Below are 55077 nucleotides of genomic sequence, written 5' to 3'. Positions count from 1 at the left end.
TGTTTTCATGGCGCTAGCACTCGACTTGCGGGAGTGCCGAAAAATTCTGCCGAACCTCTTGAAACCGAAAAGTCGCAAAACTAAGTCGATGTGCGCTCGATGCCCGCGAGGGGTCGCGGCACCCCGCACCGGTCCGATATTGCCGGTTCGGTGCGGAGGAACCTCAAAAAATCTGTTTGTCCAGAAGGAGAACGATATGACGTTCCGTCCATTGCATGACCGTATCCTGGTCCGCCGCATCGAGGCCGATGAAAAAACGGCCGGCGGCATCATCATTCCCGACACCGCCAAGGAGAAGCCACAGGAAGGCGAGGTCATCGCCGTCGGGCCTGGTGCGCGCGATGAGAGCGGCAAGCTTGCGGCTCTCGACGTAAGAGTCGGAGACCGCGTGCTTTTCGGCAAGTGGTCCGGCACCGAGATCAAGCTGAACGGCGAGGATCTGCTCATCATGAAGGAAAGCGATGTGATGGGCGTGATCGAGCAGGCCGCGACGCTGAAGAAAGCCGCCTGACCGGAGCCTCGACCGAACCCCAACCCAGTCAATGAAAGCTGCCTAGACAAGGAGTGATCTAATGGCTGCCAAGGAAGTCAAATTCCATTCCGACGCCCGCGAGCGCATGCTGCGCGGCGTCAACATCCTCGCCGACGCTGTGAAGGTGACGCTCGGCCCGAAGGGCCGCAACGTCGTCATCGACAAGTCGTTCGGCGCCCCGCGCATCACCAAGGACGGCGTCACCGTCGCCAAGGAGATTGAGCTCGAGGACAAGTTCGAGAACATGGGCGCCCAAATGGTCCGCGAGGTCGCTTCGAAGACCAACGACCTCGCGGGCGACGGCACCACGACGGCCACCGTGCTTGCCCAGGCGATCGTTCGCGAGGGCGCCAAGGCGGTCGCCTCGGGCATGAATCCGATGGATCTCAAACGCGGCATCGACAGAGCGGTGGATGCGATCGTCGCCGAACTCAAGGTCAACGCCCGCAAGATCACCAGAAACGACGAGATCGCACAGGTCGGCACCATCTCGGCCAATGGCGATGCCGAGATCGGCCGCTTCCTGGCGGAAGCCATGGAAAAGGTCGGCAACGAAGGCGTCATCACCGTCGAGGAAGCCAAGACCGCCGAGACCGAACTGGAAGTCGTCGAAGGCATGCAGTTCGACCGCGGCTACCTCTCGCCCTACTTCATCACCAACCAGGACAAGATGCGCGTCGAGCTCGACGAGCCCTATGTGCTGATCCATGAGAAGAAGCTCGGCAACCTCCAAGCGCTGCTTCCCGTGCTCGAGGCCGTGGTCCAGTCCGGCAAGCCGCTGCTGATCATCGCCGAGGATGTCGAGGGCGAGGCTCTGGCGACGCTGGTGGTCAACAAGCTGCGCGGCGGGCTGAAGGTCGCCGCCGTCAAGGCTCCGGGCTTCGGCGACCGCCGCAAGGCCATGCTGGAGGACATCGCCATCCTCACCGGCGGCACGGCCATCAGCGAGGATCTCGGTATCAAGCTGGAGCACGTCACGCTGGAGATGCTCGGCCGCGCCAAGAAGGTCGCGATCGAAAAGGAGAACACCACCATCGTCGACGGCGCCGGCAAGAAAGAGGAGATCCAGGGCCGCGTTACGCAGATCAAGGCGCAGATCGAGGAGACCACCTCCGACTATGACCGCGAGAAGCTGCAGGAGCGGCTGGCCAAGCTCGCCGGCGGCGTCGCGGTGATCCGCGTCGGCGGCGCCACGGAAGTCGAGGTCAAGGAGAAGAAGGACCGCGTCGACGATGCGCTGCACGCGACGCGCGCGGCGGTCGAGGAAGGCATACTGCCGGGCGGCGGTGTTGCCTTGCTCAGGGCGGCCAAGGCCCTCGACGCTGTTGCTGTCGACAATCCCGACCAGAGATACGGCGTCGACATCGTCCGGCGCGCGATCGAGGCTCCGGCGCGCCAGATTGCCGAGAATGCCGGAGCGGAAGGCTCGATCATCGTCGGAAAACTGCGCGAGAAGACCGACTTCGCCTTTGGCTGGAATGCCCAGACCGGCGAGTATGGCGATCTCTACAGCCAGGGCGTCATCGATCCCGCCAAGGTGGTGCGCACCGCGCTGCAGGATGCGGCTTCGGTCGCAGGACTGCTTGTCACCACCGAGGCGATGGTGGCCGAAAAGCCGAAGAAAGAAGCCGCCCCGTCCATGCCGACCGGCGCCGGCATGGACTTCTGAGACGCCGGCGGGAGCCCGCTCCCGGCAACGGGAGCGGGCATTTCACCACGAACGATGAGAGGCCCTATGGAGACGATGAGCGGAGATGGCTGGATTCCTTCGCCCACGCATGCCGCAAGCGAATTCCTCGCCTACGAAACCGAATGCCGCGCCGCCCTGAAGCCGATGCTGACAGGCTTGCTGGAAAAGGCCGAGTCCGCGGGCTGGAACCGGAGGACGGTCGCCTCGACGTTGATGTTCCTGGCGGCGCAGCATGTGTCTGCGGCGTCGGAAACCCCGTAGGCGATGACCAGGAAACGGGTCGGTGAGATCGGCGTTGGCTCCTTGTTGATAACGTAAACTCGGGGTGTGATCGGCTATTGGCTCGATCACACCCCAGACTCCAAACGTCGCGCAGGAGCGTTCGAGCGCAAAGGCAGTGGTTGGTGCGATCAAAGGTCAGGGCTCGCGGCTGATCCTCGATGAAATCTTTCGGTAGACGCCGCGGCAGCGTGAACACGTCGCCGCGAATTCAGCCGCCAGCGTCCAGAATGCGGTCTTCAGTGCCGATCTTTGGCCCTGTCATCCATGATGGCGCCAAGGGGACATCCTCGATGACCCTGACCCTGCGTGCCCAAGTCGTAAAGGTCTTGTGCGCCGCCTCGACAGACTTCCGGCCATCATATGCGGAGTAGCACGTTTCGCACGCTGCTGCGTGCAGAAGGCCACGTCGTTCGACGGGCCATTCCTCCAGGAACTCTATGGCATCCATAACACACTCGATCTTTCGAAGAACGAAGCCGTCGTCCCTCACGAAAATCGGCTGCTTGAACGTTCCACTTTCCATAGCAACCTCCCTTCTGACCTCCATTGCGGCCGAACGTCAGGTCCCGACGGGCCTGCGCCTTCGGCACGGAGAAAAATATTGGCGGCGTCCACTTCCAATTCAAGAGAGCAGGCGAGCCGAGTTGCCGGCTCTTCGCGGTTAAAATTGGCACCTATTTCAATGATGTCCCGGTCTTTCCCATGAACTTGACACAGCCCGACTCCCTGGTCTGGCGGAAGAGGCATTCGGGGATGCCCCACCGATCTGCAAGCGGGCCTGTCACTTAAGTACTTTGCCCTGAGGGCAGAGGCGACGAAAACCAATGGCGATATCGCCCAAGTGAAAAGCCGCCTTTGCCGCATAGCTGCATAGTTTGTCACCACGAAAGATCGGCGGTGCGTAGAAGCTGTGATCGCGATTTGGGGGTGCCACAGGCAGTGCTGAAAATGCTTCCCGACGGGTCTTGACGACGAAAATCGGCTTCCACATATGTTTTCGTGGTCGCTCCCAATTTGGTGCGGCCGTTCCTCAACCGTCTGAAATCGTTCAAAGAATTGGAGGTTAAGATGAGCGATAGGACATTCGACAGCCCGGTATTCGTGAGAGTCGCAGAAGGTCTCGTTCAAGAGATATCATGTCTTGAGGACGCATTCGACTTTCTGGACGAATGGCCTCGAAACCGGCGCGGCGTGATCTATGAAACTGCGAAGCGAGCCTGCCAGCGAGCCTTCGACGGACACATTCCGTCGACGATTGCGCGCGACGCATTCGCGGGGTTCGCCCGTTCCGCAAAAATTATCGAGGATGTCTCTACAACGGTGCCCTGGATGGTCGGCGCGAAGGCCGGTCACACCGGCGGAGTGGCCACCTGATCGCTAAGAGAGGAGGAAAACGATGCTTTCCCAACCTTTCGAAAAGCCCGTCCGCGTATGGGTCGGACTGGGCTTCCCTCGGCAGTTGAACTCCGTGGTGGATGCCTACCAGTTCGTCATGGACTGGTGTGGGAATAGTCCGGAACAGAAGGCTGCGATCCGCGCCTGCAAAGCTGCATTGGCTGGTGAGATCGACGCCGAGACTGCGCGAGGCATTTTCGTTCAGTTCGCCAGGAGGAAGGACATCCTGGTCGAAGACGGAATGATGCCGATGCCGGCACCGGCCGGATGGCCGTCGCATCTTTGATCTCGAAGCGCCCCAAGGGCGGCGGTCATGTGCTGCCGCCCAGACTGCACCGTGCGAATGACCCGCATGCTCAGGACATAGTGTCCTGGACTATTGTCGTCCGCAGCTTTGGGGCGAAATCACGGTCACGCCGTCATGGCTCGCCGGACAGTCTCACGAGCCGGCGACGTCAAGAACGGCCTGGACGAAGGCCTTCGGCGCTTCCTGAGGGAGGTTGTGCCCGACACCTCCCCCGATCTGCCGATGCTCATACTTGCCAGTGAACATCTTGGCATATGAACTCGGCGCTGGATGCGGCGCGCCGTTGGCGTCGCTTTCCAGCGTGATGGTCGGGACACTGATGGTCGGTGCGGCCGCAAGTTGTTTCTCCATTTCGGCGTACTCGGCCTCGCCTTCGGCCAGACCGAGCCGCCAGCGGTAGTTGTGGACCACGATGTCGACGTGATCAGGATTGTCGAAGGCCGCCGCGCTGCGCGCGTAGGTGGCGTCATCGAATGCCCATTTCGGCGAAGCGAGATGCCAGATGAGCTTGTTGAAATCGCGCCGGTTTCTCTCGTAGCCAAGACGGCCGCGTTCCGTCGCGAGGTAGAACTGGTACCACCATTCGAACTCGGCCTCCGGCGGCAGGGGCATCTTGCCGGCCTCTTGGCTGCCGATCAGGTAGCCACTGACAGCAACCAGTGCCTTGACGCGCTCGGGCCAGAGGGCGGCGACGATGTCGGCTGTCCGGGCGCCCCAGTCGAAGCCAGCCAGGACCGCGGTTTTGATCTTGAGACTATCCATGAAGGCAGTGAGATCGACGGCGAGCGCCGCGGGCTCGCCGTTGCGAAATGCCCCGGTGGAACGAAAGAGCGTCCCCCCATAGCCGCGCAGGTAGGGTACCAGCACGCGATGCCCCGCCGATGCAAGCATCGGTGCAACGTCGACGAAGCTGTGAATGTCGTAAGGCCAGCCATGCAAGAGCACGACGGGCGGGCCGTCGGGCGGCCCCGCCTCGGCATACTCGACTTTGAGAACGCCGGCATCGACCTGCTTCAGCGGGCCGAAGGACGCGTCCGGTTGTCCGGTCGCCTGCGCGCCGAACACGACCGGTATGCCGAACTGGCCGGCAGTTGCAAGAGCGGCCGCGCCGAGCAGCCGGCGGCGCTGACGGTCGACCTCTCCGCGAGCTGTGCTCATTGCCGGCCTCCTGGCGGCGCAAGCTCAACGCTGCGCAGGCTTGGCGGCGATTATGCGCTTGGTCGAAACGCCACACCAGTCAGATTTTGCGGGGCGTCACTGCTTTGACGACCGCGCGCTTGCCGCCTATGATCCCGACCAGACGCGCCGCCCGGTTTTTAATATGGCATTGCCCCACCTCCATTGCTGAGTCGGCGATGCAGCGCTCGGCTGCCTCACAAATCCGCTCAAGTCAAGACGATACCGGCTTGCGAGCCGGGTATTTTGCTGACATGCTTATTTTCTAATGTATGGGGTTTCGCACTGTGGCAGGTGTTCAAATGGAAGGGCAAAAGCATGGCAAAGGAATCTTCGAATTCCGCTTCTTCAGAAAAGAAGGCGGATCTGATAGGTAACGCAGAAGGAAACGGGCTCAACTTCATGGGAGTCCAGGCTCGCGAAAACGGAGGCTCCGGCGACGCTGTAGGTGTCGACAAGATACGTGATCTGCTGTTCGGCAACCAGATGCAGGACTATGACCGCCGCTTCTCCAAGCTTGAAGAACGAGTCTTGCAGCGCTTCAAGGATGTCGAATCCGAGGCCAAGCGCAATCTCGACATGTACGAGTCAAATGCAAAGAAGCAGGTCGATTCGCTTGCGGGGCAGTTGCGGAACGAAAAAGATTCACGGGCCGATGCCGACAAGGAGATTGATCGGAATCTTCGCGAGCAAAACCAGGCACTTGAAAAGCAGGTGCGCGCGTTGTCGGATCAATTGAGCGCGCTTGAGCGCGACGTTGCGGACCGGATAAATCGGAACGATCATTTACTGCGTGAGGAAATCAAGCAGAAGAATGAAGGCGTTCAGATGCTGATAGAGAAAATGTTTGCCGACCTCAGCAACGTCAAGACCGACCGAAATCTTTTGGCTGGCCTGTTCGTCGAGGTTGCAAAATGTCTGAATCAGGATCCCGTCGGCAGCAAGGGCAACGCGGATCGTAGTTGGAAAGCGAGTTGATGGGACCTTGACGTCGACCGTCGACCCAATCAGCCTTCCGCAAAGAACAGCCTCGAACGATACAGAGATTGATCGCGAGGCTCTGGCTCGTCTTTTGATCGAAATTGCCCGGAACGTTGATCCGGACTACCGTGCGCGTTTCGACGGAGTTCCATCCGCCGATCCTCGCATGGAAACGCTGCGCCAGTTGCTGGTCAGCCGCGAAATTTCAGAGCTTTCACGAGTTACGCACCTGCTGGACGAACCCGAGCAGCTTGCGGCTGCGGTGGGGAGCGTTCTTCCCGATGCAGCCGCACGTGCTTCTCATGCGCAACTCGGCGAGGCCCTTGCTCCGGCTGTCGAGAGGGCTGCGCAACGGTCCATCCAGAACAACCCGCACACGCTGACCGATATATTATATCCGGTGTTTCTGCCGGCTATTCGCAAGTCGATCGGCGAAAAAATCGACCAGACCTTTCAGTCGCTGAATGAGTCTTTAAGACATATATTCACCTGGCATGGGCTCAAGTGGAGATTTGAAGCCTGGCGAACGGGCACAAGCTTCTCGGAAGTCGTTCTTAATCATACTCTTGTTTATCGTGTCGAACATGTCTTTCTCATCAGCCGCAGTTCCGGGCTTCTGATCGCACATGTAACTGCCGAAAACGCCACCAGCGAAGACCCTCAGCTGATTTCCTCGATGCTGAGCGCAATCCAGGATTTTGTGAAGGACTCGTTCAACGAGAAAGAACAGAGCGGACTGGACACGATCCGTTTCGGGGAGCTTCGCCTCTGGTCGGAGGTTGGACCGTTTGCGACCCTGGTTGCTGTGATCCGGGGAAATCCGCCGGAGGAGTTACACGAAGTAATTCGCGATGTATTGCTTCGCATCCACGATGAATCCTCACAGGCTTTGGAGCGGTTCGACGGCGACAGTTCGAAATTGCTCGGCGTAGAGACACAGTTGCAGACCTGCGTTGAACTGCAGCACGCGGATTCAAATCAGGGATTTCCGTGGCTGGTGGTGTCGGCAATCCTGCTGGTTTTGATCGCGGCAGGCGGCTGGTTCTTTCTTTCCTGGCAATCAGGGCAGCGCTGGCAGGCCTATGTGTCGCGACTGGCGACCCAGCCGGGCATCGTCGTCGCCGAACAAAAGATTAGCGGTGGCCAATTCTATATTGCCGGCCTGAGAGATCCGCTCGCCGCCGACCCGCAGTCTCTGTTGTCCGGAACGCAGGTCGATCCCGCTCGCGTTCATGCACAGTGGCAATTCTATCAGAGCCTTGCGCCGGAGTTCGTGTTGAAGCGGCTGACGGCGTCGCTGGCTCCGCCGGATACAGTACGACTTTCGATCGTCAAGGATCGCATCGTTGCCGAAGGTGAGGCTCCTGCCAACTGGATCGACCGGGCGCAGGCCGCCGCCCAGCAGCTTTCGGCAGGCGGGCCGATATTCGATATCTCTGGAGTCCGCGATGTAAGCTCGGAAGAACGCGAGGCGGAGCGCTGGCAGGCCTATGTGTCGCGACTGGCGACCCAGCCGGGCATCATCGTTGCAGAACAAAAGATTAGCGATGGCCAATTCTATGTTGCCGGCCTGAGAGATCCGCTCGCCGCCGACCCGCAGTCGCTGTTGTCGGGAACGCAGGTCGATCCCGCCCGCGTTCGTTCGCAGTGGAAATTCTATCAGAGCCTTGAGCCGGAGTTCGTGTTGAAGCGGCTGACGGCGTCACTGACTCCGCCGGATACAGTACGACTATCGATCGTCAAGGATCGCATTGTCGCCGAGGGTGAGGCGCCTGCCGCTTGGATCAACCGGGCGCAGGCCGCCGCCCAGCAGCTTTCGGCAGGGGGGCCGGTATTCGATATCTCTGGAGTCCGCGATGTAAGCTCCGAAGAACGCGAGGCGGAGCGGTGGCAGGCCTATGTGTCGCGACTGGAGACCCAGCCGGGCATCATCGTTGCAGAGCAAAAGATACGCGACGGCCAATTCTATATTGCCGGTCTGAGAGACCCGCTAGGCGCCGACCCGCAGTCGCTGTTGTCGGGAACGCAGGTCGATCCCGCCCGCGTTCATTCGCAGTGGAAATTCTATCAGAGCCTTGAGCCGGAGTTCGTGTTGAAGCGGCTGACGGCGTCGCTCTATCCGCCGGATACAGTGCGACTTTCGATCGTCAAGGATCGCATCGTTGCCGAGGGTGAGGCTCCCGACACCTGGATAGATAAGGCGCGCGCGGCGGCCCGACAGCTTTCGGCAGGCGGACCGGAATTCGACATCTCCAACGTTCGTGATGTGAGCCCCGAAGCGCGCGCGGCGGAGCATTGGCAGTATTATGTGTCGCGACTTGAGGCCCAACCGGGAATCATCGTCGCCCAGCAAACGGAAAGGGGCGGAGATTTCTACATTTCCGGCCTGAGGGACCCGCTTGCCGCCGACCCGAAAGCTCTGCTGCACGGAACGGAGGTTGATCCTGCCCGCGTTCATTCACAGTGGCAATTCTATCAGAGTCTTGATCCGAAGTTCGTGGTGAAGCGGCTGGAGGCTTCGCTGACCCCGCCGAAATCGGTTCTGCTTTCGATCATCCAGGGTCGCATCGTTGTCGTGGGTGAGGCTCCTGCCAACTGGATCAACCGGGCGCGGGCCGCCGCCGAACAACTTTCGGCGGACGGAGTGGTTCTGGATGTCTCGCAGCTGCATGAGCTGAACCTTGCAGAACTTAATGATTTGCGAGAGGCCATCCAGACGACCGATATTTTCTTCTCTTCCGGCAAAGTTGTGCCGGGACCAGAGCAAACGCCGCTTCTCGACAGATTGGCGGAACAAATAAAGGAATTCGCCCAAAATGCCCGCAAGTCAGGCGTAACAGCGCGGTTCATGTTGACCGGGCATTCGGACACCACAGGCCGTGAGACAGCCAACGCGTCGATCAGCGCCGCCCGCGCCGAGACAGTTCGTGCGCTTCTCAACAAGCGCGGCGTCGCTCCGGAACTGCTGCAGGTCCGGGGCGCGGGCACCTTTGAGCCGGCGGTGCCCGAAAACAGTCAAACCGGGAGCTCCACCAATCGCCGGGTTTCGATTACGGTCAACCTGGACTAGTGGAGCTCAAGATGCTGCAAAAAAAGATCTGCATGTTGGGCGGGTTCGCAGTCGGAAAGACCAGTCTGGTTCGCAGGTTCGTGCAAAGCATCTTTTCAGAAGCCTACTTGACCACGGTGGGAGTGAAAATCGACAAGAAGAGTGTCGTACTCCCGGACAAAACCGTGGATCTGATTTTGTGGGATTTGGCCGGCGAAGACGATATCGGCTCATTCCGCGTCAGCTATGTGCGAGGTGCGACCGGGCTCGTGCTTGTCGTCGATGGAACCCGGCCCGCTACTCTTGCCGTGGCGCTCACGCTGCGCGAGCGGGCCGAGGCCGAATTCGGCACTATGCCGTTCGTATTGCTGTTCAACAAATCCGACCTGGCCGACCGGTGGGCGATATCGGATGGTGAGATCGACGAACTGAAGCAACGTGGATGGCAAATCTATCTGACAAGCGCGCTTTCGGGCGAATATGTTGACGATGCGTTTCGTCAGCTTGCTTCAATGGTCGCCAAGTAGACCATGCCCAGGTTGCCGAAAGAAGTCAGAAGCTGGATATACGATTTCTTCTATAATGAGCGCTCTGCCGCATATCTGAAAATTGACGCCCGGCAATGCATAGCCGCGAAGGGCGGCAACGTTGAACATTACGGTCTCTCGTCGCTTCGCATTGGCAAGCCTGTTGCCGATCGGCTTGAGTTCATGGAAGGGCTTCTGCCTTGCCCGGAGCTTCCATATCATATGCCCATGGTGGAACTGCCCGGCGGGCGTGTCGCGGACCTTCATCTCTTTGGCGACGGCGGCTCGGTGTGGCTGCTCTTTCTCGACGCCACTGCCGAACGCGACAATCAGCAGCGGCTTCAACAGAAGGCTTATGAAATGACCCTCCTGCAGGAGAGGGAGCGTCAACTCAATGCCAAGCTGCAATCGACTAACGAGGCATTGAGGGAGAGCCAGGAGGGTTTGTCGCGCGAATACCGGCGTGCCGAGTCGCTGCTTCTCAACATTCTTCCAGCGTCGATCGCGGAGCGGCTGAAAGCGGACGAGGAAATTGCAGACAGCCACGCGGAGGTGAGTGTGCTTTTTGCCGACATCGTCGGTTTTACGGAAAGAGCGCGGAGCGTCGGAGCCGCGACGACGCTCGCTATTCTGAATTACTTCTTCAGGGCGGCGGATCTGCTCTCGGAACAATATGGTTGCGAAAAGATCAAGACCATCGGCGATTGTGTCATGGCGGTCGCTGGCCTACCCACCGCGCGACCCGATCATGCGCAAGCCCTTGCGTATTATGCACTTGAGCTGCGTGAGGCGGCCAGGCGCGAGCGCTTCGCAGGCGAACCGCTAAGTCTCAGGATTGGAATTCACTCAGGACCAATCGTGGCGGGCGTGATAGGCAAAAGGCGGTTTGTCTATGACCTGTGGGGCGACACCGTTAATCTCGCCGCGCGCATTCAAAAGGCCGCGGAGCCCGATGAAATCCGTATTTCCGACGGAACTCACAAACTGCTTGGACCCAATTTTTCTTGCGACCCCCTCGAGGAAACGGAATTGCGTGGTACAGGTCGTGTGCGAATGTGGCGGCTCCTGGCCTGATGCCGCTTGGCCGTGCCGGCCCGCATTGTATCTCAGGGCTCGCCGCCAAAGCGGACCGGCAGCCACCAGCCCATTGCTGCCCACTAGAAACGCGCTTCGCAGTTGCCTTTCAAGATGCCGCTCGGACCATTCCGAAAGCGGCGTCCGCTCGTGAGGTCTTCAAATCGCGCGAAAGCAGTGGTTGCGTAGTGCGGACCGACAAGTCGCCTGGCCTTCTCCCGGTCCTGCCCTGTCGCAAGCCACGGTATGTAAGGGTGAAGAGCGGCTGTTCCGCTCTCCCGCCCACGGTGATGATCTCCGCGATAAAGAGAGGTCCAGATCCGCCGCGGATGAATGGGCACGAGCAGGTATGATCCTATGCCTTTGAACGTCGTTGGTCGGATAGCTTTGCTTCGATTCTTCTGACGACCTCGTCAGCCAGTTCCGCATGTCCAATGGGCACTTGGGCCGTTCCGCGCTCCAGCCCGGCCTCTGGCGCAGCCAGCCGTTTTTCGCGTTCCTCCACCGGACGCCCTCCCGCAAGACCTCACTCCGGGATTGGTATCGCCCCATTTTGACAAGGCTGGTCACGTAGGCTTCCAACCGAGGGCCCAATTGAGCGCTCGAGGCCATCGGGGCGGCGCTGCAGTTTAATCGGTTGGAAATCGTACACGCCGTCGGATCGCTCGCCTATGCATGTGATTGCTCGGGGAAACCGCGTTGCACTCAAGCCCGTAAGCGTTCAGCTCTTGCGCACATGCCAGGCCAGGTAAGCAATCGCCGCGCCAACACCAATCAGCTCTATCCCCAACAGCAGTCCGATCAGCCATACGGCTGTCACGGGGATCCTGACCCACAGCGTCACGGAAAGAAGAATCCCTATCATCCCACTCCCCAAGACCCAGCCCCAGTTGGGGAAGGGGCGGATGGTGAGGGCGAAAACTACCTTCGCGATGCCCTCGATCATGAAGAAGACGATCAGCAGCAAGGTGATGGTTAGCAGTCCGTTTCCAGGATGGCGCAGAAAGAGAAGACCAATCAGCACGGCAAGGATGACGGAGATGAGTTGCAGCCAGAAATGAGGCACGTGGCCCGCGCCGATCAGGCTTATGCCTTGGAGGCCTCCGCTGACGATCAGCACCCACCCGAGCAAGTTCACCACGGCAATCGACGAGATCATCGGTAAGGTCACTGCCAGAGTTCCGGCTGCGACTAGCAGCACGCCCTCCACCAAATACCAAAGTGAGTACCGCTTGAGAGTCTGCCGCATTGCCTCGCGAAAGACGTCCGCTGCGGCATCCAAGGAGATCGACCTGCTCTGCCTCCAAAAGCCGTCAGTGCCTGTGACGACCTCAAGCCGGGCCGCATGCGCTCTTGCGATTTTCAGGAGAGTTACCGCCGTCTCCTGGGCTGTCCATCCGCGAGCTTGTGACGATGCGACCAGTTCCTCGAACGCAGGCTCCAATGCAACCTCACAGTTGACCTCCCGATCGGGGCTGTCCTCTGGCAGGATTGGGGGTTCAACCTTATGGGACATGCAAATGAAGTGCCATCGCGGACCAAAGGTTCCGACGCGCCTCGATGATTGATCATTATTCTGAAAAATGCGGCCGGCTCATTCACCGGTGAGCGCTGCCCGCCGACGTTTAGTGCCTTCCGACTTCTGAAGTGGCGTTGCGTTTGCGGCGCTAGCTTCGCCCGCGATGTGGCCAGGCCAAAGGACGACGCGAGAAGGCCGAGCTGAATTTCGCCTTCTACTCGCCGCCTGCGTTCGCCATCTCGTCCTTGAAGCCGACTTTTGTGCCTTTTTGCACCATGGAGGCGAGGTCCTCGGCATCCCAGTTAGTCAACCTGATGCAGCCATGCGAGAAGGTCGCGCCGATCCTGCCCGGTTCGGGCGTGCCGTGAATACCGTAGCTCTCGATGGACAGATCAATCCAGACCGATCCCACGGGATTGTTCGGCCCGGGCGCAATCGTGAACGGCCGCTTGGCTTTGACCCCCTTGAAAGCGAAGTGCGGATCGTAGTGATAGGTCGGATTGCGCACGACGCGTTTGACCTCCGCCTCGCCACTCGGCGCCGGCTTCTCGGCGCTGCCGATGGAAGCGGGAAAGACCGCGAGCCATTTGCCGGAAGGATCAAGAACCCGCACCAGGCGTGCGCCCTTGTCGACCTCGATGCCGGCAATGGTGGCGGGAGAATCCCCCCGGTCGATATCCGGAACCAGCAACTTCGTGCCGGCCTTCATGAAGCCGATGCCCGGATTGAGCCTCCTGAGCAATTGCTCGCTTATGTGGAAGCGCTCGGCCAGCTTCTCCGTGACATTGTGATAGCCGAGCCTCCGCAGGCGGGCCATCTTCTCCATGCGCGCCGGAATGCGCTTGGTAAACGGGCCGCTCACATCCTTGCGCGTCAGCTCGTAGCTCACCACGACCGGGTTGGTGGAGGTTGCCGTCAGCCTGTCCCAGGTCTCCGGCGTGAGCTTCCCGTCGGTGGGCAATCCGTTCGCAGTCTGAAAGGCCCTGATGGCCTTTGCAGCGTTCTCCGACAAGCGGCCCTCGATCAAGCCTGGCGAGAAACGGGCGCGATCCAAAAGTATCTGCGCTTTCAGGAGGGCCGGGCTGAAGCCTTTTGATCTTTCGGTTGAGAATTGCGCTTGATTGACAGTGGCGGGGTCCAGCTTGGCCGCCGCTGTCCCGCCGCAAGTGAGGGCAAGCACCGCAGCCGCGAGGAGAAGGAGCCTGACCATCATTGCACTCCACCAGAACCTGTTTCCATGAACGCAGCAAGGCCGGGTCACCGGCCCCACTCCAGGACCTGCGCCGCAAAACCCCGCAAGCCAGCGAGCGCCGCCTCGCCAGCTGGCAATTTGCAGCTGAGGCGACGGCGCACGTCTTCGCCGACCTAACGTTTGGCACTCAACCGTGCGCCATTATACCTCTCAGCCAGGCAAGAACCTTGCTGCCTCCGAGCAACCTGCGCACCCTGCCGGCCGCCCAGTCGGCCCGCATCGTGGCACCGGCGTGGCAACTGCAGACGATGTCGTGCAACTGCCAGTCGGACAGTTCGAAGAAGCGCCTGGCTTCGCCGTAAGTGTCCGATTTCAGGCCCGATTGACGCAGCAACGAATCATCGAAGGCAACCGTGATCGGCGACCCGGTTGCCCGTGCCTCTTCGCGGAGCCCGGAGTTTAGATGCTCGGTACCGGTGAGCGCGGTCAGGCAGCGCGACGGATTCATTTCGAGCAGTTCCGCCCACCGTTCGATCCGCTGCTCCCTGGTCATCGGCAGAGCCGGCGCCATCGGATTGATGTCGGCGATCGACTGCAGTTCCTCAAGTGTCTGATGTTTCATGACTAGCTCCTGTTCTTGGCTTTGTTCTCAGCGTTCAGCGGCGTCCGCAGCCTGTCGTCTTCGACCTACGGTCGTCAGCTCGACGTCTGAGAGCTCGCGGCTAAGAGATCATGGGCGCGAGCCGCTCGGGTTGCTCAAGCGACCTTCAGCCGACAGCACACAGCGGCATATAAAGCGAAAGAACCGTCATCGATCTCTAATGTTCCAACGGCAGGGGCAGATTTCGTGCGGCCGGCCTCACAATGGGGTCAAGCCGGCGCAGATCGGCCGTGCAAAGCGTGTGCGCGGGGACGAGGACGCGCGCGCCACGTATCGCTTCCGGACTTCACGGAAGGGCCAGAAAAACCCCTGCAACAAAACCTAGCTTCAGCGGTTCTTTTTGTTTGGAGGAACCCATGTGGCCGACATTCGATAATGGGGATGAACCCAAAGCCCAAAGAAAAATGTTGGCCGATCGCTTGGCCAGGGAGACTGGTATCAGCGAGGAAGAAGCCGAGCGACTGATCGAGCTCATTGGGACCGATTGGAATTCGCTGCTTCGCGAAGCCAGGTTCCTGAAAGGTCGACACTAGGATGCCGCAGACAGCACCTAATCAATTCGCTTGATGCGGCCCTTGTCGAGCCGAAATACCCCGTTCTGGCCGCCTTGTCTGTCAAAGTCGGTTTGCAACTCATCCCAGGTGCCAAGATATCGTCCGCAATCATCGCAAAAAATTGGCGTGGTCGGACCGGCGTCTTCCGGAATTCTCAGCCTGATGGTCAAGCAGTACGGGCATTCCAGCTTGTGATCGAGATATTTCGGAAGTGCCGAGCCCGAATGCACAGACTTCCGTGCGACCCACTCCACAAAATGAGGATCGACAGTTTCAAGGCCGGTGAAATCGCGGACCATTTGCGCTGCGAATTCGCGCCATTGGCTTTCTGGAATTTTTCCTTGGATGACCGCGCTACGAAAGGCACGGCGCAGGATTTCGCTGTCGGTCGCTGACACCTTGTCGCGTGACATTTTCATGCTCCCGCGCAGAAAGGCGGAAGCACTGCCAGCTTCCAAGCGCCGTGATTGCCTATTCGATACGGCGACCTGTGAATTATACGCCATCGGGTGGAGTTCGCGAGCCCGAAGGCGGCCAGCCGGTCGCCGATCCGTTGGTCGTCCGAAAGGGGTCGCGTAACTATACCGAACGATGCGGGAAGCTTTCTCATTTTGGCTCTCGAAAAACCAACTAAATCACCGATTTATGATGAAATATGGGCCTATCCATGTGCCGATTCGAGCTGGCTAGCGACCCCAGACGACGGCATTCTCGTGCCGCTTTATGATGTGTTTCAAATTCTCGAAAGCGGTCGTGACGTGGCCGGCGAAGCGCTCTGCCGCAGGAGAGCGCGGTCCGCCAACCCGGCGCAGGATGCCGAGTGAGCGGCTGGGCTGCGGGATCTCGTAGGGGAGCACCGTCACCCGGTTCTCCTTGCGTTGCGCGAAGACCACGGAAAATGGCAGCACGGCCAGTGCATCGGTTTCGGCGAGGAAGTTGATCACGCTCATCAGCGAGCCTCCAGAATAGCGCACGTTGAGGTCAGACATGCCGATGCTCATCAGGATCATCTGCAGGTCCGACATCAGCGGAGAGCCGGGCAGGGGCGCCACCCAGGGAAAGCTGGTCAGGTCATGCGCCCTGAGGCGGCGATTGCGCAGCAGCGGATGGTCAGGCCGGCAAGCCACGACATTGCGTCCGGGCAGGATCTCGGTGAATTCGAAGCCGGGTCCAAGATCGAGCACGCCGATCGGCACGATCCCGAGGTCGATCAGGTTGCTCTCCAGCGCCGCGACCATCTCGGGCAGGTTCATATAGCTTTGCTGGACGGTGACCTCGGGTTCGAGTTTCTGGAATTCGCCGATCATCCGGCTGATCATCGCGTCCATGAAGAAAGGCACGCCGCCGACACGGACGACACCCTTGGTGCCTTTCATGAAGCCCTGCACCGCATCCGACGCCTTGCGCGACGCCGTGATGATCGTGCGTCCTTGCGCCGCCAGCTGGAAACCGAGCGGCGTCGGCTGCAGCGGCCGGCGGCCCTTGAGGAACAGCGGCTCGCCGACCCGCGCCTCCAGCATGGCCAGCGATCGGCTGACCGCGGGCTGGGTCAGGCCCAGCATGGCGGCTCCTTCCGACACGCCGCCTGCATCCAGCACCGCGGCGAGCTGCATCAAGTGGCGCTCGTTCAGCTTCATAGCAAAACGCTATACAAGGGGCGCGACATCTCATCAAGCATCGTGTCGGGCCGTGCTATCCCGTTTGGCAAGGGGAAGGGAGGCCCCGGCGAAATGGACGGCCAGCACGACCCCCAGAGGGATGAACTCCCCAAGGCGATCTCGACGCAGGCCGAAGAATTCGCGCGGCGCCTGGCGGCGATGGGCCAGTCCCGCCTGGCGGCGGCGGCACAGGCCGCGGTCGATGGTTTGCACGCGCTGATCGTGGAGTTGCGACCCTCCGGTGAGGAATTCCGGCTGGCGATCGATTTTCTGACCGAGGTCGGCCATTACGCTGATGCGCGGCGCCAGGAATGGGTGCTGTTCGCCGATGTGCTGGGCGTGTCCTCGCTGATCGAGGATCAAAACAGCCCGCGTCCCTCCGGGGCAACCCCCAACACCCTGGCCGGACCCTTCTACCGGGCCGATGTGCCGGAGATGCCGCTCGGTGGGAACATCTCGCGCGACCACAAGGGCGAGCCGCTGGAGGTCACCGGGCGGATCGTGGCGCTCGGCGGCGCGGCGATCGGCGATGCCATGATCGAGATCTGGCAGGCCAATGCCGAAGGCCTGTACGAGAACCAGGAACCGGACAGGCAACCGGAATTCAACCTGCGCGGACGCTTCCGTGCCGATCCGCAGGGGCGGTTCCGCTTCATGACGGTGAAGCCGAAGGGCTACACGCTGCCGGCGGACGGCCCTGTCGGTCAATTGATGTCCGCGCTCGGTCTTGGCCTCGAGCGGCCGGCCCACATCCATTTTCGCGTTTCGGCACAGGGCTTCGAAACGCTGACGACCCACATTTTCGACCGGTCGGACCCTGCGATCGGCCGGGATGCCATTTTCGGGGTCAAACCCGAACTCATGGCCGAGTTCCGCGCGCTGCCGCCCCATGGAGGAAAGCGCAAGCACGCACTCGACCTCAATCTCGTGCTCTGCCCGCAGCGGCGGGGCGAAACCGAAACCTCTGGGAGGAGATGAGCGATGGCGCGTATCAGCGGCTACCACCATCTGACGCTGTCGACCGACGGCGCTCAGGAAGATTTTGATTTCTATACCAAGGCACTAGGCCTGCATTCGGTGAAGCGCACCGTCCTGTTCGACGGCGTCATCCCCGTCTATCACCTCTACTACGGCTCGCCCAACGGCGATGCCTCGACGATCATCACCACCTTCCCGTTCCGCAAGCCGGGCGTCTATGGCCGCCGCGGCACCAACCAGTCGCGCGCCATCATGCAATCCATCCCCAAGGGGGCCGCGGATTTCTGGGTGGACCGGCTGAACGCGCGCGGCATCAAGGCCACCAAGGTCACACGCTTCGGCGCCGACCGCGTGGCTTTCGCGCATCCCTGCGGCATCTCGCATGAGCTGGTGGAAAGCGACAGCGATCCGCGCGCGCCCATCACCAACGACGCGCAAGGCATCGGCAAGGCGCACGGCATCAAGGGCATCTACGGCGCCGTCGTGGCGGTGATGGATCGCACCGCGATGGACGACTTCCTGACCATCGCGTTGCCGCTGGAGAAGGAGGCGGACAATCACGAGGGGCTGGTGTTCCGCGTGCCGGACGCGACCGGCGTCAATCAGCGGGTCGAGGTGATCGTCGATCGCGACAGCGCACAGGGCACCTGGACGCTGGCGGGCGGGACGATCCACCACGTCGCCCTCAACACGGGCGACGAAGAGAACCAGTTGAAGCTGCGCGCTCATATCGAAGGCCTCGGTTTCACCGATATCTCGGAGCAGAAGGACCGCAACTACTTCAAGTCCTGCTATGTCCGCTCGCCCGGCGGCGCGCTGTTCGAACTTGCCTGGACCACGCCGGAAGGCTGGGCCAAGGACGAGCCCCCGGGCCAGATCGGCAAGACGTTGGTCTTCCCGCCGTGGTTCAAGAACCGCGAGGGCGAATTGCAGGCCGGTCTGGAACAGGCGGATTTCGCGTGAGCTCAGGCAGCGGTCCACTCCGGCTCGGGCCAAAGGGCGCGGAAGCGAAGGCGATCTGCGTCTTCGTCCACGGCCGCGGCCAATCGCCGGAGGAGATGCAGTCGCATGTGCTGTCGCGGCTTTCCGCGCCGGCCGTGGCATTCATCCTGCCGCGCGCGCCGTTCGGCGTGTGGTGGGAGGCGCGCGCCGTCGATCCGTTGACGCCGGTCGCCCGCGCGCACCTATCCGACGCGCTCGATCACCTGGCGGCCGCTGTCGTGGCGGCACGGGCGGAATTGCCCGGACTGCCGCTGCTTCTGGCGGGCTTCTCGCAAGGGGCGTGTCTGTCGATTGAATATCTCTGCGCCGGGCTGCCGCCGCCCGACGCGCTGGCGGCCTTCACGGGCTGCCGCGTCGGTGTCCCGGCGGATGGGCGCTCCGAAGCCGTGCCGGCAGGCGTGCCGGTCTATCTTTCGGGCAGCGACTCCGATCCCTGGATTCCGGTTTCGGCCTTTGCCGATACGGCACAGTCGCTGGGCCGCAGTGGCGCGAGCCTGCGGGCCGATCTGTTTCCCGGCCGGAGCCATGAGGTTTCGGATGCCGAGATTGCGATGCTGGGCACCATCATCGCCGACATGGAAGCCGGCCGGGGTGCACGCATGGGAGCGGCGCGATGATGGACAGTTTCACCTTTCCGGGACTGACGACGCGGGTGATCTTCGGTGCCGGCACGATGGCCCGCACGGAAGAGGAGGTGCGGCGGCTCGGCCATGACAAGGCGCTGGTGCTGTCGACGCCACATCAGAAGGCCGATGCGGACAAGCTGGCTCAAAGCCTTGGCGGCCTCGCCGCCGGGGTCTTTGCCGGCGCGGTCATGCATACCCCAGTCGAGGTCACGGAAAGGGCCGTCGAGGCCTTCCGCGCCAGCGGTGCCACCGCGGTCGTCAGCCTCGGCGGCGGCTCGACCACCGGGCTCGGCAAGGCCATCGCCGTGCGCACCGGCGCCGATCAGGTGGTGATCCCGACCACCTATGCCGGCTCGGAAATGACCGACATCCTCGGCGAGACGGCGGTCGGCGAGAAGACCACCCGCCGTTCGCCGGACATCCGCCCCGAGACGGTCATCTACGACGTCGATCTGACACTGAGCCTCCCGGTTGGTCTCACCGTCACCTCGGCGATGAATGCGATCGCCCACGCCATGGAGGCCTTCTACGCCCCCGACCGCAACCCGGTAATCGTGCTGATGTGCAGGGATGCCATGGCTGCGTTCCGGGACGGCATTCCGCGGCTGATCGACGATCCTCAGGACCGCGCCGCGCGGGCACAGGCGCTCTACGCGGCCTGGTGCTGCTCGACCGCGCTCGGCTATGTCTCGATGGCGCTGCATCACAAGCTGGCGCATGTCTTCGGCGGCTCGTTCGACACGCCGCATTCCGAAACCCACGCCATCCTGCTGCCTTACACGACCGCCTTCAACGAAGTGGCGGTGCCCGATCTGCTGCGGCCGATGGCCGAAGCATTCGGTGGTGGCTCGGCGAGCGGCGGGCTCTGGGATTTCGCGCGCTCCGTCGGCTCTCCGCTGAGCCTGAAGGAGATCGGCATCAAGGAGACCGATCTCGACCGTGCGGCGGCGATCGCTGTGAAGAACGCCTATGCGAATCCGAGGCCGATCGACCCGGGGTCGATAAGGGGACTCCTCCAGGCGGCGTTTGAGGGACGCCGTCCAGGGAGCTGAAAAGAGGCAAGAGGGAGGAAGAGCAGATGATTACGAGACGGAGCTTACTGAAAGCGTCGGCAGCGACAGGCCTGGCGCTTGCCGGTTCCCGGCTGGCGACGCCGGCGCTGGCGCAGGGCGCCAAGATTCGCCTGGGCTATGTTTCGCCGCAGACGGGGCCGCTCGCCGGCTTCGCCGAAAGCGATGCCTACAACATCAAGGCTTTCCTCGCGTCCGAGGCGGGCAAGAATTTCGACGTCATCGTCAAGGACAGCCAGTCGAACCCTAATCGCGCGGCGGAGGTGGCCAAGAGCCTGATCGTCGACGACGAGATCAACCTGATGCTGGTCGGCTCGACGCCCGAGAACACCAACCCGGTCGCCACCACCTGCGAGGCGGAGGGCGTGCCGGTCATCTCGACCATGGCGCCGTGGCAACCCTGGTTCATCGGCCAACAGGGCAATCCGGCCGATCCGTCGTCATGGAAGCCTTTCAAGTTCGCCTATCATTATTTCTGGGGCCTTGAAGACATCATCGCCGTCTACACCGGCATGTGGAAGCAGCTTTCCACCAACGGCAAGGTGGGCGGGCTGTTCCCCAACGATGCCGACGGCAACGCCTGGGGTGACCCGAAGAACGGGCTGAAGCCCGGCCTCGATGCCGCCGGTTTCAGCCTCAGCGATCCCGGCCGCTATCAGAACCTCTCGGACGATTTCACCGCGCAGGTCAACGCCTTCAAGGCGGCGAATGCCGAGATCGTCACCGGCGTGGTCATCCCGCCCGACTTCACCACCTTCTGGAACCAGGCCCGCCAGCAAGGCTTCAAGCCCAAGGCGGCGACGGTGGCCAAGGCGATCCTCTTCCCGCAATCGGTCGAGACGCTCGGCGATGCCGGCCACAACCTCTCGTCCGAAGTCTGGTGGTCTGCCTCGCATCCGTTCAAATCATCGGTGACGGGCCAGGGTTCGGCGGATCTCGCGGCGGATTTCAGCGCCAAGACCGGGCGTCCGTGGACCCAGCCGATCGGTTTCGTCCATTCGCTGTTCGAGGTGGCGGCCAATGTCATGGGCCGCGTTTCGGATCCGACCAATGCCGAGGCGATCGCGGCGGCGATAGCGGCCACCGACATGACGACCGTGGTCGGCAAGGTGGCCTGGAGCGGTGCGGGGCTGCCGCCTTTCGCCGCGAAGAACGTCTGCAAGACGCCGCTCGTCGGCGGCCAGTGGCGCAAGAAGGCAAGCGGCGGCTTCGATCTGGTGATCGTCGAAAACGCCACCGCCTCCGAAATCCCCACCGCAGGCAAGATGGAAGCCCTGGCCTGACGCCGCCGCGGGCGGCGGATGCCGCCGCCCTCGTTCGGCGCGACCCGAGGATGACAGCGATGATACTCAGGCTGGAAAACGTCTCGAAGTCCTTCGGGGCCTTGAAGGTTACCGACGGCGTCAGCGTCGCGGTGCCGGGCGGCGAGGCGTTGGGCATCATCGGCCCGAACGGGGCGGGCAAGTCGACGCTCTTCAACCTGATCACCGGCAACCTGCTTGCCAATGAGGGCCGCATCGAACTCCTCGGCCGCGACGTGACCCGCGCCCCGGCCATGGATCGGGTGCGCATGGGTGTCGGCCGCAGCTTCCAGATTCCGCAGCCCTTCGATGGGCTGAGCGTGTTCGAGAACTTGTTGACTGCCGCCGCTTTCGGCCGGGGCGGCCGCGAAGCCGAGATGGTCGACGATTGCGCCGGTATCCTCGAAGAGACCGAGCTTCTCAGGAAGGCCAATGTGCTCGCCGGATCGCTGAGCCTTCTCGACCGCAAGCGCCTGGAGCTCGCCCGCGCCCTGGCGACGGGACCCGAGCTGCTGCTGCTGGACGAGATCGCGGGCGGCCTGACCGAGGGCGAATGCAAGGCGCTGGTCGCGACGATCAAGGCGATCCACGCCAGAGGCACGACGATCATCTGGATCGAGCATGTGCTGCACGCACTGAGATCGGTGGTCGAACGGCTTCTCGTGCTGGATTTCGGGCGCGTGATCGCGATCGGTGAGCCGGATCAGATCATGGCCTCGAAAGAGGTTCGCGAAATCTATCTGGGGCTCGAGGTCTGATGCTGCTGGAGACGCGCGCCCTCACCGCGAACTACGGCCAGTTCAGGGCGCTGTTCGGCGTGGATATCACTGTCGCTGCGGGCGAATGCGTGGCGATCATCGGCGCCAACGGCGCCGGCAAATCCACGCTGATGCGTTCGATCACGGGTGTGATCCGAAATGAGCCCGGCATGGTTCTGCACCGGGGCGAGCCCATCGGCGCGCTGTCCTCGGCCGAGATCATGAAGCGCGGCATCGCCACGGTGCCGGAAGGGCGCCGGCTCTTTACCTCGTTGAGCGTCGAGGAAAACCTGTTGATCGGCGGGCAGGCGCGCAAGGCGCCGGGGCCGTGGAACCTGGAGGCGGTCTACGACCTCTTCCCGATCCTGCGCGAGCGGCGCAAAAACCCCGGCACGGCGCTCTCGGGCGGCCAGCAGCAGATGGTCGCGATCGGCCGGGCGCTGATGTCCAATCCCGAATTGCTGCTGTGCGACGAGATCAGCCTCGGCCTCGCGCCCGTCGTCATCCGCGACATCTACGCAGCACTGCCCAAGGTCCGCGAAAGCGGCGCCGCGATCGTGCTGGTGGAGCAGGACATCGGCAAGGCGCTGGCGGTGGCAGACCGTGTCTACTGCATGATGGAGGGCCGGGTGACGCTGGTCGCCAAGGCGGCCGAAGTCACGCGCGAAGAAATCCATTCCGCCTATTTCGGAGTGGCGGCATGACGAGGCAGCCCCGCATGCCCCGGCAATTTTCCCGCCGCCTGATGACGGGGACGCGGCGATGATCTGGCTGGACACCCTCGTGCAGGGGATTCTGCTGGGCGGGCTCTATGCGCTGTTCGCGGCGGGGCTGAGCCTCGTCTTCGGCATCATGCGGCTGGTGAACCTCGCCCATGGCGACCTTATCGTCTTTGCCGCCTATCTGATGCTGATGGGGGTCACCTTGCTCGGCCTTTCGCCCTGGGTCGCCGCGCTGATCGCCATGCCAATGATGTTTACGCTTGGCTGGCTGCTGCAGGCCGCCGTGCTAAACCGGGTGCTTGGCAAGGATATCCTGCCGCCGCTTCTCGTCACGTTCGGCCTGTCGGTTGCCGTGCAGAATGGGCTGCTCGAGGCCTTTTCCGCTGACAGCCGGCGCATTCCGGCAGGCGCACTGGAGGGGGCATCGCTCGATCTCGGGCTGGTCACGGTGGGGGTGATGCCGCTGATGACCTTCGCGTCCGCGATCCTCGCCATCGTGGCCCTGAACGGGCTCTTCTACCACACCGCCCTCGGCCGTGCCTTCCGCGCCACCTCGGACGACGCGGTGACGGCCGGCCTGATGGGGATCGAGCCGAAGCGGGTATTCGCCATCGCCACCGGGATTGCGATGGTCGTGGTGACGCTGGCGGCGCTCTATCTCGGCATGCGGGCGAACTTCGATCCCTCGATCGGACCGGCGCGGCTGATCTATGCCTTCGAGGCGGTGATCATTGGCGGCCTCGGCAGCCTGTGGGGAACGCTTGCGGGCGGGATCATCATCGGCGTGGCCCAGACGGCCGGCGCGGCGGTGAATCCGGAATGGCAGATCCTGGGTGGCCACATCGCCTTTCTGGCCGTGATGCTGCTCAAGCCGCGGGGCCTGTTCCCGCGCGCAGTGGATTGAGGGCGGCATGTATCGGCTCACAACCCGCACCCGCGCCGGAACCGCCACCGAGATTGCCGTGATCGTTCTCGTCTTGGCCGGGCTCGCCTTGCCCGCCGTGACGTCGCGCGGTGTCATACAGGATCTGTTCTTCATTCTCACCATGCTGACGCTGGCGCAGATCTGGAACCTGCTGGCGGGCTATGGCGGTCTCGTCTCGGTGGGCCAGCAGGCCTTCGTCGGCATCGGCGCCTACGCGATGTTCGCCGGCGTGATCCTGCTGGGCTGGAACCCGGTTGCCGCGATCCTCCTGGGCGGCCTTGCGGCGCTGGCTCTGGCCGTGCCCACGGCCTTCTTCGCCTTCCGCCTGCAGGGCGCCTATTTCGCCATCGGCACCTGGGTGATCGCCGAGGTGACGCGGCTGCTGATCGCGCAATGGAAGGCGCTGGGCGGCGGCACTGGCACCTCCCTGCCACGCGAGGCGACCAGCAACATCATGGGCACGGATGCGATCCGGACGCTGTTCGGCGTGCGCGAGGCGGCCGCGCGCGACATTCTCGCCTATTGGCTGGCGCTGGCGCTGGTCGTGATCGTCACCGGCTGCATCTACTGGCTGCTGCGCAGTCGGCTGGGGCTGGCGCTGGCGGCCGTGCGCGATAATGTCGAGGCAGCCCAGGCGGTCGGCGTCGATGTCGGGCGGCTCAAATGGGCGGTTTTCCTGATCGCCGCGGCCGCCACCGGACTGACCGGCGCGCTGATCTTTGTGCAGACCGCGCGCATCTCGCCCGAGGCGGCCTTCGCCGTCACCGACTGGACGGCCTACGTCATCTTCATCGTCGTCATTGGCGGCATCGGCACCATCGAGGGACCCATCGTCGGGGTGCTGGTCTTCTTCGCGCTGCGCTCGGCGCTGGCCGACTACGGTAGCTGGTACCTGATGACACTCGGCCTCGCCGCCATCGCGGTGATGCTGTTCGCACCGAAGGGGCTGTGGGGGCTGATTTCGGCCCGCACCGGCCTGCACCTGTTTCCGGTCCGCCGCAGGCTGGCCGGTCCGAAGATCGAGGGAGGACATTGATGGCGGATATCGAAACCGACGTGCTGATCGTGGGCACGGGCCCGGCCGGCTCGGCCACGGCGGCACTTCTCGCCAGCTCCGGCGTGGCCAACATGGTCGTGAACCGCTATCGCTGGCTGTCGAACACGCCGCGTGCCCACATCACCAACCAGCGCACCATGGAGGTGCTGCGCGACCTTGGGCCGGAGGTCGAGGCCGAGGCCGTGATGCACGCCTCGCCACAGGAACTGATGGGCGAGAACGTGTTCTGCGAAAGTCTGGCCGGCGAAGAACTTGGCCGGATGAAAAGCTGGGGCACGGACCCGCTCTCCAAGGCCGAACATCTCCAGTCGTCGCCGTCCTTCATGAACGATCTGCCCCAGACCTTCATGGAGCCGATCCTGTTCAAGACGGCGTGCGCGCGTGGCACGCAGGCGCGCATGAGCACCGAATATGTCAGCCATGTCCAGGATGCGGACGGCGTCACCACGACTTGCCGCGACCGGCTGTCGGGCAGGGACTTCACCGTGCGGTCGAAGTTCCTCGTCGGTGCCGATGGCGGCAACTCGCTGGTCGCCGAGCATCTGGGCCTGCCGTTCGAGGGCAAGATGGGCGTCGGCGGGTCGATGAACATCCTGTTTCGGGCCGATCTTTCGAAATACGTCGCGCACCGGCCGAGCGTCCTCTACTGGGTCATGCAGCCCGGTGCGGATGTCGGCGGGATCGGCATGGGTCTCGTTCGCATGGTGCGGCCGTGGAATGAGTGGCTCATCGTCTGGGGCTACGACATCAACCAGCCGCCGCCCGATGTGACGCCGGAACTGGCCACCGGCGTCGCGCGCCAGCTGGTCGGAGATCCCGAGCTCGAGATCGAGCTCCTGGGCGCCAACACCTGGACCGTGAACAACTGCTTCGCCACGCACATGCAGAAGGGGCGGGTGTTCATCATGGGCGACGCCGCGCACCGGCATCCGCCCTCGAACGGCCTTGGCTCCAACACGTCGATCCAGGACGGGTTCAACCTGGCCTGGAAACTCGCCAAGGTCGTCAAGGGGCAGGCGGGGATCGGGCTGCTGGACAGCTACTCGGCCGAGCGTGCGCCGATCGCGCGCCAGATCGTGACGCGCGCGAACCAGTCGATCGCCGAATTCGGCCCGATCTTCGAGGCGCTCGGCATGGATGGCGGCGTGGATCACGACAAGATCCAGAAGAACATGGAAGCCCGCGCCGACGCCACACAAGCCGCCGAAGCGCAACGCGAGGCGCTGCGCAGGGCAATCGCCTTCAAGAAATACGAATTCGACGCCCACGGCGTCGAGATGAACCAGCGCTATGCGTCGGGCGCCGTGGTGACCGACGGCCAGTGCGAGCCGGCCTTCGGAAAGGATCGTGAGCTGCACTATGCACCCACGACCTGGCCCGGCGCGCGCCTGCCACATGTCTGGGTGTTCGAGCGTTCGGGCAGGAAGGTCTCGACGCTCGATCTTAGCGGGCATGGCGAGTTCACGCTGTTGACCGGCATTGGCGGCGAGGGTTGGCTCGCCGCGTCGGAGACGGTCGCCGCGGAACTCGGTCTGCCGATCCGCACCCATGTGATCGGCCCGCGCCGCGCGATCGAGGATCATACCGGCGACTGGGCGCGCGCACGCGAAATCCGCGACGCCGGCTGCCTGATCGTGCGCCCCGACCATCACGTCGCCTGGCGTTCCGAGACGCTGGCCGCCGATCCGGCGGCCGAGCTGCGCCGCGTCTTCAAATCCGTTCTGGCGCGCTGAGGAGGATCCCATGATCGACGAACACGAACACGGCTATTTTACCGAAGCGAACTCGGCCGAAGTCGTCGTGGCGCGCAACAAGAACGCCAAGGACCAGCGGCTCGGCCAGGTGATGGAGGTCATCACCCGCAAGCTGCACGAGGCGGTGAAGGAGATCGAGCCGACGCAGGAAGAATGGTTCGACGCGATCATGTTCCTGACGCGGACGGGTCAGATCTGCAACGAGTGGCGGCAGGAGTACATCCTCTTGTCGGATATCCTCGGCGTCTCGATGCTGGTCGATGCGATCAACAACCGCAAGCCGTCGGGCGCTTCGGAATCCACCGTGCTGGGGCCATTCCATGTCGCCGACGCGCCCGAACTGCCGATGGGCTCGAACATCTGCCTCGACCAGAAGGGCGAGCCGATGTTCGTGCACGGCCGCATCCTCGACACCGAGAGCAAGCCGATCGCGGGCGCCAAGATCGATGTCTGGCAGGCCAATGACGAAGGCTTCTACGACGTGCAGCAGAAGGGCATCCAGCCCGACTTCAACCTGCGCGGCGTCTTCCGCACCGGCGCGGACGGACGCTACTGGTTCCGCGGCGCGAAGCCCAAATACTACCCAATCCCGGATGACGGGCCGGTCGGCAAGCTGCTCGGCGCGCTGGGACGCCACCCCTATCGCCCGGCGCATCTCCACTACATCGTCGAGGCCGAGGGCTTCGAGGCGCTGACCACGCACATCTTCGATCCGGACGACCCGTATATCGATACGGACGCCGTCTTCGGCGTGAAGCAGAGCCTGCTCGCCGAATTCCGCAAGGTCGAGGACACCGCGGCCGCCGCCAGGGCCGAGGTTGTGGCTCCGTTCTACGATGTCGAGTTCGATTTCGTGCTTTCGCGAAAGAAGAAGTGAACCGCAGCGCCGCGGGTGCCGCGAAGGCGCCCGCGCGCAGGCCGGTGTCGCGCAAATGGGAGGAAACTGATGGCCGCACTTGAGAAGATGTTCGATGTCAGAGGCAAGTCGGTGATCGTCACCGGCGGCGCCAGCGGCATCGGCCAGGCTTATGCAGAGATCATGGCCGAGCATGGTGCGAAGGTCTGCATCTTCGACCTGAATCCCGCCGGGCTGGACAAGACCGTCGCGGCGATCAGGGCCGCGGGCGGCGAGGTCTGGGGCCAGGTCGTCGATGTCGGCGACCGCGCGGCGATGGCGCGAGCCTTCGACAAGGTGGCAGAAAAGGCGGGCTCGATCGATGTTGTGTTCGCCAATGCCGGGATCGACGCCGGGCCAGGCTTCAATACCCCGACGGGCGAGAGGAACCCCGAGGGCGCCATCGAGAACCTGCCCGACGAGCACTGGGACAAGGTGATCGAGATCAATTTGACCTCGGTCTACACCACGATCAAGCATGCCGTCCGGCACATGAAGCCGAATGGCGGCGGCCAGATCATCGTCACGTCGTCCATCGCCTCTCTGATCAACGAGAGCATCGTGGGCACGCCCTACATGCCCGCCAAGGCCGCGGTGAACCATCTCGTGCGCCACATGGCGATGGAGCTCGGCGCCTACAACATCCGCATCAACGCCATCCTGCCAGGGCCGTTCATCACCAACATCGCTGGTGGCCGGCTGCGCAATCCGGCTGACCGCAAGGCCTTCGAGGCCCAGTCGCTCGTCGGCCGCATCGGCGATCCGGAGGAGATCAAGGGCTTGGCGCTTTATCTGGCGTCGCCCGCCGCGTCCTACGTGACCGGCTCGCTGATCGTCATCGATGGCGGCTCGCTGCTGCGCATGACCTGACCAAGCTTTGAACTGACGCGGGTTTCGTCGAGGGGACGGGCCGGCTTAACCAAGGGAGGAATGACCATGACCTACTACAACAAACTCGTGAAATCGGGCTTGCCCAGCCGTCGGACCGTGCTGAAGGGGCTTGGAGCCAGTGTTGCCGCCGCCAGTACGCTGGCCATGCCGCGCTATGCGCGCGCCGCGACGGCGGGCAAGATCAAGCTGGGCTATCTCAGCCCCACCACCGGTCCGCTCGCCCTCTTCGGCGAGACGGACGGCTATACCTTGCAGAAGATCCGCGCTGTGCTCGGCGGCCAGCTGCAATGCGCCAACGGCAATACCTACGAGATCGAGATCCTCGATCGCGACAGCCAGTCCAATCCGAACAAGGCATCGGAAATCGCCGGCAACCTCATCCTGAACGACGAGGTGCACCTGCTCGTTCCGGCCTCGACCACCGACACGATCCTGCCCGCGGCCGAACAGTCCGAACTCTATGAGACGCCGTGCATCTCCTCCGGCGCGCCCTGGCAGGCGGTGATCATGCCGCGCGGCGGCGGCAAGCAGACCTTCGACTGGACCTACCATTTCTTCTGGGGTCTCGACGAGGCGCTGAACACCTTTGTCGGGCTCTGGAACCATCTGGAGACCAACAAGAAGGTCGGGATGCTGTTTCCCCAGAACATCGACGGCGAGACCTGGGGCAATGACGAATACGGCCTGCCGGCACCGACCCGCAAGGCCGGCTACGAGGTCGTGGTGCCCGGCTACTTCCAGCCGCGCACCAATGATTTCTCCGCCCAGATCGCCGAGTTCAAGAAGCAGGGTTGCGACATCATCGGCGGCATCACCTATCCGGACGATCTGAAGACCTTCGTCACCCAGTGCAACCAACAGGGCTTCAAACCGAAGGCGGTCACCGTGGCGGCAGCGCTCCTGTTCCCGGGCGGCGTCGAGGCGATGGGTCCGCTTGGCAACGGCATGTCCTCGGAGGTCTGGTGGACGCCGGCCTTCCCGTTCAAGTCGTCGCTGACCGGGCAGGTCAGCAGCGACATCGCCACGCAATGGGAAGCCGATTCGAAGCGGCAGTGGACGCAGCCGCTGGGCTATTCGCATGCCTTGCTCGAGGTTGCGCTGGACATATTGAAGCGCTCTTCCAATCCGCTCGACCGCCAGGCCAATCGCGAGGCGCTGGTCGCCACCGATCTGCAGACGCTGGTCGGCCATATCAAGTTCGACGGTTCGCCGCACAAGAACATCTGCAAGTCGCCGATCTTCGGCGGCCAGTGGGTGAAGGGCGAGAAATGGCCCTACGATTTGAAGATCGTCGACAACACGGTCAACCAGCTCTTCGCGCCCCAACAGGCGATCAAGCCGATCGCCTGGTGACATGAAGAGGGACGCGGACGGATCCATGGCCAGGGAAATCCTGCTGACGGCGCGCGGCGTGTCGAAGTCCTTCGGCGCCGTCCGCGTCCTGCACGAGGTGAGTTTTGACGTGCTTCGGGGCGAGGTGCTGGGCATCCTCGGCCCGAACGGGGCGGGCAAGACGACGCTGTTCAACATGATCAGCGGCGATTTGAAGGCATCCGGCGGCGAGATCCAGTTCGGCGACACCGCGCTGCGCGGCGAGCCGCCCTTCCGTCGCTGCCAGATGGGGATCGGACGGACCTATCAGATCCCGCGTCCCTATTCCGGCATGACTACCTTCGAGAACCTGCTGGTCGCCGCCGCTTTCGGCGGCGGCCGGTCGGAGAAGCAGAGCTATGCCTTCTGCGCTGAGGTACTGCGCGATTGCGAGCTTTCCGACAAGGCCAATGTTGCTGCCGGCGCCCTGACGCTGCTCGACCGCAAGCGGCTGGAGCTGGCGCGCGCGCTGGCGTCGGATCCGAGGCTGCTGCTGCTGGACGAGATCGCGGGCGGGCTGACCGACGATGAATCGAAAGCGCTGGTGGCGCTGGTGCGCCGCATCCGGGACCGCGGCATCACCATCGTGTGGATCGAACATGTGCTGCACGCGCTGCTGGCCGTGGCCGACCGGCTGTTGGTGCTGAACTTCGGCGAGAAGATCGCCGAAGGCGTGCCCGCCGAAGTGATCGCGCTGCCCGAGGTCCAGCGCGTCTATATGGGGATCGAGGCATGACGGCCGTTCTTTCCACCCACGCGCTGCTGGCCCGCTATGGCGATTTCCAGGCGCTCTACGGCATCGACATCGAGCTGCACCAGGGTGAGGCCGTGGCTCTGATCGGCGCCAACGGGGCAGGCAAGTCCACCCTGCTGCGATCGATCATGGGCCTGCTCCCGGTTGGGCGCGAGATGGTGCGGCTGCACGGCGACCCTGTCGGCGGTACCGCGACCGACCGCATGGTGCAGAAGGGCGTCGCCATCGTGCCGGAGGGCCGCCGCCTGTTCACCGGCATGTCGGTCGAGGACAATCTGCGCGTCGCCATCGACCAGGCCACGCGCATGGGCGCCAAGGGCGGATGGACGCTGGCACGGCTGCACCAGCTGTTCCCGATCCTCAAGGAGAAGGCCCGCACGCAGGTGCAGAGCCTCTCGGGCGGGCAGCAGCAGATGGTGGCCATCGGCCGTGCGCTGCTGTGCCAGCCGCGCGTCCTGCTCTGCGACGAGATCAGCCTCGGCCTCGCGCCCAAGGTGATCCGCGAGATCTATGCCGCTCTGCCTGAAATCCGCGCCACCGGGACGGCGATGATCGTGGTCGAACAGGATGTCGGCCTCGCCCGGACTGCCTCGGACCGTCTCTACTGCATGCTGGAGGGGCGCGTGACCCTGACCGGCAGATCGGCCGAAATCACGCGCGAGCAGATCGGCAAAGCCTATTTTGGAGCGGGCCATGGAGTGGTTTGACGCCTTGGTGCAGGGGATTCTGCTGGGCGGCATGTATGCCCAGTACGCGCTCGGCATGGCGCTCATGTTCGGCGTCATGCGCATCGTCAACATCAGCCATGGCGACCTGGTGATCCTTCTGTCGCTGATCGGCATCTCGATGGCGACGGCCTGGGGCCTGGGACCGCTGCCCGTGCTGATCGTCTTGGTGCCGCTCGCGGTGCTGATGGGCTGGGTGCTGCAGAAGGCCGTGCTGAACAGGGTGGTGGGCAGCGATCCGCTGCCGTCGCTGATCGCGACCTTCGGACTGTCGATCGCGCTTCAGAACCTGATGCTCCAGATCTGGTCCGCCAACAGCCGGTCGCTGCCCGGCCATGGCATCGAGAGCCAATCCATCGAGATCGGCAGTGTCTATATTGGCCTGCTGCCGCTGATCGTGCTGGCGGTCGCCACTGGTCTGACCTGGGGCCTCGATCTGACGTTGAAGCGCACGCGCTTCGGCCGGGCGCTGCGCGCCGCGTCGGCCGATGTCGAGGCGGCGGCGATGACCGGCATCAACCCGCGCGCCGTCTATGCGATGGCGACGGCGGCGGCGGTCGGCATCCTCGGCTTTGCCGCCGTCTTCCAGGCGCTGCGGTCGACCGTCGCGCCGGCCGATGGACCGGCCCAGCTGATCTACGCGTTCGAGGCGGTGATCATCGGCGGCATGGGTACGGTGTGGGGCGCCTTCGTCGGCTCGATGGTCCTCGGCATCTCGCAGGCCATCGGCTTCCGCATCGATCCGGGCTTTGGCGTGCTCGCCGGACACATCGTCTTCCTGATCGTGCTGGCGACCCGCCAGCAGGGCCTGTTCGGAAAGGCATTGGCATGAGTGCGATCCCCTATGTGGAAACCGAGGCGCCCGAGGTGCTGGTTCAGTGCCAGACCCGCTCCGGTCGCGTCGCGATGACGCTGGCGGTGCTGGCGATGATCGCTGTCGCGGCCATGCCGTGGTGGGCCTCGACCGGCACGATCCGCTCGATCCTGGTGTTGTGCTGCTACATCGCCGTCGCGCAGATGTGGAACCTGCTTGCCGGCTATGCCGGGCTTGTCTCGGTGGGCCAGCACGCCTTCATGGGCGCGGCCGGCTATGCGCTTTTCGTGTTGGCGCAGACTTACGGCATCAATCCGTTCGTGGCGGTCTTCCTGTCGCTTCTGGTGCCGGCGGCGCTGGCCGTGCCGATCTACCTTTTGCTTCATCGCCTGGATGGCCCGTATTTCTCGATCGGTACATGGGTGGTGGCCGAAGTCTTCCGGCTGACCGCATCGAACCTGCCGCTGGTCAATTCCGGCGCGGGCATGTCGCTGCGCGTGATGAAGGACTATTCGGCCTTCGAGCGCAATGTCGCCATGTCGCTGCTCTGCGCCGGCATGCTGCTGGTCACGCTTGGCGGCAGCTACTGGCTGCTTCGCTCGCGCTTCGGCCTTGCGCTGATCGCCATGCGCGACAACCCGGTCGCGGCCGCCAGCCAGGGCGTAAACGTCGCCAAGCTGCGCTTCCTCGTCTACGTCGCGTCGGCGGTCGGCTGCGGCCTTGCGGGCGCGATCTACTTCATGGCGCAGTTGCGGATCACCCCGGGTTCGGCCTTCGACCCGATGTGGGCGAATGTGGCGATCTTCATCGTCATGGTCGGCGGCATCGGCTCCATCGAGGGCGTTCTGATCGGATCCCTGATCTTCTTCGTCGCCGACCGCTGGTTCGGTGAATACGGCGCAACCTATTTCGTCGTCCTCGGCCTGATGACGCTGCTGGTGGCGCTCTACGCCCGCACCGGCATCTGGGGCCTGATCTCGAAACGGTGGGATGCGCCATGGTTCCCGATCCGACGCAAGCTCGTCGATCCGGACCGCTGAGGGGAGATTTTCATGAAAGCAGCCATCTTCGATACGGTCGGCAATCCGCTGCGCGTCGGCACGGTGCCAGACCCGACCCCGGCACCCGACGAGGTCGTCCTGCGTGTCGCCGCTTGCGGCATCTGCGGCAGCGATCTGCACATCACCGAGGATCCGGTGCCTTTCGGCATCGGCGGAGGTTTCGTTCTCGGCCATGAATTCGCCGGCGACATCGTCGCGCTGGGATCACGGGTCGCGGGCCTTGGGATCGGTGACCGTGTCGCCGTCGTGCCGATGCGCGGCTGCGGGCAATGCCAGGCCTGCCGGCGCGGAGATCCAGGCCGCTGCCCCGACATGGTGCTGATTGGCGGCGGCTATGCGCAATACGCGGCCGTCGCCGCGCGCCAGTGCCACGTCCTGCCCGAAGAGGTGGCGATAGAGGATGGCGCGCTGGCCGAGCCGCTCTCGGTCGCGCTGCATTGCATCGTGCGCTCGGGCATGAAGCCGGGAGACCGGGTCGCCATACTGGGTGCCGGACCGATCGGCCTGCTCGTCGCCTTCTGGGCGCGGCGGATGGGGGCGTCGTGCGTGGTCGTGGCCGATATACACAGCCATCAGCGGGGCCGCGCGCTGGCGCTTGGCGCGACCGGTTTCGCTCTATCGGGCAACAGGCTGGCCGAGAACCTTGCCGATCTCTGTGGCGGTGCGCCCGATATCGTCTTCGAATGCGTCGGCAAGCGCGGCCTCATCGACGCGGCGGTCAGGGCGGTCCGGCTGCAGGGCACTGTGGTCGGCGTCGGCCTGTGCATCGGCGGCGACGAATGGGACCCGTTCATCGCGCTGACCAAGGAAGCGAACGTGCTGTTCTCGGTCTTCTTCCATCAGCGCAACGAGTTCGGCGTCGCCCTTGATGCGCTGCGCGGCGGACCTTTCGCGCCGCGGGCGCTGATCACCGATCGGATCGATCTCTCGCCGGTCCCGCAGGTCTTCGAGAGCCTTCGCCGCCGCACCACGCAGTGCAAAGTGCTGATCCAGCCCGAACTTGTCTGAGGAGGGATAAGAATGACCGTCCAGTTCGAAACGCTCGAATACGATGTCGGCGGCGTAAAAACGGTGGTGAAGGCCATCGGCAAGGGCAAACCCGTGCTGTTCCTGCACGGCGCCTCGACGCTGGAAGGTTTCGACTTTGCGGCAGGTCTCGCCGACCGGTTCCGCGTTCTGTGCCCCAGCCATCCGGGCTTCGGCTTTTCTGGTGCCGCGCCGCATGTGGCTGGGATGCCCGACATGGTTCTGCATTATCTGAACCTGCTCGATGCCCTGCAACTGTCGGAGAAGCCTCATCTCATCGGCTTTTCCATGGGTGGTTGGATGGCGACCGAGCTGGCCGGCCTTGCCCGCGAGCGTTTCGACAAGGTGGTGCTGATCGCGCCGGCAGGGCTCAACGATCCTTCGCACCCGGCGACGGATCTGGGCGCGGTGGCGCCGCAGGAGCTGCCCGCCCATCTGGCGCACGACGTCTCGGTGGCGTTGCGCTATTTCCCGGACGGCTCGGACCCGGCCTTCGCGGAGGCCTTCGGCGCCGATCGCGCCCGTGAGGGCGAGACGCTGGGCCGCCTGCTGGCGCCATTCGGCATGGGCCATCCCAATCTGCGCCGCTTCCTGGCGCGCATCACCAATCCGACGCTGGTCGTCTGGGGCACCAGGGACCGTCTGTTGCCCGCCAGCCAGGCGCCACTCTTTGTCGAGGCGCTCCCGGATGCACGCCTGATCCAGGTCGAGGATGCCGGCCATTTCGTCATGCAGGAAAGACCCGAAACGCTGAGCAAGATCGGCGACTTCCTCGCCGGCTGATCACATTTCAAACAAGGAGGAGAAAACGATGAACAAACCCATCAAGCATGGCTCGTGGGGAACGACCGTCGACCATCGCGACCTGCTGAAGAAGATCGCGGAGATCGGGCCGATCCTGGAAGCCAATGCCGCCGCCGACGAGGATAGCGGCGAACTGACCCAGGCTACGTTCGAGGTGCTGAAGCCGCTGCGCATGTCGCATATCTTCGCCGCCGAAAGCCTTGGCGGCGCGCAACTGCCACCCACGCAGGGCCTTGAACTGATCGAGGCGATCACCTGGCATTCGGGATCGGCGGGCTGGGTTTCGATGGTGCATTGCTGCATTGGCGCGATGTCGGCGGCCTTCCTGCCCGACAGTGCGGTCGCGCGGCTTTTCGCGCCGGGCACCGACAACCGTTTCTCGGGGCAGGGCGCGCCGCTCGGCATGCTGAAGAAGGTCGACGGCGGCTACCGGCTGAACGGCAAGTGGAGCTATGGCAGCGGCTTCAGCCACGCCACCTACAGCCACAGCGCCGCCTTCGTCGACGACGGCGCCGGCAAGCCCGCCAAGGACGAGAACGGCAATGTCATCGTCATGTGCGCGCATGCGCCGATCCCCGAGCACAAGCAGCTCGGCAATTGGGACGTGCTGGGCCTCGGCGGCACCGGCAGCATCGACTACGCGGCCGAGGACGTCTTCATTGCCGATGATCTCGTCTTCCCGATCCTGACCGCGCCGCCGCTGCGCCAGAAGGAGTTCTTCAGCCTCGGCGTCGTGGGCCTCGCCGCCATCGGCCATACCGGCTGGGCTCTCGGTGCGGGCCGGCGGATGCTGGACGAGATCGCCAAGTTCGCCCGCTCGAAGTCGGGCCGCGCCGGGCTGATCGGCGAGAGCGAGAAGTTCTGGCACGACTATGGCCGCGCCGAGGCCCGCTATCGTGCCGCCCGCGCCTTTGTCTTCGAAACCTGGCGCGACATCGAGGCGACGGTCGAGGCCGGCAACAGGATGTCGACGCGGCAGATCAGCCTTGTCCATCTGGCCAAGTCCGAGATTCACGAAGTTGGCGTCGATATCTGCAACTTCGCCTATCGCGCGGGTGGCGGCGCGTCGCTGCGCGCCGGCGTGATCCAGCGCACCTTCCGCGAGATGATGGTGGCGGCCAACCACTTCACGATCGCTCCGTCGATCGTCACCTCGGCCGGCCGCGATATCGGCGGCGTCTGGAGCGACCGCGTCTGGCAGTTCTACGACCTGATCGAGAAGAAGTAGTCCGAAGGGCCGGACGGCGGACGCCGTCCGGCCCCTTTTCCAAGCAGCAGAAGAGACATGCCGATGAACGCGCCGCATCCGATGACCAACGCCTTCCGCGAAGCCTTTCGCCGCCATCCGGCGGGTGTCGCCGTGATCACGGCCGATCCCGGCGACAGGCCGGTGGCGATGACCGTGTCCTCGCTGATCTCGGTGAGTGCCGCGCCGCCGGTCGTCGCCTTCTCGCTCTCGATGAAATCGACCTCGTCCGAGCCCCTGCTGCGGGCCGAGACCATGGTGATCCACCTGCTCCGCTTCACCGATATCGACCTGGCGCAACTCTGCGCGTCGAGCGGCGCGGAACGCTTCCCGCCCGGGGGCGCCTGGGCGCGGCTGCCCACCGGCGAACCGCGCTATACCGGCGTTTCGACCTGGTTCCGCGCGCGCCGGCTCGGCCTGCTGCCGATCGAGGGCGCGACGCTGGTCGCGGCGGAGCTGCTGGAAGGCGAGGTACAGCCAGACGAGGTCGCTCCGGAGGCGCATTCGCTGGTCTATCTCGACCGTCGCTGGCATCGCCTGCACAAGGAACTGGACGGCGTGGCCGAGCTGCTCGATACGTCACGTTTTCTCTAGGCTACGTTGGGCTCCCCAAGCCGTTTGTCTTGCGCCAGGCCTCGTATTCTGCGCGGGCGTCGTCATGCAGCGGATAATAGCGTTGCAGCGGGGCGCCCTGCATAAGCTTCTCTCGCGAGAACTCTTCCCAATCGTGATGCTTCTTGGCTTCTTCGATGACCTTTGCGGCCATGGCGACGGGAACAACCACGACGCCGTCATCGTCGGCAACGATGATGTCGCCGGGGATCACCGTGACACCGCCGCAGGCAATCGGAACGTTGACGGCATTGGGATAGATGCTGGTCTGCACATGATAGTTGGGCGTCCAGCCGCGCAGCCAAAGCGGCAGGTCGAGCTTTTCGACATTGGGCCTGTCACGCATGCATCCATCGATGACAACGCCCGCGCCGCCTCTGCCCTTGAAATAGGTCGACATCATATCGCCAAAGACGCCGGAGCTCATGTCGCCGCGCGCGTCGACCACGACCACGTCGCCCTCCTGGGCATGATAGAGCACGTGCCGGTGCAGTTGCGTCTCCGGATCGGCATATTCGCCCTCGTTGAAGAGATCCGGGCGCTGCGGCATGAACTGCAGCGTCAGCGCCGGCCCGACGATGGATTTGCCGTGGTTCTGCGCCACCGGTCCGACCATGTGCGGATTGCGGAAGCCCATATGGCCGAGCGTGCCGGCAACGGTCGCGGCGCCGATCTCCTTCAATCCCTCGATCAGGTCCTTGGGCGGCCGGGTGATATCGGAGGTGTGCGTCATGGTGGACTCCGGTTGATATTGAACTACCAGTTGGTGACAGAACCGTCGCGGCGCTTGAGGTGCGGCGCTTCCCAGAAACGGAAGCTCTGCGCCTGGATCGCCGCCTCATTGACCTCGACGCCGAGCCCGGGCAGATCGCCGACCGGATAGGCGGGGCCGTCGAGCTGCGGTTGCACCGGGAAGAACTCGGAACTGTCGAAGCCCAGCTTTCTTTCGGGCGCCCTGGTCTCGAGCCAGGCGAAATTGGGTACCGCGGCGGCAAGATGCACGGTCGCGGCCGTGCACACCGGGCCGAGCGGATTGTGCGGCATCAGGTCGACATAGTGCGCCTCGCTCCAGCCAGCGACCTTCATCGCTTCGGTGAGCCCACCGACATTGCAGACATCGAGCCGGTTGAACTGATGGATGCCGCGCTCGATGTAGGGCAGGAACTGCCACTTGCTGGCAAATTCCTCGCCGATGGCGAACGGAATGTCGGTCATCGTGCGCAGGGATTCGTAGGCTTCCGGGGTTTCGTCGCGTATCGGCTCCTCGAGGAAATCGAGCACGCCGCGGCCGAGCTTGTTGCAGAAGCTCGCCGCCTCGGCCACCGACAGCCGATGATGATAGTCGATGCCGAGGACGACGCCGTCGCCCAGCGCCTCGCGGGCCTTGTTCAGCATCCGCGCGGTCACGCCGATCGACTCGCGCGGCTCGAAGATGTCCTTGCTGTTTTGCCCGACGGGGAAGAAGCGGATCGCCTGCCAGCCCTGTTCGTACAATTCGCGGGCTCGTTCGATGGCAACATCGCCCTCTGCCTCGTCACCGGTCGAGGCGAAAGTGGGGATGCGGTCGCGCTGCCTGCCGCCAAGCAGGTCGTAGACCGGCACCCCCAGCGCCTTGCCCTTGATGTCGTGAAGCGCGATGTCGATGGCGGAAATCGCCGCCTGCAAAACGCGCCCGCCTTCAAAATACTGGCTGCGATAGGCCTCTTGCCAGATGCGGCCGATCTGCAGGGGATCGCGGCCGACAAGGAATTCGCGATAGTGCTCGACCGCGCCGGTCACCGCCTTCTCGCGGCCGCTCAGGCCGCTCTCACCCCAGCCGAAAATGCCCTGGTCGGTCTCGACCTTCACCAGCATCTGGTTGCGCGTCCCCACCCACACCGGGTAGGGCTTGATCGCGGTGATCTTGAGCTTCGTCGTCATCCACGCCAGTCCCAAACGCCTGTCTCAGGCGGCCTCGAGTGCCATTTCAGTTTCGCCGTCGAACAGGTGCATCCGCTCCTGGTCGAACTCGAGCCAGATCTGCTCGTCAGGTTTGACGGCAATGTTGGGGGACACGCTGATGTTGACGATGGCGCCGGAGAGCAGCGCCTGCACGAAGGTCACGTCTCCGGTGGGTTCCACCGTATATGCCTTGGCCGGAATGGCGCCGGGGACCGCGCCCTTGTGGAGTTTGATCGTCGAGTGCCGCGCACCGAGCACGACCTTCCTGCTGGTCGCGCTCTGGGCCTTGCGCGCGTTGCGTTGCGACAGCTCGAGGCTCCAGCCTTCCGCGCTCTTCAGGACGGTGTCGCCGTTTGCCGTGGATGCCTCCAGTGGAATAAGGCTCATCGCCGGGCTGCCGACGAAGCTGGCGACGAACATGTTGGCCGGATGCGCGAAAACCTGCGCCGGCGAATCATATTGCTGTAGATAGCCGCCGTTCATCACGGCCATCCTGTCCGCCATGGTCACGGCCTCGAGCTGGTCGTGCGTCACATAGATGATCGTCGCCTTGAGGTCCTGATGGAACCGCTTGATCTCGGAGCGCATCTGCACGCGCAGCTTGGCATCGAGATTGGAGAGCGGTTCATCCATCAGGAATACCGCCGGATCTCGAACAAGCGCGCGGCCGAGCGCCACGCGCTGCTGTTGCCCGCCCGAGAGTTCGCGCGGCTTGCGCTCGAGCAACTGCGTCATGTCCAGCACACGCGCTGCTTCACGGACCTTCTTGTCGATCTCGGCCCTTGGCAGCTTGCGCATCTGCAGCGGGAAGGCGAGGTTCATGTAGACGGACTTTTGCGGATAGAGCGCGTAGTTCTGGAACACCATTGCGATGTCGCGGTCCTTGGGGTCGAGGTCGTTGACCAACTGGTCGCCGATGACGATGTCGCCGGATGTGATCGGGATCAGCCCGGCGATGAGGTTGAGGGTTGTCGTCTTGCCGCAGCCCGAGGGGCCGACGAGCGCAACGAACTCACCGTCATTGACCGTCAGCGAGACCTCGTTGACGGCTTTGAAGCCGCCATAGGTCTTGACGAGATCTTTGAGGACCACATGGGCCATCGGCAACTCCTAATGCTTGACCGCGCCTTCTGTGAGGGCGCGTACGAAGTATCGTTGCAGGACGAGGAACAGCACCACGACGGGCACGCTCATCATGAAGCTGGCCGCCATCAGGCCCGGAAAGTCCGTCGTGTTTTCCGAGAAGAAGCGCTGGATGCCGACCGGCAGCGTCAGCTGTTCGTTCTTGGAGAGGAAGGTGTAGGCGTAGATGTACTCGTTCCACGCGCCGATGAAGGAGTAGATCGCCGTGGCGATGATGCCCGGCGTCGACAACGGCATGACGATCAGGATGAAGGCCTGGAACCGCGTCGCGCCATCGATGCGCGCCGCCTGCTCGAGCTGCACCGGGATGTTGTCGTAGAAGCCCTTGAGCAGCCAGATCGCCAGCGGCAGGCCGAATGTCAGGTAGGTGAGAACGAGCGAGCCGTGCGTGTTCACCAGCCCGATCGCGCGCATCAGGATGAAGAGCGGCACGAGAAAGATCACCGCCGGGAACATGTTGCGAAGCAGGACGGTGAAGAACAGGAAGTTCCGGCCCGGGAAGGTGAAGCGCGAAAACGCGTAGGCCGCGGGAACCGCCACGATCACCGAAAGGATGGTTGTGGCGGTGGAGACGAAAAGGCTGTTCCAGAAGAAGCGGAGGAAGTCCTGGCCGACGCTGTTCTGCGGATCGAGCAGCTTCTGGTAGCTGGCAAGGGTCGGTTGGTCAGGCCACCATTGCGGCGGGAATTGCATCGCGGCGAAGCCGGACTTGATCGAGGTGATCAGCATCCAGGCCATCGGCAGCGCGGTGTAAAGCAGCATGAATACCAGGAAGATGCGCCCGCCCCACCGCCATCCGTCTATGCGGATGCGGCGACGGGCCTGGCCTCGAGGAGCTGTCTCGGCAATCGTGCTCATGCGCTCCCGTCCTTCCGGTCATTGCCGCTCAGCGCGCGGACGTAGAAGTAGCCCAGCGTCATCAGGATGATGAACAGCAGCACCGAATAGGCCGATGCCACCCCCCAGCGCTGCCGGCCGAAGGCGAGCTCATAAATGTGGGTGATCCAGATATGCGATGCGTTCGACGGCCCGCCGCCGGTCATGATCCAGGGGATGATGAAGGAGTTGAAGTTGGCGACCGCCAGCAGCAGGATCGTCACCGTCGACACATTGCTCAGATGCGGGAAGGTGACGTGCCAGAAGCGCTGCCACGCATTGGCGCCGTCGACTTTGGCGGCGCGCAGCAACTGGTCGGGGACCGTCTGCAGGCCGGCCATCATCATGATCATGGCAAACGGAAATTCACGCCAGATATTGACGACGATCAGGGAGGGCAGCACCGTTGAGACGCTGTCGATGAAATTCGGCGGCCGGTCGGCCAGGCCGAGGCCGACCAGCACCGCGCCGATGATGCCGAAGTCCGAATGGTAGATCCACTTCCAGATATAGGAGGCGGCGACCGCGCTGATGACCCAGGGAATGATCAGGATGGCGCGCAGGACCCCACGGCCGAAAAAGTCGCGGTGGAGTGCCAGCGCGGCGGCAAACCCCAGGACGAAGGAGATGACGGTGGATCCCACCGTCCAGATCAGCGTGTTCCAGGTGACTTTCCAGAACACCGCACTGGTGAGGATGGTCGTGTAATTGGCGAAGCCGATGAAGGTCTTGTCGCGGAGCTGCAGGCCAGGCGGCGTGCTGAAGAACGACAGCTCGATCGTATAGTAGATCGGATAGGCGATGACGACGAGCATCACGGCGATCGCGGGCAGCACGTACGCATAGTCAGCGCGATGCTCCCAGATCTTGCGCAGCACGCCGGATCCAGCGGGTTGCAATCTTCGGCGAGCCTCGGTCTTGCCGGTCACGATCGTCACTTTGGCGTGCCCTTGTTCGTCGGAACGAACCGGCTGCCCCTCAGGGCAGCCGGTCAAGATCGCGGGTCAGCTCGGACTAAAGTCCGCCCATCAGGTCTTTCACCTTCTTGGCCGCGTCGTCCGCTGCCTGATCGACGGTCATCGCTCCGGTCAGGGCATTCTGCAGCATGTCCGGGATGATGATGTTCATGATCTCGGGAGATTGCGGCAGCGCCGGGAACGGAATGCCGTATGGCAGCATCGAGGTCGTCACATCGAGGAACTTGATGCTGTCCAGGCGCTCCTTCATCCATTTGGTCTTGAAGCCGTTGAGATTGCCCGGGTTCGAGCCGGCATAGGCCATCTTCAGCGACCATTCCGGGCTGGTCCACATGCAGATGATGGCCTTCGCGGCCGGTTCGTCCACCTTGCCGCCCTCGACATATTCGGGCTTCAGGATGTGGATGTTCGAGCCGCCGAACACGACAGCGCGCTTGCCGTCGGGGCCGGTCGGGATCAGGCCGTAACGCATGTTGTCGATGACGGTCTGCGCCTTGTCCTTGTCGGTGCCGGTCGCCTTCTTCTGCAGGTCGAGCATGACATTGTAGTCGGACGGGTGCGAGATCATCATGCCGAGCTGGCCGGCGAGGAACAGAGGCTGGTTGTCGGCCTGCTGGTTGGTGAGCGCCGAAACCGGAACCGACTTGTCGCGGACATACATGTCGTAAGAGGCTTGCAGCGCGGCCTTGCTCTGCGGGCTGTCGAGCTCGACCTCCTTGTAAGTCGGGTTCGCCGTGGCTTCGTCGAAGACGCCGCCGCCATAGGCCCACAATTGAGGCATGAAGCGATACGGGGTATTGCCGGCATTCTTGCGAGCCACGAGGCCGTAACCGGCAATGCCGAGCTTGTCGTGGATCTGCTTGGAATATTTGACGACGTCGTCCCAGGTTGCCGGAGCCTTGTCCGGATCGAGACCGGCGCGCCTGAAGATATCGGCATTCCAGATGAACGCCATCGTCTCATTGTTGGTTGGAATGCCGTAGGTCACGCCGTCCCATGTCACGGCCTTCATGGCGCCCGGCCAGAAATCCTCGGTCGAATACCCCACATCCTCGGGCTTCAGCGGTTGCAGATAGCCCTTTGAAGCGAACTCGGTGCCGCCCAGGATTTGCAGGCGGACCGCCATCGGCGCCGCATTGCCAAGGAGCGCCGTGCGGAACTTGTCCAGGAGATCGTTGTAAGTGAGGGCCTGTTCCTCGAGCTGGATGTTCGGATAGGTCTTGCGGAAGGTCTCGAAGAAATCCTTGTAGTACTGGCGCAAGAGATCGGGGTCGCCCTCGAACACGCCCTGATACCAGAAAGTCAGTCGCCCCTTGTAGTCGAGCGGGGTGACCTTGCCGCAATCGGCGGCCGTGTCAAATTCCTGTGTGCCCGCAATGGAGCGCACATATTCCGGCGACCACTTGCTCAAGTCGACCGGCGCCGCGCCCAGAGCCGGTGCGGACATCAACGATGCGATCAATGCAGTGGAGACAGTGCCGCGCAGGACGGCACCGCCGAGTGTGAACCTCGTCATAGGTATCCTCCAGGTTTCTCTCCCATGCCGCCCTGCATCGAGGCGAGCGGCTTTACTCGTCGGCCGCAGGGACATCTCCTCAAATGTATCCCTTCGAGCAATTTATACGTTTTCAGATCGCAGATTGGCTGTCAACGCAACAAATCGTACATTGTTTATGGAAATCGTGCGTGATATCGAGAAAGGTGTGTATTCGTGGAAGGGGAGCCGGCCTTGGCCGAAACGCGGGAATTTAAAGCAGAGCCACCCGAGGGGATCGATCCTCTCGGCGCCTCGAGCGAGGGCGCCTCGCTTTATGAGCTGATCAGGGAGGACATCATCGAGGGCCGGCTCGCCGCCAACGAGCGGCTTGTGGTCACAGATCTCGCCCGGCGTCACGGCACCTCGACCAATCCCGTGCGCGAGGCTCTGCAACTGTTGCGAGGGGAAGGCTTTGTCACCTTTCTCCCAAATCGCGGGGCGCGCGTGCGGCCCATAGACCAGGATTTTGTCCGCGATATCTACGAGATCGGTGTGCTTATCGAGCCGGCGCTGACGCGATGGTTCGTGAACATGGCTACCGTCGAGGACATTGCCGAACTCGAACGTATCCAGGGCCTGATCGAGGAGAACAATTTTGCCGACACGTTCAGGCACAGCGAACTGGACACCGCCTTTCACACGGTGATGTACCAGAGGCACTACAACCGCCATGCCGCCGAGCTTTGGTGGAAGCATCGCGAAGTGCTGCGCGCCGTGAGCCGGCGTTTCAATTTCACGCTCGCCCGGCGTGCCGCGATCATTCGCGAGCACCGCGAACTCATCGCGCATGTGAAGGCGGGAAATGCCGACGAGGCAGCCGAACTCATTGCGCGCCATGTCGAAGGCTCCGGGCGGCATGTCCTCGAACACATGCGCGCGCGCAACGCCGCGCGGGCAGGGTAGAACAATCGGCCCGGAACACCGCTCCTCGGGTCATTCCAGATAAGGGTAGTTGAGAGATGAAAATCACGAGCATTCGGCCGTGGCTGATCAAATCCGATGCTTCTTACTGGGGAGAGTACCTGTTCGTCGAAGTGACGACCGACGAGGGGGTGAGTGGCTGGGGCGAGATCACCACCACGACAAAGCTGGCCAACCGTGCGCTCTGCACGATCCTGCGGCAGATCGGCGCCGCCGTCACCGGCGAGGATCCGGCGCGCATCGAGCACCTGTGGCACAAGATTTTCCGCAGCTTCACCTATATGGGCAGCCGCGGCGCCGCCGTCGAATGCGTGAGCGCCATCGACATAGCGCTCTGGGATATCCGTGGCAAAGTCCTCGGCAAGCCGATCTACGAGTTGCTGGGCGGTCCGGTACGCGGGGAAATCGCGCTCTACACCCATCCCAACCAGGCGAAATTCACCAGCAAGGAGGCTGTGGTCCGCGAAATCAGCGACATCGTCGAATCCGGACACACGGCGCTGAAGTTCGATCCTTTCCCGCATCAGGGCCGCAGCACCGATGGGCTGTCGCGCGAGCAGCGGGACGGCTATCTCGACGGCAGCATGACCCGCAAGGACGAGCGCGAAGCCGCCGAACTCACGGCGCTGATCCGCGAAACGGCGGGTCCTGACATCGACATCCTCATCGACGCGCATGGCCGCTTCGACGTTCCCACCGCCATTCGCCTCTGCCGCAGCCTCGAGGAGGCCGGCCAGATCGACTGGTTCGAGGAGCCCTGTCCGCCCGAGAGCCTCAACGCCCTCAAGCAGGTGCGTGACAAGGTCAGTGCCCCGATCTCGTGGGGCGAGCGCGGCCATACGAAATGGGATTTCGTGCCGGTGCTCGAGAACAAGCTCGCCGACTACATCATGCCTGACGTCACCTGGACCGGCGGCATCACCGAACTGAAGAAGATATCCGCCCTGTGCGAAGCCTACTACATCCCGGTCTCGCCGCATGACGCCGCGGGGCCGATCAACGTGGTCGCGGGGGCGCAGGTGATGATGACCGTTCCGAACTTCTACAAGCTCGAAACGTCGGAGTGGAACCTGGGCAAATACGATCATCTCATCGACAAGCCGCTCGATGTTTCGAACGGCAGCCTCAGGCTGACGTCGAAGCCTGGTCTCGGTGTCGAGATGAACCGCGACTACCTGCAAGCCCATGAGATCGAGCTGAGCTAGCACGCTCGATGCCGGCCGGCGCCTGGGGCGGACAAGCCCCCGACCAGAACGAGGACAAGTCATGCCAAAGACGGGCGGAGCCGGCGAGGCTCTCAATCGGGTCAACACGAATTCCAAGCCATCCGACCTTCGCATCACCGACATGCGGGTGGCCGAAATCGTCGGCGCGCCATTCACCTCGGCGCTGCTCAAGATCTATACCAATCAGGGCATCGTCGGGCTTGGCGAGGTGCGTGACGGCGCCAGCGCCACCTACGCGCTGATGCTAAAAAGCCGGCTGCTTGGCGAGAACCCTTGCGACATCGATCGCCTGTTTCGCCGCATCAAGCAGTTCGGCGGTCATGGCCGGCAAGGCGGCGGCGTCTCGGCGGTCGAGATCGCGCTGTGGGACCTCGCCGGCAAGGCTTATGGCGTTCCCATTTACCAGATGCTCGGCGGCAGGTTCCGCGATCATGTGCGCGTCTATTGCGATACCGATGCGGAGAAACCAAGCGGCACCGAAACCGGAAAGCGCCTCAAGCAGCGCATGGGCCGGGGTTTCACCTTCCTCAAGATGGACCTGGGCTTGATGCAGATCGCCCATATCCCCGGCGCCGTATCCGCGCCCGCCGGCGCGCTCGAAGGGTTTCATGCCAATCCACGCGGCCGTGGCGGCACGCCAGAGGAGCGCAAGGCGCGAAATCTCGCCTACGACGCGCAGAACGTGCAGCACCCGTTCACGGGCCTGCATTTCACCGAAAAGGGGATTGATCTGCTCGAGCAGTACATCCACGAGGTTCGCGAGGTGATCGGATACGAGATCCCGCTCGCCATCGACCATGTCGGCCACATCTCGCTACAGGACGGCATACGCCTGTCGCGCCGTATCGAGAAATACGTTCCGACCTGGCTGGAGGACGTCATCCCCTGGCAATATACCGAGCAGTACCGGCAATTGCAGGGAGCCACCACCGTGCCGATCTGCACCGGCGAGGACATCTACCTCAAGGAAGGCTTCGAGCCGCTGCTCAAGAGCGGCGGCCTCTCCGTCATCCACCCGGATCTGCTCACCAGCGGGGGCATCCTCGAGACGAAGAAGATCGGCGACATGGCGCAGGACCACGGCGTCGCCATGGCGATCCATATGGCCGAAAGTCCGATCGCCGCGATGGCCGCCGCGCATGTCGCCACCGCGACCGAGAACTTCATGGCGCTCGAATACCACTCCGCCGATGTCGACTGGTGGGACGATATCGTCACCGGCCTGCCCAAGCCGCTCGTCAAGGACGGCTTCATCACCGTGTCCGACAGACCGGGGCTGGGCATAGACGATGTGGTCGACGAGGTGATCAGCCAGCATCTGCAGCCCGGTGTCACGGGGATATGGCAATCCACCGAGCATTGGGACAATGAATATAGCTGGGACCGGACCTGGAGTTAGCCCAGACCCCATGCCCACATTCCCCCCAGGCTCACAGGGCCAACGACCGACCATTCGTGTCGACCTCTCCCAAGGGAGAGGCGAAGAAAGAAACGGACGAAACCATGATCTACGAACTGCGTATCTATGACTGCCTGCCGGGCAGGCTGCCGGCTTTGCTCAAGCGCGTTTCCGAGCAAACGCTGGCCATTTGGGAGAGGCATGGCATCCGCCAAGCCGGGTTTTTCACCACGGCGATCGGCGAAAACAGCAATCGCCTCACCTATTTCCTCGCCTGGGAATCGATGGCAGAGCGTGAGGCGAAATGGACGGCTTTCGTCACCGATCCGGCATGGCACAGGGCCGTGGACGAGTCTCAGCGCGACGGGCAGATTATCGCCAATATCAGCAGCCAGCTGCTCACGCCGACAGCATTCTCGTCTGTGAAATAGGACCGCGCCATGAAGATCACCGACCTGCGCTGCGCGGTCATCGGCAAGCACCCGATCGTTCGCATCGTGACCGACGAAGGCCTCCATGGCCTTGGCGAGGTGGAGTTCACCAAGACCTACCTCAAGCCCTTCGTGCTGCATTTCCGCGAGGCGCTGATCGGCGAGGACCCGACCGACGTCGAGCGGGTGATGCTGAAGATCCGCCAGCGTGGCTCGTTCAAACCCTATGGCGCCGCCGTCTCCGCCATCGAGCATGCGCTGTGGGACATCGCCGGCAAGGCGGCGGGCGTGCCGGCCTACAAACTGCTTGGCGGCAAGGTGCGCGACAAGGTGCGCGTCTACAACGGCTCGATCCGCCGGAAACGCACGGGCGACCGGCCGGAGGATTATGCCGCCGACGTCAAATGGATGATGGAGCAGCCGCAGAACTTCTTCATGGTCAAGCAGGGAATCTCGTTCCACTCCAACATGAAGGACAGCATCGAAGGCTTTCACTACGGCGTGACGCAGAAGAAGGCCGGTTATCACGGCGCCATGGATCAGGGCTTGATCAGCGAGCGCGGCTTCAATCACATGCTCGACTGCGTGATCGCGATGAAGGAGGTGCTGGGCGACAAGGTCAGCCTGGCGCTTGACTGCGGCCCGGGCTGGATGCTGCCCGATGCGATCAAGTTCGCCCGCGCGGTCGAAAAGTACAATTTGATGTGGCTCGAGGACATGCTGACCGGCGACTATGTGCCGTGGGTCAATCCGCAGGCCTATCGCGAGCTGACCACCTCGACCTCGACGCCGATCCATACCGGCGAGCAGATCTACCTCAGGCACAATTTCAAGGAACTGATCGAGACGCAGGCCGTGCGGGTCATCGGTCCGGACCCGGCCGATATTGGCGGCATCGCCGAGCTCAAATGGGTCGCCGAGCACGCCTATATGCACTCGATCCTGATGGCACCGCACGGCACCGCGAACGGCCTGCTCGGCCTCGGCGCGCTGATCAATGTCTGCGCCACCTTGCCGGCAAATTACGTTGCGTTCGAATATCCCAGCGCCTCGGACCCGTGGTGGGAGGATCTGGTGATCGGCCTGCCGGCGCAGATCGTCAGGGATAGCATGGTGGACCTGCTGGAAGCGCCGGGCCTGGGGCTCGATATCGACGCCGAAGCGGCCAGGAAGTATCTCAGCGAAGAGGATGCGGGCTTCTTCGACTGAACCCTCCTTCCTTCACCATGCGAGCGGGTGCCTGAAGCCAGCTTCCGACAGCCGCCCGGGCGACGCCTGTGGTGTTCGTCGCCGCCGGCATGGAGCCCAAGCTCACCTTTCCTTGTTGAGGTCGACCGCGCCGGGAGTAATAGTCGCGGCGGAATTCGTGAGGAGGAAGAGATGACGCTGAACTTCGACCCGAGGGCGAAGGCCACGACGCTTTACCATGGCGAATTCCGGCCGATGTTCATCGGCGGCAAGTGGGTTCCGGCGCAGTCCTGCCAGGAGATGCAGGCGCTGAACCCGGCGACGGGCGAGGTGCTGGCTACGGTGCCGCGTGGCGGGGCGGCCGATGTTGACGCGGCGGTGGCCGCCGCACGCGCAGCCTTCGAAGGCCCCTGGTCGAAATTCTCGCCCTACGAACGGCAATGCGTGCTGCTCAAGATCGCGGATCTGTTCGAGACGCATTGGGAAGAGCTCAGCGTTTCCGACACGCTCGACATGGGGCTGCCGATCACCCGCACGCTGGCCAACCGGCGCCGCGTCATCGGCATGCTGCGCTTCTATGGCGGCATGGCGACGGCGCTGCATGGCGAGGCGATCGACAATTCGATCCCCGGCGAGATCGTCTCCTTCACAAGGCGCGAGCCGGTCGGCGTCGTCGGCGCGATCATTCCCTGGAACGCGCCGACCGCCGCCTCGATCTGGAAGATCGCGCCGGCGCTCGCCACCGGCTGCACCGTCGTGCTGAAGCCCTCGGAGGATGCGTCGCTGACGCCGCTGCTGATCGCCCGGCTGATGCAGGAGGCCGGCGTGCCTGACGGCGTCGTCAACATCGTCACCGGCACCGGAGCCGAGGCCGGCGCGCGGCTCGCCGAGCATCCCGACGTCAACAAGATCGTCTTCACCGGCTCGACGCTGACCGGACAAGCGATCGCTCGGGCTGCCGTCGCCAACCTCAAGCGCGTTTCGCTGGAGCTCGGCGGCAAATCGCCGATCATCGTCTGCCGCGACGCCGACATCGACAAGGCCGTGCCGGTCGCGGCAATGGCGGTGTTCGTGCATTCGGGCCAGATCTGCATCGCCGGCTCGCGTCTTTTCGTGGCGCGCGAAATCCACGACGAATTCGTGCGCCGCGTCGCGGAATTCGCCGGCGAATTGCGCGTCGGCCACGGCATCGAGGCGGAGACCGAAATCGGGCCGCTGATCAATGCCAGGCAAGCCGGCAAGGTGGAGGGCTATATCAAGGCCGGCAGCGAGGAAGGCGCTAAACTGGTCGCCGGCGGCTCGCGGCTGACGGGCGCGCTTTATGATGGCGGCAACTTCATCGCGCCGACCGTCTTCGGTTCGGTATTGGACAAGATGACCATTGCGCGCGAAGAGATTTTCGGACCGGTCATTTCCGCCATGCCCTTCGACACGCTCGACGAAGCGGTGGCGCGCGCCAATGCGACGCCCTACGGGCTGGCCGCCGGTGTCTTCACCACGCATCTCGGCACCGCGCACAAGCTGGCGCGCCGCATCAAGGCCGGCTCGGTCTGGGTCAACATGTATCATGCCATCGACCCGGCGGTGCCGTTCGGCGGCATGAAGATGTCCGGCTACGGCCGCGAAGGCGGCATCGAACACCTGCATGAGTATCTGGAGACCAAATCAGTCTGGATCCAGACCGACTGAGGGGTGTGCCGATATTCAGGTGAGGGCGGCCTGCGAATGGCAATACGCGAGCGCCCCCTGCCTTCGTCATCCATAGGGTCTGCGCGCGTCGCTTCGCTCCTTGCTTCGCCCTTGGATGACGAAGGGCAGGCAAACCGGTGCCAGGGAACCTTTGTTCGGCTGGTGATTTTTTGCCTATATAGGACATGCGAATGGCCAGGAGGGTGTTGCCGATGACGACGAAACAGTTTGCGATCTGCGCTCTTGCCGTGGCGATAGCCTGTGGCATGTCTACGTCGGCATTCGCCGGGTCCAGGCATCGCCATCACCAGGCCGAGCCGGAACGCTACGTTCCCGCCGATGACGATCTCCTCGGCTTCCTGTTCGGCGGTCCGCGCTACTACGACCAGCAACTGGTCACGACGGCGGCGGGCGCCTGTTCCTATCACCGGGTGGGGCCGGATGCGAACGCGTTGAACAAGATCAACGATCATCATTGCGGGAAATAGGTGGGCCGCGCGGCGGTCAGCTCAAGCCAGTCGGCCCCGGAAGCCAATGCTAAATTTCAGCAGCCTGAAACCGGGCGATTTCAATGGTTTGTATCTGGATCCGCCAGTTCCGCGCGAATCTCGCCGCCATGTTCGTCGCGCGCGGGACCTTTCGCCGGCGTCTTTTGCGCCCATCCGGAAAAGCGCGGAGCAGCGGCTGCCTGCAGGATGCCGTCCACCGCCAGCCAAGAGCCGCGCGCGGCCATGTGCGGATGCCGTGCTGCTTCCCATGGATCGAGTACCGGGGTGACGCAGGCGTCTGACCCTTCGAACAGGCTGGTCCATTCACCCCGCGGTTTGGCGGCAAAGATAGCCGCCAGCCGGCTGCCCAACCCCGGCCAGAGATCGCGGTCGAATTGCCTGGCGAATTGCGGGTCGGCGGCGAGGCCGAGCCGGTCGAGAAACAGCGCATAGAATTTCGGCTCGATACACTGGACGCTGATGAAACCGCCGTCAGCGGTGCGATAAACGCGGCACCAATGCGGTCCGTCGAGAAGGCTTTGGCCGCGCTCGGCGACGAGCCCGCCGGACTGGCCGAGCACCATCAGCAGGTTCATCATGTGGGCCGAGCCGTCGACGATGGCCGCGTCGACCACTGTGCCTTGGCCGCTGGCACGCGCGCTCATGATGGCGGCCAGCATGCCGATCACCAGATAGAGCGCGCCGCCGCCTATGTCGCCGGTGAGCGTCGGCGGCGCCATGGGCGGCTCGCCCGGCAAGGAGGCGTACCAGAGCGCGCCCGACACGCCGGCATAGTTCAGGTCGTGCCCGGCGGTGCGGGCGAGGGGGCCATCCTGGCCCCAGCCGGTCATACGGCCATAGACCAGCTTTGGATTGACCGCCAGGCAGGCATCGGGGCCGAGGCCGAGGCGCTCCATGACGCCGGGACGGAACCCCTCGATCAGCCCGTCGGCGGTGGCGATGAGGCGCATCAGCACTGCGACATCTCCGGCATCCCGCAGATCGAGCGCGATGGAGCGCTTGCCGCGATCGAGCAGCGAGCGTTCGGGCAGGCCGGGCATAGGCGCCTGCTTGCGGTGGACGACGATGACATCGGCGCCGAGATCGGCGAGCAGCATGCCGGCGAAGGGCGCCGGCCCGAGCGCCTCGATCTCGACGATTCGCGTCCCCTTCAGCATTCCACCCTCCACGGCGTTCAAACCCAGAGTATGGCGCAAGGTGACGGTGTGTAACCCCGCTGTTTTGGCATTGAAGCATGTGCCGCCCGCATATACTTCAGGGCCATGAAAAAAATCGGTTTCCTGTCATTCGGGCACTGGACGCCCTCGTCGCAATCGCAGGTACGTTCGGCTTCCGACGCGCTGCTGCAATCCATCGATCTCGCCGTCGCGGCCGAGCAGCTCGGCGCCGACGGCGCCTATTTCCGCGTGCATCATTTCGCCCGCCAGCTCGCCTCGCCGTTCCCGCTACTTGCGGCGGTGGGCGCCAAGACCAGCCGCATCGAGATCGGCACGGCGGTCATCGATATGCGCTATGAGAATCCGCTCTACATGGCCGAGGATGCGGGGGCTGCCGACATCATCGCCGGTGGCCGGCTGCAGCTTGGCATCAGCCGTGGCTCGCCCGAACAGGTGATCGATGGCTGGCGTTATTTCGGCTACCAGCCGCAGGACGGCAAAAGCGACGCCGACATGGCGCGGCATCACGCCGAGGTTTTTCTCGACACGCTGCGCGGCGAAGGCTTCGCGCAGCCCAATCCACGGCCGATGTTCCCCAACCCGCCCGGGCTGCTCAGGCTCGAGCCGCATTCGGAAGGCCTGCGCGAGCGTATCTGGTGGGGTGCGGCCACCAACGCCACCTCGGAATGGGCGGCCAAGCTCGGCATGAATCTGCAGAGTTCGACGCTGAAGTTCGACGAGAGCGGCAAGCCCTTCCACATCCAGCAGGCCGAGCAGATCCGGATCTATCGCGAGGCGTGGAAAGCGGCCGGGCACGAGCGCGAGCCGCGCGTCTCGGTCAGCCGCAGCATCTTCGCGCTGGTCGACGACCGCGACCGCGCCTATTTCGGCCGCGGCAACGAGAGCCGCGACCAGATCGGCTTCATCGAGGAGAATACGCGGGCGATCTTTGGCCGCAGCTACGCCGCCGAGCCGGACGTGCTGATCAAGGAGCTGGCACAGGACGAGGCGATCGCCGAGGCCGACACCCTGCTGCTCACCGTGCCCAATCAGCTCGGCGTCGACTACAACGCCCATGTCATCGAGGCGATCCTGACCCATGTCGCGCCGGCCCTGGGCTGGCGCTGACGGCCGCGCCATGTAACCATCGATCGCGGCGGGCGATTCAGGAGGTTCACGGCATGGCGAAGAAGGCTTTGATTGCCTGGGGTGGCTGGGAAGGCCACACGCCGGAACGCAGTGCCAACGTCGTTCGCGGACTGCTTCAGCGCAATGGGTTTGATGTCACGCTGGGCCAGGGCACGGCGATGTTCGCCGATCCGGAACTGCCTTCCTTCGATCTCATCGTACCTGCCATCACCATGTCGACGATCGAAAAGGCCGAGCTGCAGAACCTGACTGCCGCGGTTCGCGAGGGAACAGGCCTCGGCGGCTTCCACGGCACGATGGGCGACAGTTTCCGCAACGAGCCCGACTACCAGTTCATGACCGGCGGCCAATGGGTCGCGCACCCCGGCAACATCATCGATTATCGTGTGGTGATCACACAGCCCGACGACCCGATCACCAAAGGCGTCGGTGATTTCGCCTACCGGTCGGAGCAGTATTACATGCATGTCGACCCGAGCAACGAGGTGCTGGCGACCACCACTTTCAGCGACGCGCATTTTCCGGGCATCGATGGCGTCGTCATGCCGGTGGTCTGGAAACGCAGATATGGCGCGGGAAAGGTTTTCTACAGTTCGCTTGGGCACACGGCGGACGAGTTCGCGGTGCCGGAAATGGCGTTGATTGTGGAGCGTGGTCTGCTGTGGGCGGCGCGGGGGTAGCGGTAACGGTGGCGCTCTACGGCGCCACCTTCCGTGACGGCCGGTCAAGACCAACCATGGCTTAGAAAAAATGGGATTTGCAAGAAAACTTCGAACCATGCTCGGCCTTCGACGCGCGCCAAAGCCGGAAAAGATGCCGCAGCATGCATCGATTGGGCGAAGAACGCTCTTCTACACAAAGCCAAGCAATATCTATGGCTGTGACGAGACCTCACCGCTTGAGATAGGAGCGTTCTGCTCCATAGCGGAGGAGACGCTGTTCCTTTGCCGCGCCAATCATCCGACGCACTTTGTCTCGACTTTCCCATTTGAAGTTCACATGACGAATTCGGTCGCGGCCTACGATGATCTGGTGGTCAACGGACCGACAAAAATCGGCAACGACGTCTGGATTGGACGACGCGCAATCATCCTGCCGGGAATAAATATTGGAGACGGTGCCGTTGTCGGAGCCGGCTCGATCGTCACCAAGGATGTCGCACCCTATTCGGTCGTCGCGGGAAATCCCGCCAGGCTCATCCGGAACAGGTTTACGGATGACCAGATCGCGAGTTTGCTCGCTATTCGCTGGTGGGAGTGGAGCGACGAGAGGATCAAAGCCGAACTGCCGGCGTTCTTTGGATCGATTGACGCCTTCATCGCCGCCAACCGTGCATCATAGCCCAGCGGCGTCAATCCAGAACTCATGGAACTGCTTTCCGCTTGTGCCGAACGGCACCATGCCCTCACCCGATCCCGCCCGTGACGCGATAGGCGCCGGCGGTGCGGCCATCCTCCAGCCGCACCACCGCCGTCACGATCGAGCCATAGGAGCCGCGCCAGACGCTATGGAGGCGCTGATGCTCGGCGCCCGCCACGAGTGCACGCCCGCTGAAGCGCGCGCCGGCTCGCTGCATCGCGACGGGCTCTCCGTTGACATGGACTTTGACGCTGGCGTTTTGCGCCTCGGCTAGCAGGTCGAGCGTGATGGCGATCTCGTCCTGATCTCCGGAACTGCCCATCTCGGTGGCGAGCGCGATGGCAAGCGGCGGCGCCGCGCTGCCGCCAGCCTTGGCGCTCCGCCCTGAAAACACATCATCGGCCAGTTCCGGCGTGCGTGGCGGGCTTGTGCGGCGCTGGGTGGCGCGTTCGTAATCGCCGGCCATGCGCAGCAGATTTGCGTCGTCATAGGCCTTGCCGGCGAAGGTGAGGCCGACCGGCATGCCGATGTCGGCCATCGTGCCCATCGGCACGGTGACGGTCGGAATGCCGAAATGGCGCCAGAC

Annotated in this window: 57 protein-coding genes and 1 pseudogene (1 of these 58 only partly in view); 41 read left to right on the top strand and 17 right to left on the bottom strand. The window is 63.3% G+C overall.

The window, feature by feature from the left end; all coding sequences use genetic code 11:
* The first annotated feature begins 196 nt into the window (after positions 1-196).
* The 3 genes from ACWGS8_RS11970 (at position 197) to ACWGS8_RS11960 (ending at position 2483) form a co-directional block, all read left to right on the top strand.
* Positions 197-511 carry a co-chaperone GroES gene (locus ACWGS8_RS11970; protein WP_454581115.1) on the top strand — a complete coding sequence of 105 codons (315 nt, stop codon included), beginning with the start codon at positions 197-199 and terminating at the stop codon, positions 509-511.
* A 61-nt stretch (positions 512-572) separates the two neighbouring features.
* Positions 573-2201 (top strand): chaperonin GroEL, encoded by a 1629-nt coding sequence (groL, locus tag ACWGS8_RS11965; protein WP_454581114.1) that lies wholly within the window; start codon positions 573-575, stop codon positions 2199-2201.
* 66 nt (positions 2202-2267) lie between these two features.
* A complete protein-coding gene (locus ACWGS8_RS11960; protein WP_454581113.1) occupies positions 2268-2483 on the top strand; it encodes a hypothetical protein in 216 nt (71 codons plus the stop codon).
* Positions 2484-2712: 229 nt separating this feature from the next.
* Here ACWGS8_RS11960 and ACWGS8_RS11955 read toward each other — a convergent pair whose 3' ends face one another.
* Positions 2713-3027 (bottom strand): DUF982 domain-containing protein, encoded by a 315-nt coding sequence (locus ACWGS8_RS11955; protein WP_454581112.1) that lies wholly within the window; start codon positions 3025-3027, stop codon positions 2713-2715.
* A gap of 258 nt (positions 3028-3285) precedes the next feature.
* A complete protein-coding gene (locus tag ACWGS8_RS11950) occupies positions 3286-3495 on the bottom strand; it encodes a hypothetical protein (RefSeq protein ID WP_454581111.1) in 210 nt (69 codons plus the stop codon).
* 77 nt (positions 3496-3572) lie between these two features.
* Here ACWGS8_RS11950 and ACWGS8_RS11945 point away from each other — a divergent pair, with 77 nt between their 5' ends.
* Together ACWGS8_RS11945 and ACWGS8_RS11940 are read left to right on the top strand one after the other, a co-directional pair.
* Positions 3573-3878 carry a DUF982 domain-containing protein gene (locus tag ACWGS8_RS11945; protein ID WP_454581110.1) on the top strand — a complete coding sequence of 102 codons (306 nt, stop codon included), beginning with the start codon at positions 3573-3575 and terminating at the stop codon, positions 3876-3878.
* Positions 3879-3900: 22 nt separating this feature from the next.
* Complete coding sequence (locus tag ACWGS8_RS11940; protein WP_454581109.1) at positions 3901-4185, top strand: DUF982 domain-containing protein; 285 nt, start codon at positions 3901-3903, stop codon at positions 4183-4185.
* Positions 4186-4338: 153 nt separating this feature from the next.
* Here the strand turns inward: ACWGS8_RS11940 and ACWGS8_RS11935 are convergent, their stop codons facing one another.
* Positions 4339-5364, bottom strand: a complete 1026-nt coding sequence (locus ACWGS8_RS11935) for an alpha/beta fold hydrolase (protein WP_454581108.1) — start codon at positions 5362-5364, stop codon at positions 4339-4341.
* Positions 5365-5700: 336 nt separating this feature from the next.
* Here ACWGS8_RS11935 and ACWGS8_RS11930 point away from each other — a divergent pair, with 336 nt between their 5' ends.
* The 4 genes from ACWGS8_RS11930 to ACWGS8_RS11915 are packed head-to-tail and all read left to right on the top strand — an operon-like array spanning position 5701 to position 11013.
* Entirely contained in the window at positions 5701-6360 is a 660-nt protein-coding gene (locus ACWGS8_RS11930) for a hypothetical protein (RefSeq protein ID WP_454581107.1), read from the top strand.
* A 7-nt stretch (positions 6361-6367) separates the two neighbouring features.
* Positions 6368-9433: an OmpA family protein gene (locus ACWGS8_RS11925; protein WP_454581106.1), complete on the top strand. Its 3066-nt coding sequence runs from the start codon at positions 6368-6370 to the stop codon at positions 9431-9433.
* 11 nt (positions 9434-9444) lie between these two features.
* Positions 9445-9939: a Rab family GTPase gene (locus ACWGS8_RS11920; RefSeq protein ID WP_454581105.1), complete on the top strand. Its 495-nt coding sequence runs from the start codon at positions 9445-9447 to the stop codon at positions 9937-9939.
* Positions 9940-9942: 3 nt separating this feature from the next.
* Entirely contained in the window at positions 9943-11013 is a 1071-nt protein-coding gene (locus ACWGS8_RS11915) for an adenylate/guanylate cyclase domain-containing protein (protein WP_454581104.1), read from the top strand.
* A 355-nt stretch (positions 11014-11368) separates the two neighbouring features.
* On the opposite strand, the pseudogene ACWGS8_RS11910 reads toward ACWGS8_RS11915, so the two are convergent.
* From ACWGS8_RS11910 to ACWGS8_RS11895, 4 genes and pseudogenes are all read right to left on the bottom strand, one after another.
* Positions 11369-11625, bottom strand: a pseudogene (locus ACWGS8_RS11910) (type II toxin-antitoxin system ParD family antitoxin).
* A gap of 109 nt (positions 11626-11734) precedes the next feature.
* Complete coding sequence (locus tag ACWGS8_RS11905; RefSeq protein WP_454581103.1) at positions 11735-12295, bottom strand: HdeD family acid-resistance protein; 561 nt, start codon at positions 12293-12295, stop codon at positions 11735-11737.
* A gap of 451 nt (positions 12296-12746) precedes the next feature.
* Positions 12747-13742 (bottom strand): L,D-transpeptidase family protein, encoded by a 996-nt coding sequence (locus ACWGS8_RS11900; RefSeq protein ID WP_454581278.1) that lies wholly within the window; start codon positions 13740-13742, stop codon positions 12747-12749.
* Positions 13743-13911: 169 nt separating this feature from the next.
* Positions 13912-14346, bottom strand: a complete 435-nt coding sequence (locus tag ACWGS8_RS11895; protein WP_454581102.1) for a hypothetical protein — start codon at positions 14344-14346, stop codon at positions 13912-13914.
* Positions 14347-14741: 395 nt separating this feature from the next.
* Here ACWGS8_RS11895 and ACWGS8_RS11890 point away from each other — a divergent pair, with 395 nt between their 5' ends.
* Positions 14742-14918 (top strand): hypothetical protein, encoded by a 177-nt coding sequence (locus ACWGS8_RS11890; protein ID WP_454581101.1) that lies wholly within the window; start codon positions 14742-14744, stop codon positions 14916-14918.
* 17 nt (positions 14919-14935) lie between these two features.
* Here the strand turns inward: ACWGS8_RS11890 and ACWGS8_RS11885 are convergent, their stop codons facing one another.
* Complete coding sequence (locus ACWGS8_RS11885) at positions 14936-15352, bottom strand: hypothetical protein (RefSeq protein WP_454581100.1); 417 nt, start codon at positions 15350-15352, stop codon at positions 14936-14938.
* A gap of 273 nt (positions 15353-15625) precedes the next feature.
* On the bottom strand, positions 15626-16576 hold the full coding sequence (locus ACWGS8_RS11880) for a LysR family transcriptional regulator (RefSeq protein WP_454581099.1): 951 nt from the start codon (positions 16574-16576) through the stop codon (positions 15626-15628).
* A 93-nt stretch (positions 16577-16669) separates the two neighbouring features.
* On the opposite strand from ACWGS8_RS11880, the gene ACWGS8_RS11875 reads away from it, so the two are divergent.
* From ACWGS8_RS11875 to ACWGS8_RS11775, 21 genes are all read left to right on the top strand, one after another.
* On the top strand, positions 16670-17575 hold the full coding sequence (locus tag ACWGS8_RS11875; protein ID WP_454581098.1) for a dioxygenase family protein: 906 nt from the start codon (positions 16670-16672) through the stop codon (positions 17573-17575).
* A 3-nt stretch (positions 17576-17578) separates the two neighbouring features.
* Positions 17579-18538: a VOC family protein gene (locus tag ACWGS8_RS11870; protein WP_454581097.1), complete on the top strand. Its 960-nt coding sequence runs from the start codon at positions 17579-17581 to the stop codon at positions 18536-18538.
* Positions 18535-19194 (top strand): alpha/beta hydrolase, encoded by a 660-nt coding sequence (locus ACWGS8_RS11865; RefSeq protein WP_454581096.1) that lies wholly within the window; start codon positions 18535-18537, stop codon positions 19192-19194. Before ACWGS8_RS11870 ends, ACWGS8_RS11865 begins: the two co-directional genes overlap by 4 nt.
* On the top strand, positions 19191-20255 hold the full coding sequence (locus ACWGS8_RS11860; RefSeq protein WP_454581095.1) for a maleylacetate reductase: 1065 nt from the start codon (positions 19191-19193) through the stop codon (positions 20253-20255). The genes ACWGS8_RS11865 and ACWGS8_RS11860 overlap by 4 nt, the downstream gene beginning before the upstream one ends.
* 26 nt (positions 20256-20281) lie before the next feature.
* Complete coding sequence (locus tag ACWGS8_RS11855) at positions 20282-21556, top strand: ABC transporter substrate-binding protein (RefSeq protein ID WP_454581094.1); 1275 nt, start codon at positions 20282-20284, stop codon at positions 21554-21556.
* Positions 21557-21615: 59 nt separating this feature from the next.
* Positions 21616-22332: an ABC transporter ATP-binding protein gene (locus ACWGS8_RS11850; protein WP_454581093.1), complete on the top strand. Its 717-nt coding sequence runs from the start codon at positions 21616-21618 to the stop codon at positions 22330-22332.
* A complete protein-coding gene (locus ACWGS8_RS11845; protein ID WP_454581277.1) occupies positions 22329-23036 on the top strand; it encodes an ABC transporter ATP-binding protein in 708 nt (235 codons plus the stop codon). The genes ACWGS8_RS11850 and ACWGS8_RS11845 overlap by 4 nt, the downstream gene beginning before the upstream one ends.
* Before the next feature lie 58 nt (positions 23037-23094).
* Positions 23095-23958 carry a branched-chain amino acid ABC transporter permease gene (locus ACWGS8_RS11840; protein ID WP_454581092.1) on the top strand — a complete coding sequence of 288 codons (864 nt, stop codon included), beginning with the start codon at positions 23095-23097 and terminating at the stop codon, positions 23956-23958.
* A gap of 7 nt (positions 23959-23965) precedes the next feature.
* Complete coding sequence (locus ACWGS8_RS11835) at positions 23966-25015, top strand: branched-chain amino acid ABC transporter permease (protein ID WP_454581091.1); 1050 nt, start codon at positions 23966-23968, stop codon at positions 25013-25015.
* A complete protein-coding gene (locus tag ACWGS8_RS11830; protein WP_454581090.1) occupies positions 25015-26769 on the top strand; it encodes an FAD-dependent oxidoreductase in 1755 nt (584 codons plus the stop codon). The genes ACWGS8_RS11835 and ACWGS8_RS11830 overlap by 1 nt, the downstream gene beginning before the upstream one ends.
* A gap of 10 nt (positions 26770-26779) precedes the next feature.
* Positions 26780-27667: an intradiol ring-cleavage dioxygenase gene (locus tag ACWGS8_RS11825; RefSeq protein ID WP_454581089.1), complete on the top strand. Its 888-nt coding sequence runs from the start codon at positions 26780-26782 to the stop codon at positions 27665-27667.
* Positions 27668-27736: 69 nt separating this feature from the next.
* Positions 27737-28555, top strand: a complete 819-nt coding sequence (locus ACWGS8_RS11820; protein WP_454581088.1) for an SDR family NAD(P)-dependent oxidoreductase — start codon at positions 27737-27739, stop codon at positions 28553-28555.
* A gap of 66 nt (positions 28556-28621) precedes the next feature.
* Positions 28622-29929 (top strand): ABC transporter substrate-binding protein, encoded by a 1308-nt coding sequence (locus ACWGS8_RS11815; protein WP_454581087.1) that lies wholly within the window; start codon positions 28622-28624, stop codon positions 29927-29929.
* 25 nt (positions 29930-29954) lie between these two features.
* A complete protein-coding gene (locus tag ACWGS8_RS11810) occupies positions 29955-30683 on the top strand; it encodes an ABC transporter ATP-binding protein (protein ID WP_454581086.1) in 729 nt (242 codons plus the stop codon).
* Positions 30680-31408 (top strand): ABC transporter ATP-binding protein, encoded by a 729-nt coding sequence (locus ACWGS8_RS11805; RefSeq protein ID WP_454581085.1) that lies wholly within the window; start codon positions 30680-30682, stop codon positions 31406-31408. Before ACWGS8_RS11810 ends, ACWGS8_RS11805 begins: the two co-directional genes overlap by 4 nt.
* Positions 31395-32258, top strand: coding sequence for a branched-chain amino acid ABC transporter permease (locus tag ACWGS8_RS11800; RefSeq protein WP_454581084.1), 864 nt, complete (start codon positions 31395-31397; stop codon positions 32256-32258). The genes ACWGS8_RS11805 and ACWGS8_RS11800 overlap by 14 nt, the downstream gene beginning before the upstream one ends.
* A complete protein-coding gene (locus ACWGS8_RS11795) occupies positions 32255-33280 on the top strand; it encodes a branched-chain amino acid ABC transporter permease (protein ID WP_454581083.1) in 1026 nt (341 codons plus the stop codon). Before ACWGS8_RS11800 ends, ACWGS8_RS11795 begins: the two co-directional genes overlap by 4 nt.
* 12 nt (positions 33281-33292) lie before the next feature.
* A complete protein-coding gene (locus tag ACWGS8_RS11790) occupies positions 33293-34309 on the top strand; it encodes a zinc-dependent alcohol dehydrogenase (RefSeq protein WP_454581082.1) in 1017 nt (338 codons plus the stop codon).
* A 12-nt stretch (positions 34310-34321) separates the two neighbouring features.
* Entirely contained in the window at positions 34322-35110 is a 789-nt protein-coding gene (locus ACWGS8_RS11785) for an alpha/beta fold hydrolase (RefSeq protein WP_454581081.1), read from the top strand.
* Positions 35111-35138: 28 nt separating this feature from the next.
* Positions 35139-36359, top strand: a complete 1221-nt coding sequence (locus ACWGS8_RS11780; RefSeq protein WP_454581080.1) for an acyl-CoA dehydrogenase family protein — start codon at positions 35139-35141, stop codon at positions 36357-36359.
* Between the two features lie 63 nt (positions 36360-36422).
* Positions 36423-36971, top strand: a complete 549-nt coding sequence (locus ACWGS8_RS11775) for a flavin reductase family protein (protein WP_454581079.1) — start codon at positions 36423-36425, stop codon at positions 36969-36971.
* 1 nt (position 36972) lies between these two features.
* Here ACWGS8_RS11775 and ACWGS8_RS11770 read toward each other — a convergent pair whose 3' ends face one another.
* The 6 genes from ACWGS8_RS11770 to ACWGS8_RS11745 all read right to left on the bottom strand — a co-directional run bounded on the left by ACWGS8_RS11770 (position 36973) and on the right by ACWGS8_RS11745 (position 43442).
* Positions 36973-37722: a ribonuclease activity regulator RraA gene (locus ACWGS8_RS11770; RefSeq protein ID WP_454581078.1), complete on the bottom strand. Its 750-nt coding sequence runs from the start codon at positions 37720-37722 to the stop codon at positions 36973-36975.
* A gap of 23 nt (positions 37723-37745) precedes the next feature.
* On the bottom strand, positions 37746-38909 hold the full coding sequence (locus ACWGS8_RS11765) for a mandelate racemase/muconate lactonizing enzyme family protein (protein WP_454581077.1): 1164 nt from the start codon (positions 38907-38909) through the stop codon (positions 37746-37748).
* A 24-nt stretch (positions 38910-38933) separates the two neighbouring features.
* Positions 38934-40031, bottom strand: coding sequence for an ABC transporter ATP-binding protein (locus ACWGS8_RS11760; RefSeq protein WP_454581076.1), 1098 nt, complete (start codon positions 40029-40031; stop codon positions 38934-38936).
* Positions 40032-40040: 9 nt separating this feature from the next.
* Positions 40041-40931 carry a carbohydrate ABC transporter permease gene (locus ACWGS8_RS11755; protein WP_454581075.1) on the bottom strand — a complete coding sequence of 297 codons (891 nt, stop codon included), beginning with the start codon at positions 40929-40931 and terminating at the stop codon, positions 40041-40043.
* On the bottom strand, positions 40928-41887 hold the full coding sequence (locus ACWGS8_RS11750) for a carbohydrate ABC transporter permease (RefSeq protein ID WP_454581074.1): 960 nt from the start codon (positions 41885-41887) through the stop codon (positions 40928-40930). The genes ACWGS8_RS11755 and ACWGS8_RS11750 overlap by 4 nt, the downstream gene beginning before the upstream one ends.
* A 76-nt stretch (positions 41888-41963) precedes the next feature.
* The gene (locus tag ACWGS8_RS11745) at positions 41964-43442 is read right to left on the bottom strand and encodes an ABC transporter substrate-binding protein (RefSeq protein ID WP_454581073.1); all 1479 of its coding nucleotides are present in this window, start codon (positions 43440-43442) and stop codon (positions 41964-41966) included.
* Between the two features lie 213 nt (positions 43443-43655).
* On the opposite strand from ACWGS8_RS11745, the gene ACWGS8_RS11740 reads away from it, so the two are divergent.
* The 7 genes from ACWGS8_RS11740 to ACWGS8_RS11710 all read left to right on the top strand — a co-directional run bounded on the left by ACWGS8_RS11740 (position 43656) and on the right by ACWGS8_RS11710 (position 50805).
* Positions 43656-44366, top strand: coding sequence for a GntR family transcriptional regulator (locus ACWGS8_RS11740; protein ID WP_454581072.1), 711 nt, complete (start codon positions 43656-43658; stop codon positions 44364-44366).
* Between the two features lie 56 nt (positions 44367-44422).
* Positions 44423-45589 carry a mandelate racemase/muconate lactonizing enzyme family protein gene (locus tag ACWGS8_RS11735; RefSeq protein WP_454581071.1) on the top strand — a complete coding sequence of 389 codons (1167 nt, stop codon included), beginning with the start codon at positions 44423-44425 and terminating at the stop codon, positions 45587-45589.
* Between the two features lie 61 nt (positions 45590-45650).
* Complete coding sequence (locus ACWGS8_RS11730; RefSeq protein ID WP_454581070.1) at positions 45651-47009, top strand: mandelate racemase/muconate lactonizing enzyme family protein; 1359 nt, start codon at positions 45651-45653, stop codon at positions 47007-47009.
* A 104-nt stretch (positions 47010-47113) separates the two neighbouring features.
* The gene (locus ACWGS8_RS11725; protein WP_454581069.1) at positions 47114-47440 is read left to right on the top strand and encodes an NIPSNAP family protein; all 327 of its coding nucleotides are present in this window, start codon (positions 47114-47116) and stop codon (positions 47438-47440) included.
* A 9-nt stretch (positions 47441-47449) separates the two neighbouring features.
* Positions 47450-48649, top strand: a complete 1200-nt coding sequence (locus ACWGS8_RS11720; protein WP_454581068.1) for a mandelate racemase/muconate lactonizing enzyme family protein — start codon at positions 47450-47452, stop codon at positions 48647-48649.
* Positions 48650-48820: 171 nt separating this feature from the next.
* Positions 48821-50317 (top strand): aldehyde dehydrogenase family protein, encoded by a 1497-nt coding sequence (locus ACWGS8_RS11715; RefSeq protein WP_454581067.1) that lies wholly within the window; start codon positions 48821-48823, stop codon positions 50315-50317.
* Between the two features lie 212 nt (positions 50318-50529).
* Positions 50530-50805, top strand: a complete 276-nt coding sequence (locus ACWGS8_RS11710) for a hypothetical protein (RefSeq protein ID WP_454581066.1) — start codon at positions 50530-50532, stop codon at positions 50803-50805.
* Between the two features lie 80 nt (positions 50806-50885).
* On the opposite strand, the gene ACWGS8_RS11705 is transcribed toward ACWGS8_RS11710, so the two are convergent.
* The gene (locus tag ACWGS8_RS11705; RefSeq protein WP_454581065.1) at positions 50886-51983 is read right to left on the bottom strand and encodes a CaiB/BaiF CoA transferase family protein; all 1098 of its coding nucleotides are present in this window, start codon (positions 51981-51983) and stop codon (positions 50886-50888) included.
* A gap of 105 nt (positions 51984-52088) precedes the next feature.
* Between ACWGS8_RS11705 and ACWGS8_RS11700 the strand changes: the two genes are divergently transcribed.
* From ACWGS8_RS11700 to ACWGS8_RS11690, 3 genes are all read left to right on the top strand, one after another.
* Complete coding sequence (locus ACWGS8_RS11700; RefSeq protein WP_454581064.1) at positions 52089-53111, top strand: LLM class flavin-dependent oxidoreductase; 1023 nt, start codon at positions 52089-52091, stop codon at positions 53109-53111.
* Positions 53112-53164: 53 nt separating this feature from the next.
* On the top strand, positions 53165-53812 hold the full coding sequence (locus ACWGS8_RS11695) for a ThuA domain-containing protein (RefSeq protein ID WP_454581063.1): 648 nt from the start codon (positions 53165-53167) through the stop codon (positions 53810-53812).
* Between the two features lie 97 nt (positions 53813-53909).
* A complete protein-coding gene (locus tag ACWGS8_RS11690) occupies positions 53910-54473 on the top strand; it encodes a CatB-related O-acetyltransferase (protein WP_454581062.1) in 564 nt (187 codons plus the stop codon).
* A gap of 64 nt (positions 54474-54537) precedes the next feature.
* Here ACWGS8_RS11690 and ACWGS8_RS11685 read toward each other — a convergent pair whose 3' ends face one another.
* On the bottom strand, positions 54538-55077 hold the end of the coding sequence (locus ACWGS8_RS11685) for an amidase (protein WP_454581061.1). The gene runs 1479 nt beyond the window's last position; 540 of the gene's 2019 nt are visible here — the last part of the coding sequence; its start codon lies off the right edge, out of view — the gene reads right to left on this strand; the stop codon is at positions 54538-54540.

The organism is Mesorhizobium sp. 43Arga, from assembly GCF_053714255.1.
Note: the sequence above shows the minus strand (reverse complement) of the source record. Positions and strands in the feature narration are given on the sequence as shown.

Coding starts and splice junctions, on each gene's coding strand:
- ACWGS8_RS11970 (WP_454581115.1), top strand. CDS start 197: ATGACGTTCCGTCCATTGCATGACCGTATCCTGGTCCGCCGCATCGAG.
- groL (WP_454581114.1), top strand. CDS start 573: ATGGCTGCCAAGGAAGTCAAATTCCATTCCGACGCCCGCGAGCGCATG.
- ACWGS8_RS11960 (WP_454581113.1), top strand. CDS start 2,268: ATGGAGACGATGAGCGGAGATGGCTGGATTCCTTCGCCCACGCATGCC.
- ACWGS8_RS11955 (WP_454581112.1), bottom strand. CDS start 3,027: ATGGAAAGTGGAACGTTCAAGCAGCCGATTTTCGTGAGGGACGACGGC.
- ACWGS8_RS11950 (WP_454581111.1), bottom strand. CDS start 3,495: ATGTGGAAGCCGATTTTCGTCGTCAAGACCCGTCGGGAAGCATTTTCA.
- ACWGS8_RS11945 (WP_454581110.1), top strand. CDS start 3,573: ATGAGCGATAGGACATTCGACAGCCCGGTATTCGTGAGAGTCGCAGAA.
- ACWGS8_RS11940 (WP_454581109.1), top strand. CDS start 3,901: ATGCTTTCCCAACCTTTCGAAAAGCCCGTCCGCGTATGGGTCGGACTG.
- ACWGS8_RS11935 (WP_454581108.1), bottom strand. CDS start 5,364: ATGAGCACAGCTCGCGGAGAGGTCGACCGTCAGCGCCGCCGGCTGCTC.
- ACWGS8_RS11930 (WP_454581107.1), top strand. CDS start 5,701: ATGGCAAAGGAATCTTCGAATTCCGCTTCTTCAGAAAAGAAGGCGGAT.
- ACWGS8_RS11920 (WP_454581105.1), top strand. CDS start 9,445: ATGCTGCAAAAAAAGATCTGCATGTTGGGCGGGTTCGCAGTCGGAAAG.
- ACWGS8_RS11915 (WP_454581104.1), top strand. CDS start 9,943: ATGCCCAGGTTGCCGAAAGAAGTCAGAAGCTGGATATACGATTTCTTC.
- ACWGS8_RS11900 (WP_454581278.1), bottom strand. CDS start 13,742: ATGGTCAGGCTCCTTCTCCTCGCGGCTGCGGTGCTTGCCCTCACTTGC.
- ACWGS8_RS11895 (WP_454581102.1), bottom strand. CDS start 14,346: ATGAAACATCAGACACTTGAGGAACTGCAGTCGATCGCCGACATCAAT.
- ACWGS8_RS11890 (WP_454581101.1), top strand. CDS start 14,742: ATGTGGCCGACATTCGATAATGGGGATGAACCCAAAGCCCAAAGAAAA.
- ACWGS8_RS11885 (WP_454581100.1), bottom strand. CDS start 15,352: ATGTCACGCGACAAGGTGTCAGCGACCGACAGCGAAATCCTGCGCCGT.
- ACWGS8_RS11880 (WP_454581099.1), bottom strand. CDS start 16,576: ATGAAGCTGAACGAGCGCCACTTGATGCAGCTCGCCGCGGTGCTGGAT.
- ACWGS8_RS11875 (WP_454581098.1), top strand. CDS start 16,670: ATGGACGGCCAGCACGACCCCCAGAGGGATGAACTCCCCAAGGCGATC.
- ACWGS8_RS11870 (WP_454581097.1), top strand. CDS start 17,579: ATGGCGCGTATCAGCGGCTACCACCATCTGACGCTGTCGACCGACGGC.
- ACWGS8_RS11860 (WP_454581095.1), top strand. CDS start 19,191: ATGATGGACAGTTTCACCTTTCCGGGACTGACGACGCGGGTGATCTTC.
- ACWGS8_RS11855 (WP_454581094.1), top strand. CDS start 20,282: ATGATTACGAGACGGAGCTTACTGAAAGCGTCGGCAGCGACAGGCCTG.
- ACWGS8_RS11850 (WP_454581093.1), top strand. CDS start 21,616: ATGATACTCAGGCTGGAAAACGTCTCGAAGTCCTTCGGGGCCTTGAAG.
- ACWGS8_RS11840 (WP_454581092.1), top strand. CDS start 23,095: ATGATCTGGCTGGACACCCTCGTGCAGGGGATTCTGCTGGGCGGGCTC.
- ACWGS8_RS11835 (WP_454581091.1), top strand. CDS start 23,966: ATGTATCGGCTCACAACCCGCACCCGCGCCGGAACCGCCACCGAGATT.
- ACWGS8_RS11830 (WP_454581090.1), top strand. CDS start 25,015: ATGGCGGATATCGAAACCGACGTGCTGATCGTGGGCACGGGCCCGGCC.
- ACWGS8_RS11825 (WP_454581089.1), top strand. CDS start 26,780: ATGATCGACGAACACGAACACGGCTATTTTACCGAAGCGAACTCGGCC.
- ACWGS8_RS11820 (WP_454581088.1), top strand. CDS start 27,737: ATGGCCGCACTTGAGAAGATGTTCGATGTCAGAGGCAAGTCGGTGATC.
- ACWGS8_RS11815 (WP_454581087.1), top strand. CDS start 28,622: ATGACCTACTACAACAAACTCGTGAAATCGGGCTTGCCCAGCCGTCGG.
- ACWGS8_RS11810 (WP_454581086.1), top strand. CDS start 29,955: ATGGCCAGGGAAATCCTGCTGACGGCGCGCGGCGTGTCGAAGTCCTTC.
- ACWGS8_RS11805 (WP_454581085.1), top strand. CDS start 30,680: ATGACGGCCGTTCTTTCCACCCACGCGCTGCTGGCCCGCTATGGCGAT.
- ACWGS8_RS11800 (WP_454581084.1), top strand. CDS start 31,395: ATGGAGTGGTTTGACGCCTTGGTGCAGGGGATTCTGCTGGGCGGCATG.
- ACWGS8_RS11795 (WP_454581083.1), top strand. CDS start 32,255: ATGAGTGCGATCCCCTATGTGGAAACCGAGGCGCCCGAGGTGCTGGTT.
- ACWGS8_RS11790 (WP_454581082.1), top strand. CDS start 33,293: ATGAAAGCAGCCATCTTCGATACGGTCGGCAATCCGCTGCGCGTCGGC.
- ACWGS8_RS11785 (WP_454581081.1), top strand. CDS start 34,322: ATGACCGTCCAGTTCGAAACGCTCGAATACGATGTCGGCGGCGTAAAA.
- ACWGS8_RS11780 (WP_454581080.1), top strand. CDS start 35,139: ATGAACAAACCCATCAAGCATGGCTCGTGGGGAACGACCGTCGACCAT.
- ACWGS8_RS11775 (WP_454581079.1), top strand. CDS start 36,423: ATGAACGCGCCGCATCCGATGACCAACGCCTTCCGCGAAGCCTTTCGC.
- ACWGS8_RS11770 (WP_454581078.1), bottom strand. CDS start 37,722: ATGACGCACACCTCCGATATCACCCGGCCGCCCAAGGACCTGATCGAG.
- ACWGS8_RS11765 (WP_454581077.1), bottom strand. CDS start 38,909: ATGACGACGAAGCTCAAGATCACCGCGATCAAGCCCTACCCGGTGTGG.
- ACWGS8_RS11760 (WP_454581076.1), bottom strand. CDS start 40,031: ATGGCCCATGTGGTCCTCAAAGATCTCGTCAAGACCTATGGCGGCTTC.
- ACWGS8_RS11755 (WP_454581075.1), bottom strand. CDS start 40,931: ATGAGCACGATTGCCGAGACAGCTCCTCGAGGCCAGGCCCGTCGCCGC.
- ACWGS8_RS11745 (WP_454581073.1), bottom strand. CDS start 43,442: ATGACGAGGTTCACACTCGGCGGTGCCGTCCTGCGCGGCACTGTCTCC.
- ACWGS8_RS11735 (WP_454581071.1), top strand. CDS start 44,423: ATGAAAATCACGAGCATTCGGCCGTGGCTGATCAAATCCGATGCTTCT.
- ACWGS8_RS11730 (WP_454581070.1), top strand. CDS start 45,651: ATGCCAAAGACGGGCGGAGCCGGCGAGGCTCTCAATCGGGTCAACACG.
- ACWGS8_RS11725 (WP_454581069.1), top strand. CDS start 47,114: ATGATCTACGAACTGCGTATCTATGACTGCCTGCCGGGCAGGCTGCCG.
- ACWGS8_RS11720 (WP_454581068.1), top strand. CDS start 47,450: ATGAAGATCACCGACCTGCGCTGCGCGGTCATCGGCAAGCACCCGATC.
- ACWGS8_RS11715 (WP_454581067.1), top strand. CDS start 48,821: ATGACGCTGAACTTCGACCCGAGGGCGAAGGCCACGACGCTTTACCAT.
- ACWGS8_RS11710 (WP_454581066.1), top strand. CDS start 50,530: ATGACGACGAAACAGTTTGCGATCTGCGCTCTTGCCGTGGCGATAGCC.
- ACWGS8_RS11705 (WP_454581065.1), bottom strand. CDS start 51,983: ATGCTGAAGGGGACGCGAATCGTCGAGATCGAGGCGCTCGGGCCGGCG.
- ACWGS8_RS11700 (WP_454581064.1), top strand. CDS start 52,089: ATGAAAAAAATCGGTTTCCTGTCATTCGGGCACTGGACGCCCTCGTCG.
- ACWGS8_RS11695 (WP_454581063.1), top strand. CDS start 53,165: ATGGCGAAGAAGGCTTTGATTGCCTGGGGTGGCTGGGAAGGCCACACG.
- ACWGS8_RS11690 (WP_454581062.1), top strand. CDS start 53,910: ATGCTCGGCCTTCGACGCGCGCCAAAGCCGGAAAAGATGCCGCAGCAT.